This window comes from Streptomyces sp. NPDC051064 (assembly GCF_044455985.1).
Lineage (GTDB): Bacteria > Actinomycetota > Actinomycetes > Streptomycetales > Streptomycetaceae > Streptomyces.
Genome location: NZ_JBITFK010000001.1, coordinates 988,304 through 1,045,974 on the forward strand (window position 1 = coordinate 988,304; position 57,671 = coordinate 1,045,974).

The window sequence follows — 57,671 nt, forward strand, 5'->3', positions numbered from 1 at the left end:
GGCCTGCTCGCCGTCGCCGATGACCGCGCAGTCGATGAAGTCCGCGATCGGCTCGGGGTTGAACGCGGCGTGACCGCCCGCCAGCACGATCGGGTGGTCGACGGTGCGGTCCTTGGACTCCAGCGGGATGCCCGCGAGATCGAGGGCCGTGAGCATGTTGGTGTAGCCGAGTTCGGTGGAGAAGCTGAGGCCGAACACGTCGAAGGCGCCGACGGGGCGGTGGCTGTCCACGGTGAACTGGGGCACCTTGTGCTCGCGCATCAGCTCCTCGAGGTCGGGCCACACGCTGTAGGTGCGCTCGGCGAGGACGCCCTCACGCTCGTTGAGCACCTCGTAGAGGATCATGACGCCCTGGTTGGGGAGTCCGACCTCGTAGGCGTCCGGGTACATGAGCGCCCAGCGGACGTCGCACTCGTCCCACGGTTTGACGGTGGAGTTCAGCTCACCGCCGACGTACTGAATGGGCTTCTGCACATGCGGGAGCAGAGCTTCGAGCTGTGGGAAGACCGACTCGGCAGACATCTGAGGACCTTCGTAGCTGGCAGGGGTGACCACCAAGCGTAACCCGGTGCTCAGCCTTCCAACGCCGCGCGAAGCTTCGGCCGCGACGCCCGCGCCCAGACCTCGGGCAGCTCGCGTTCCCGTGCCGCCGCCGCGGCCTCCTCATGCCCGTAGAGGAGGCCCCAGGTGAACGCGGACTCCCCCGCGGCGTGGGCCTGCACCGCCAGGGTGCGCAGGGCGTCCCGGGCCACGACGCTGTCCTGGTGGTCGCCGAGGACCGACTGCACGGACTTCATCCGTTTGGCGAACTTCTTGGCCGGCTTGCCCAGCGCCGGCCTGGCGGCCTCGGCGGCGTACCGGACGCGCTTGGCGGCCTTGCGCGCCTCGTGCATGGCCACGTCGCGTTCCGCGCCGGGCTGCTGGTCCAGGGCGTGCCCGACGCGGGTGGCGAGGCGTTCGTAGTCCTTGAGCACGGCGCGGGGCAGGACGTCCCGCGCCGTGCGCGCGGCTCCGGGGAGCAGGGGCGGGTCGGCGAGGAGGGCGTCCAGGGAGTCCAGCAGGGCCAGGTAGCGCTCCGCGTCGAGCACGGAGGCGACCCGTCGCCGAGAACCGGTGCGCCTGGCGACGGAGGTGAGTGTCAGCCGGGCGCTCACGGGGCCCAGGAGGAGGGTGTCGGGCAGCGCGGCGACATGGGAGCGCAGCCGTTCACCGAGGACTTCCTGGTCGCGGTCGACCCCGAGCTCGGCGGCGAGCCACTTCAGCTCGGCGCGGAGCGGATCGGTGACGGTCCGGTCGAGCACCTTGCGGTACGTCCTGAAGGCGCTGCGCAGCCTGCGGGTGGCGACCCGCATGCGGTGCACGCTGTCGGGCAGGTCGCGGCGTACGGCGGGGTCGAGCTCGACGAGGGCCGTGACCTGGCGGCGCACGTAGGCGAGCACATGGTCGCCCGCGGTGCGCGGGGAGGGCTCCTTCGCCTTCGCCGGCCGCGGCTTCCCGGGTGCGGTCTCGGCCAGTGCCCTGGCCAGCTTGGACGGCGCGGCCGAGGGACGGACACCGGCCTTGCGCAGCCGCCGCTCGACGGCGTCGAGGAGGGCGGGGTCGACGTCGTCGGCCAGCTCGACCTCCAGCTCGGTCCACGCGGACGTGGTGCCGTGCCCCTCCTCGGTGAGCCGCTCCGCGAGGACCTCGTCGATGCTCAGCTCGGCGAGCAGGGCTCCGTCCTCGTCGAGGAGGTGGTGGACGTCCCGGGCGGAGAGGATCCGGACGACGGGGGTCACCGCCGTGTTCCGCACCCGGGAGCGGAGCAGCTCGCCGAGGGCGGGCGGCAGGGTGTCGGTGAGCGGGGACCGGATCTCGTCACGGACGTCGGCGGAGACGGGGAGCTTGAGGTGCCACCCGGCGTCGTCCCCGCCCGTTCTGCGGCGCAGCGTGAGGGAGTCCGAGGCCAGCCGGAAGTCCTCGGTGTCGTAGTAGACGGCGTCCAGCTCGCTGAGGCCCCGGTGGACGACCGCGGAGACCCCGGCCGCACGGGTCAGGTCGGGCAGCCTGGTCTCGGGAGTCGCTTCGTACTTCCGCTCGATCTCACGCTTCGAGTCCGCCATATGACGAACCTATCCGCGATGCCCCGGGTTATGCAGGGCGGAGCCGGGGCCGTCCGGCAGCTGCCGGACGGCCCCGGCGCTCAGGCCGACATCCGCCGTTGCACCTTGATCGACTGGAGCAGTCCGACGGCCACCCAGACGGCGAACATCGACGAGCCCCCGTAGGACACGAACGGCAGCGGAAGTCCGGCCACCGGCATGATTCCGAGTGTCATTCCGATGTTCTCGAAGGACTGGAAGGCGAACCAGGCGATGATGCCGGCGGCCACGATCGTCCCGTACAGCTCGGTCGTCCCGCGGGCGATACGGCAGGCGCGCCACAGGACGACGCCGAGCAGGACGATGATCAGTCCGGCTCCGAGGAAGCCGAGCTCCTCGCCCGCGACGGTGAAGACGAAGTCGGTCTGCTGTTCGGGGACGAACTGACCCGTCGTCTGGGAGCCGTTGAAGAGCCCGGTGCCGGTGAGTCCGCCGGAGCCGATCGCGATGCGGGCCTGGTTGGTGTTGTAGCCGACGCCGGCCGGGTCGAGTGCCGGGTTGGCGAAGGCCGCGAAGCGGGCGATCTGGTAGTCGTCCAGGACGCCGAGCTGCCAGACGGCCACCGCCCCCGCCGTGCCCGCGCCGAGGAGCCCGAAGACCCAGCGGTTGGACGCGCCGGAGGCGAGAAGCACGCCGAGCACGATGACGGCCATGACCATCACGGAGCCGAGGTCGGGCATCAGCATGACGACGGCCATCGGGACCAGCGCCAGGCCGAGGGCCTTGGCGACGGTCCGGTGGTCGGGATGCAGCTGGTCGCCCGCGTCGACCCGGGCGGCGAGCAGCATCGCCATGCCCAGGATGATCGTGATCTTGGTGAACTCGGAGGGCTGGAGGGAGAAGCCGCCGGGAAGCAGGATCCAGGCGTGCGCGCCGTTGACGGTCGCGCCCAGCGGAGTGAGGACCGCGAGGACGAGCACGACCGACAGTCCGTAGAGGACCGGCACCGCTCCCCGCAGGGTGCGGTGCCCGAGCCAGACGGTGCCGATCATCAGCGCGAGGCCGATGCCGGTGTTGAGCGCGTGCCGGAAGAGGAAGAAATAGGGATCGCCGTGCGTGAGGGACTCACGGTTACGGGTCGCCGACCAGACCAGCAGCGAGCCGACGAAGGACAGCGCCACGGCCGATCCGAGCAGGGGCCAGTCCAGCCGACGCACGACGGAGTCGCGGGCGGTGAGCTTCGCCCAGACGGAGCGATCCTCGGGGGCGTAGCGCGAGACGGAGAAACCTGCCATCAGTCACGCCTCCCCACGGTCCCGGGCAGGGCGCCCGCGAGCGCCTGGGTGCCGTCGTCGACGGGCGCGGGGGTGTACGGCTTGATCTTGGGCGACTCGATCTGGCCGTCCGGCTTGATCTTGGGCAGGGTCTTCTGGGGTGCGGGCAGCAGCGCCTTCTTGAGGTCCTGCTTGCCGCTCGCGTCGAGCCCGTAGAGCGCGTTGTAGATGTTGCGCACGGCGGGGCCGGACGCGCCGGAGCCCGTACCACCCTGGGAGATCGTCATGACGATCGAGTAGTCCTTGGTGTACGTGGCGAACCAGGAGGTCGTCTGCTTGCCGTAGACCTCGGCCGTGCCCGTCTTGGCGTGCATCGGGATCTTGTCCTGGGGCCATCCGCCGAACCGCCAGGCGGCGCTGCCCCGGGTCGCGACTCCCGCGAGGGCTTTGTCTATCTTGTCGCGCGTGTCTCCGGTGAAGGGCAGCTTGCCGTGGGCCTGGGGCGCGATCTCCTGGACGTCCTTGCCGTCGCCGCTGACGATCGCCTTGCCGACGGTCGGGTCGTACAGGGTGCCGCCGTTGGAGATCGCGGAGTAGATCGTCGCCATCTGGATCGGGGTGACGAGCGTGTCGCCCTGGCCGATCGAGTAGTTGACGGAGTCACCGGCGCGCATCTTGTTGCCCTCGATGCACCCTTCGTACGCGATCTTCTCGACGTACGTGCCGTTCTTCTTGCCCTGCTTGCACCAGGCCGCCTTGTTGGCGTCGTAGAAGTCCTGCTTCCACTTGCGGTCGGGAACGCGGCCGGCGACCTCGTTGGGGAGGTCGATGCCGGTCTCCTTGCCGAGCCCGAACTGGTGGGCGGTCTTGTAGAACCAGTCCGCCGGATCCTTCTTCGGCTTGTTGCCGCCGTCCTTCGCCCACTCCTTGTGTGCGAGGCCGTAGTAGACGGTGTCGCAGGAGACCTCGAGGGCGCGCCCGAGGCTGATGCTGCCGTGGCCCTGGGACTCGAAGTTCTTGAAGACCTGGCCGCCGATGGAGTACGAGCTCGGGCAGGGGTAGTTGCCGTCGAAGTCGTATCCGGCGTTCACCGCGGCGGTCGAGGAGATGACCTTGAAGATCGACCCCGGTGCGGCGGTGCCCTGGATGGCGCGGTTCAGCAGCGGGAAGTTGGACTTCTTGCCGGTGAGCTTGGCGTAGTCCTTGGCGGAGATGCCGCCGATCCAGGCGTTGGGGTCGTACGTCGGCAGGGAGGCCATGGACACGATGCGCCCGGTCTTGGCCTCCATGACGACGACGGCGCCGGAGTCGGCCTTGTACAGCTCGTTGGTGTTGCGGTCCATCTCCTTGCGGGCCGTCTCCATCGCCTTGTTGAGCTCGTACTCGGCGACGGCCTGGACCCGGGCGTCGATGGAGGTGACGACGCTGGAACCGGGCTCGGCCTCGTCGTTCTGCGCCTGGCCGATGACACGGCCGAGGTTGTCGACCTCGTAGCGGGTGACGCCGGCCTTGCCGCGCAGCTCCTTGTCGTACGTGCGCTCCAGGCCGGAGCGGCCGACCTGGTCGGAGCGGAGGTAGGGCGAGTCCGAGTCCTGCGCCTTGGTCACCTCTTCGTCGGTGACGGGCGAGAGGTAGCCGAGGACCTGGGCGGTGTTGGCCTTGCCGGGTCCGGCGTAGCGGCGTACGGCGGTGGGTTCGGCCGTGATGCCGGGGAAGTCCTCGGCGCGCTCCCGGATCGTGAGGGCCTGCTGGGTGGTGGCCTCGTCGGTGACCGGGATCGGCTGGTAGGGCGAGCCGTTCCAGCAGGGCTGCGGGGTCTTGGCGTCGCAGAGCCGGACCTTGTCCTGGACGTCCTTGGGCTTCATGTCGAGGACTTCGGCCAGCCGGGTGAGGACGCCGACGCCGTCGTCCTTCATCTTCATCAGCTCGGTGCGGCTCGCGGAGACGACGAGGCGGGTCTCGTTGTCGGCGAGGGGCACACCGCGGGCGTCGAGGATGGCACCGCGGACGGCCGGCTGCACGACCTGCTGGACGTGGTTGTTCTTGGCCTCGTCGGTGTACTCCTGCCCGTTGCGGATCTGGAGGTACCAGAGCCGGCCGCCGAGCGTCAGGAGCAGGGAGAAGACGAGGACCTGGATGACGACGAGGCGGATCTGGACCCGCTGGGTCCGGCCCGTCTCCGGGATGTTGCTCACGAGGTGCCCCCGGTGCTGGTGGGTCGGCAGGGGGTACGGGGGGCGCCCCCGGAAGAAGACAGCCTCACAGTCGCTTGACCCCCTTGATCCTTCCTGCGCGTGCGGCGCGGCTGCGGGCCGCCCTGAGACGCAACCCGCCCCGCTGGCTACCGATCCGCAGCCCGGTGCCGGTGGCCAGCCAGCCGGCGGCGACGTCGCCGCTGCCGGAGCTGTCGGCGACCGGGTCGTTCTCGGTGCGTCTGGCGAGCGCCATGATCAGCGGAACGGTGAACGGCGCCAGGAGCAGGTCGTACACCACAGCGGTGAACAGCAGGCTGCCAAGGCCCACATGACGGGCCGCCGTGTCGCCGACGAGCGCGCCGACACCGGCGTACAGCAGGGTCGATCCGAGCGCCGCGGCGACGACGAAGGCCATCGGGGCGAACGCCGACTTGAGCTGGCCCTTCTCCGGGCGGGCCATTCCGGCGAGGTAGCCGATGACACAGAGCACCAGGGCGTAGCGCCCGGCGGCATGGTCGGCGGGCGGTGCCAGGTCCGCGAGGAGGCCCGCGCCGAAGCCGATGAGGGCGCCACTGACCGGTCCGTACACGAAGGCGAGTCCGAGGACCACGAGGAGCAGCAGGTCGGGGGTGGCGCCGGGCAGCTGGAGACGGGCGAGGACGGAGACCTGGATGACGAGGGCGACCACGACCAGGGCGACGGCGAGCAGGATTCTGTTCAAGCGCATGAGGTCAGCTCTATTCCTGGTCGTTCGCCGCGTCACCGGCGGCCGTGCCGGTGTCGCCGGAGGCGTCCGGGGAGGCACCCGGGGATGCGGAGGCGTCGGGTTTCTCGTTGACGTTCCCGACGACCTTTCCTCTGCCGTCGACGAGGTCGCCGTTCGGCTGGGCGGTGACGGTGACGGTCGGGGTGGGCTTGGGCTTCTCCGGCTTCTTGGGCTGCTTCGGCAGGACCATGTCGCGGGGGTCCTCGCGGGGCGCCTGGACGACGATGCCCACGACGTCGAGCTTCGTGAAGCCGACGAACGGACGGACGAAGACGGTCCGGGTGAGGTCTCCGCCGGACGGGTCGACGCGGACCACCTCGCCGACCGGCACGCCGGGGACGAAGGGCTTGTCCTTGCTGGACCCGAAGGTGACCAGCCGGTCGCCCTTCTTCACGTCGGCCTTGCCGTTGAGGAACTGGACCGACAGCGGCCGGGATCCCTGGCCGGTGGCGAAGCCGAGCTCGTCGGTCTTCTCCATCCGGGTGCCGACGGTGAAGTCGGGATCGTTGGCCAGCAGGACGGTCGCGGTGTTCGGGCCGACGGTGGTGACCCGGCCGACGAGCCCTTCGCCGTTGAGTACGGTCATGTCGCGCTCGAGACCGTCGTTCGCCCCGGCGTCGATGGTGATGGTCCAGGAGAAGCCCTGGGCCGCTCCTATGGCGATGACCTCGGCGGCCTTGATGCCGTACTGGCCGGCCCCGGCGGTCTTCAGCATGCTGTCGAGCTGGCGGACCTTGCTGGTGTTGCGGTCGTCGCTGCCGAGCTTCGTCTTCAGCGCGGCGTTCTCGTGCTCCAGGGCCGCGATCCGGTCGTGCCGGTCACCGGAGTCCCGTACGGCGCCGATGGCGTTGCCCACCGGGTCCACCGCCGCCGAGACGCCGTTCTCGACCGGCCCGAAGACCGTGGCGGCTGCCTGCCGTGCTCCGTCCACCGGCGACGCCTCGCCACCGCGGATATCCACCGTGATCAGGGCGAATGCGATGGCGATCAGCAGCACCAGGAGCAGCCGGCTCTCTCGTGTGTCCCTCACGTGCGGCGGCCGTGCCTTCCTCGTCGGAATGTTCGTGCCTGTATACCAACATTCCGCCGTACGGGACGGCAGTGCCCGTACGGCGGAACATCGTGTTTCTACCGTCGGGGCTGGGCGTCCAGCACCTGCTGGAGTGCCTCGAACTCCTCGACGCACTTGCCGGATCCGAGAGCCACGGAGTCCAGCGGATCCTCGGCGATGTGGATCGGCATGCCCGTCTCGTGGCGGAGCCTCTCGTCGAGCCCGCGCAGGAGCGCACCGCCGCCGGTGAGGACGATCCCGCGGTCCATGACGTCGCCCGAGAGCTCCGGCGGGCACTTGTCGAGCGTCGTCTTCACGGCGTCGACGATCGCGTTGACCGGTTCCTCGATGGCCTTGCGGACCTCGGTCGCGGAGATGACGACGGTCTTGGGCAGGCCCGAGACCAGGTCGCGTCCGCGGATCTCGGTGTGCTCGTCCTTCTCCATCTCGAAGGCCGAGCCGATCGTGATCTTGATCTGTTCGGCGGTGCGCTCACCGAGGAGGAGGGAGTACTCCTTCTTGATGTGCTGGATGATCGCGTTGTCCAGTTCGTCCCCGGCGACCCGGATGGACTGGGCAGTGACGATTCCGCCGAGCGAGATCACCGCGACCTCGGTGGTGCCGCCACCGATGTCGACGACCATGTTGCCGGTGGCCTCGTGGACCGGCAGCCCGGAGCCGATGGCCGCGGCCATGGGCTCCTCGATGATGTGCACCTGGCGCGCGCCGGCCTGCGTCGACGCCTCGATGACGGCGCGTCGCTCGACCCCTGTGATGCCGGAGGGCACACAGACGACGACCCGCGGGCGGGCCAGGTAGCGGCGCTTGTGGATCTTGAGGATGAAGTAGCGGAGCATGCGCTCCGTGATCTCGAAGTCGGCGATCACGCCGTCCTTGAGGGGCCGCACGGCAACGATGTTGCCCGGTGTGCGGCCGATCATCTTCTTCGCCTCGGCGCCGACCGCCAGGATTCCGCCGGTGTTGGTGTTGATGGCCACGACGGACGGCTCGTTCAGAACGATGCCGCGCCCCCTGACGTACACCAGCGTGTTGGCAGTCCCGAGGTCGATAGCCATGTCACGGCCGATGAACGACATTGAGTTCCCCTTGTTCCCCATGAGGATGCGTCGGGCCTTCCCAAGAAGCGAAAAATGGCTTGTTCTAGGTAGGCGAGGGTTGGCGCTGCGGGCGTGGAAGCTTCCATCGTAGTGCCGTATGCACGGACACAGCGCGAGGGTCCTTCGCCATGCGAGCAGAACGGCTGCCCGTTCCACCCATGGTGACGTTACGTCGGAGGGATGCGTTCCCGCGATACGTGACCCTATGCCGAAGGGCGACCGAATTACTTCGGTCGCCCCAGGTCATGAGCGCTGATTGGCGGAGCCGAAGTCAGGAAAGTCCGGGAAAGAAGAGCTTGAGTTCTCGCTCTGCGGACTCCTCGGAGTCCGAGGCGTGGATGAGGTTCTCCCGGGTGATCGTGCCGAAGTCACCACGGATCGAGCCGGGCGCGGCGGCGATCGGGTCGGTGGGGCCGGCCAGGGCACGGACGCCTTCGATCACCCGCTCGCCTTCGGCCACCAGAGCGACGACGGGGCCGGAGGCCATGAACTCGACGAGCGGCTCGTAGAACGGACGGCCCTTGTGCTCGCCGTAGTGCTGCTCCAGGGTCTCCAGGTCGAGCGTGCGCAGCTCCAGCGCGGTGATCGTCCAGCCGGCCTTGCGTTCGATGCGGCCGACGATCTCGCCGATCAGCCCACGCCGCACGGCGTCGGGCTTGAGAAGGACGAGGGTGCGCTGAGTCATGTACGGCTCCTTGCAGACTTCCGGTGCGGGTGAGGGCGAGATTACAGGGGTGCGCGAACGGCCCTACAGCCGGGTTTACTCTGCGTCATCCTTGGGCCGGAGCCTCCGTGCTCTCCTGCCCCTCGGCCTGGGCCGCCCACCGCGCCTTGGCCTCGTCGATCCTGCGACCGTAGTGCACCGAGGCCCACCACAGGGCACCGAAGATCACCCCGAGGATGAACATCATCGGAACGAAGAAGCCGCTCAGCACCAGCACGATCTGGAGCGCCCAGCCCAGCTGCACACCGCCGGGACGGGTGATCACACCGCAGAGCAGGACGGACAGCAGCATGCCGATGCCGCAGACCGTCCAGACCATGGCCATGGACATGTCGTCGGACTTCATCGCCACGAGTCCGGCGAAGCCGATGACGAAGAATTCACCGATCAGTGTCGATGCGCAGAGCGTACGCACAGGTCAGCGCCTTCCCAGGAGCAGCCGGGCCTCGCCGACCGTGATCACGGATCCGGTCACCAGGACTCCGGCGCCCGCGTATTCGGCCTCTTCCTCGGCGAGGGTGATCGCCGCCTCCAGCGCGTCGTCGAGGCGGGGTTCGACCTGGACGCGCTCGTGACCGAAGACCTCGACGGCGACGGCGGCCAGGGCGTCCGCGTCCATGGCGCGCGCGCTGGAGTTCTGGGTGACGACGATCTCGGCGAAGATCGGCTCGAAGGCTTCGAGGAGCCCCCGCACGTCCTTGCCGTCGCTCGCGCCCACGACCCCGATCAGCCGGGAGAAGCTGAACGCCTCGGAGACCCCCTCGGCGGCGGCGAGTGCGCCGGCCGGGTTGTGCGCCGCGTCCAGGACGACGGTGGGGCTGGACCGGACGACCTCCAGGCGGCCCGGTGAGAGCACCGAGAGGAAGGCCTTGCGGACCGCTTCGACGTCGAGGCTGCGAGCCTGCTCCGCGCCGATGCCGAAGAACGCCTCGACAGTGGCGAGCGCGACCGCGGCGTTGTGCGCCTGGTGCGCCCCGTAGAGCGGCAGGAAGATGTTGTCGTACTCGCCGCCCAGGCCCCGCAGGGTCAGCAGCTGGCCGCCGACCGCGATCTCGCGGGAGACGATGCCGAACTCCATGCCCTCGCGGGCGACCGTGGCGTCCACCTCGACGGCCTTCTTCAGCATGACCTGCGCGGCGTCGACCGGCTGCTGGGCCAGGATCACCGTCGCGTCCTGCTTGATGACGCCGGCCTTCTCACCCGCGATCTCCGCCGGGGTGGAGCCGAGGCGGTCGGTGTGGTCGAGCGAGATGGGGGTGACGACGGCGACCGAGGCGTCGATGACGTTCGTCGCGTCCCAGGTGCCGCCCATGCCGACCTCGACGACCGCGACATCGACCGGGGCGTCGGCGAAGGCCGCGTACGCCATGCCCGTCAGCACCTCGAAGAACGAGAGCCGATAGGGCTGCTGGGCGTCGACCATCTCGACGTACGGCTTGATGTCGTTGTACGTCTCGATGAAGCGTTCCGCGGCGATCGGGGCGCCGTCCAGGCTGATGCGCTCGGTGATCGACTGGACGTGCGGGGAGGTGTAGCGGCCGGTGCGGAGCTCGAAGGCGCTCAGCAGGGCCTCGATCATGCGGGCCGTGCTGGTCTTGCCGTTGGTCCCCGTGATGTGGATCGAGGGGTAGGCGCGCTGGGGCTCGCCCAGCACGTCCATCAGGGCCGCGATCCGGGTCACCGAGGGTTCGAGCTTGGTCTCGCCCCAGCGTCCGGCGAGCTCCTGCTCCACCTCGCGCAGCGCCCGGTCGGTCTCGGGGTCGGCGGGGCGGTCGGGGACCGCCTCGCCCTGCGGCGGACCCGACTGGGTGCGCAGCGTCCGGCTCCCGGCCTCGATCACCGCCAGGTCGGGGTCGCGCTGGGTCTCTTCGTCGACGATCTCCGCGAAGGTGTCGTCGGGGTCGGACGCGTCGTGCCGGTCTGAAGGGCGGGGCTCACTCACAGGGCCAGTCTACGGATGGCCACGGACATCGCGCGCAGCGCCCGCTGCCGCGCTCTCCCCGGGGCACGGCGAAGCCCCCGCGCTCCCGGTCGGTCGGGGGCGCGGGGGCTCCGGTCCAAGGTCATCAGCCCTTCGGCAGGTTCGCCAGCTGGGCGGTGATCCTCTCGATGTCGGCCTCGGCCTTGGCGAGCCGGCCACGGATCTTGTCGACCACGTTGTCGGGGGCCTTGGCCAGGAAGGCCTCGTTGCCGAGCTTGCCGGTGGCCTGGGCCTTCTCCTTCTGCGCCGCCTCAAGGTCCTTGGTGAGGCGCTTGCGCTCGGCCGCGACGTCGATCGTGCCGGACAGGTCCAGGGCGACGGTCGCCCCGGCGACCGGGAGGGACGCGGTGGCCTGGAAGCCGTCTCCGGCGGGCTGGAGTCGCAGCAGCTGGCGGACGGCCGCCTCGTGCGGGGCGAGCGCCGTGCCGGTCAGGGTCAGCTCGGCCGGGACCTTCTGGCCGGGCTGGAGGCCCTGGTCGTTGCGGAAGCGGCGGACCTCCGTGACGACCTGCTGGACGAGCTCGATCTCCTTCTCGGCCGCGTCGTCGCGGAAGCCGGAGTCGCCCGGCCACTCGGCGATGACGATCGACTCGCGCCCGGTGAGCGCGGTCCACAGCGCCTCCGTGACGAACGGGACGATCGGGTGCAGCAGTCGCAGCATCACGTCCAGGACCTCGCCGAGGACCCGGCCCGAGACCTCGGCCGGGCGGCCGCCCGCGAAGAAAGTGGTCTTGGAGAGCTCGACGTACCAGTCGAAGACCTCGTCCCAGGCGAAGTGGCGCAGCGCCTCGCTGATCCTGGCGAACTGGTAGTCGTCGTAGAACGCGTCGACGTCGGCGACCGTCTTGTTGAGACGGGACAGGATCCAGCGGTCGGTGACCGACATCTCCTCGACCGGGGGCAGTTCGCCCTCGATCGTGGCGCCGTTCATCAGGGCGAAGCGGGTGGCGTTCCAGATCTTGTTGGAGAACTTCGCCGAGCCCTGGACCCACTCCTCGCCGATCGGCACGTCGGTGCCCGGGTTGGCGCCGCGCGCGAGGGTGAAGCGCAGGGCGTCGGAGCCGTACTTGTCCATCCAGTCCAGCGGGTTGACCACGTTGCCGAAGGACTTCGACATCTTCTTGCCGTGCTCGTCGCGGACCATGCCGTGCAGGACGATGGTGCCGAACGGCGGGACGCCGTCGTTGACGTACAGGCCGAACATCATCATCCGGGCGACCCAGAAGAAGAGGATGTCGTAGCCGGTGACCAGGACGGAGTTCGGGTAGAACTTCGCGAGGCTGTCGGTCCGTTCGGGCCAGCCGAGCGTGGAGAAGGGCCACAGGCCGGAGGAGAACCAGGTGTCCAGGACATCACTGTCCTGGGTCCAGCCCTCGCCGGTGGGCGCCTCGTCGTCGGGTCCGACGCAGACGACCTCGCCGTTCGGGCCGTACCAGACGGGGATGCGGTGGCCCCACCAGAGCTGGCGCGAGATCGTCCAGTCGTGGAGGTTGTCGACCCAGTCGAAGTAGCGCTTCTCCATCTCCTGCGGGTGGATCTTGACCTTGCCGTCGCGGACGGCGTCGCCGGCCGCCTTGGCGAGCGGTTCGACCTTGACCCACCACTGGAGCGAGAGGCGCGGCTCGATGGTGGTCTTGCAGCGCGAGCAGTGGCCGACGGAGTGGACGTACGGGCGCTTCTCGGCGACGATCCGGCCGTCGGCGCGCAGGGCGGCGACGATGGCGGAGCGGGCCTCAAGCCGGTCCAGCCCCTGGAAGGGGCCGGGGACGGTGATGACGGCGCGCTCGTCGAGGACCGTGAGGAACGGCAGGTCGTGGCGCTTGCCGATCTCGAAGTCGTTCGGGTCGTGCGCCGGGGTGACCTTGACCGCGCCGGTGCCGAACTCCGGGTCGACGTGGTGGTCGGCGACGACGGGGATCGTACGGCCGGTCAGCGGCAGCTTGACCTGCTTGCCGACCAGGTGCTGGTAGCGCTCGTCGTCGGGGTGGACGGCGACGGCGGTGTCACCGAGCATCGTCTCGGCGCGGGTCGTGGCGACGACGATGGTCTCGTCGCCCTCGCCGTACTTCATGGAGACGAGCTCGCCGTCGTCCTCCTGGTACTCGACCTCGATGTCCGAGATCGCGGTGAGGCAGCGCGGGCACCAGTTGATGATGCGCTCGGCGCGGTAGATCAGCCCGTCGTCGTACATCTGCTTGAAGACGGTCTGGACGGCCTTGGACAGGCCCTCGTCCATCGTGAAGCGCTCACGGGACCAGGCGACACCCTCGCCGAGACGGCGCATCTGGCCGGAGATCTGGCCGCCGGACTCGTTCTTCCACTGCCAGACGCGCTCGACGAACGCCTCGCGGCCCAGGTCGTGGCGGGACTTGCCCTCCTTGCCGAGCTCGCGCTCGACGACGTTCTGGGTGGCGATGCCGGCGTGGTCCATGCCCGGCTGGTACAGCGCCTCGAAGCCCTGCATCCGCTTCCGGCGGACCAGCGCGTCGATCAGGGTGTGCTCGAAGGCGTGGCCCAGGTGGAGGGAGCCGGTGACGTTGGGCGGCGGGATGACGATGGAGTACGGCGGCTTGTCGCTGTGCTCGTCGGCTTCGAAGTAACCGCGTTCTACCCAGCGCTCGTACAGCTTCCCCTCTACATCGGCCGGCGCGTACTGGGTCGGCAGTTCGGGGGTGCTGGCTGGCTGCTGCGCTGCGTTCTCGGTCACGCCCCACAGTTTAGGGGCGTCACAGTCGTGCACTGAAACCGGTTTGTTCAGTAACGGTGTACGCCCGGAGGCCCTATGTGAGCACCGCTTCCGTCAGGATGTTCGGAACGCATAAGCATTCTGGAGGGGACAGCGCAATGAGCTACAACCAGCCGGGCCCGTACGGCGGGCAGCCGCCGCAGGGCCAGCCCGGACCGTACGGCCAGCAGCCGGGCCCGTACGGGCAGCAGCCCGGCCCGTACGGCGGCCCCCCGCCGCAGGGTCCTCCGCAGGGCCAGCCCGGCTACGGCTACCCGCAGCAGGCCCCCCAGGGCGTCCCGCCACAGCAGCAGCCCCCGCAGGGTTACGGCTACCCGCAGGGCCAGCAGCCGGGCCCGTACGGCCAGCAGCCGCCCGCTCCCCCGTACGGCGGCCAGCAGGCGTACCCCGGCATGCCTCCGCAGCCTGGCGCCCCGAAGAAGAAGACGGGCCTGATCATCGGCGCGGCCGTGGTGGCGCTGGCGGTCGTCGCGGGCGGGGTGTACTTCCTGACGTCGGGCGGCTCCAGTAACAGCGACGTCGCCGATTCCACCAAGGGGTACAAGATCACCCCGGCGGCCTCGGTGGACACCTACAAGCAGGACACCTCCAAGGCGACACCCTCGAAACCTCTGACGGGCAAGGACAAGGCCGAGGCCGAGGCGATGGGGATCAAGAACCCCAACCAGGTGAGCGCCCAGTACGTGAGCGGCGACGAGAAAAACCCGCTCACCATGAAGTCGCTCATCTTCACCGGTTACTGGGGTGAGGTCAGCGACCCCGCGACGGTGATCGACAGCGCCTTCAAGAACGCCGAGCTGGAAATGGCGAAGGACGAGGACAGCGAGAACGTCTCGCTCGTCGGCAGTCCCGAGGCAGTCACGCCCGAGGGGTTCGAGGGGGCGCTGATGAAATGCCAGAGCCTCAAGGCGATCAACGAGGATGCGGACGGGTCCGTGGAGAACGGTCCCAAGGAAATTGTCACGCCGGTATGCGTGTGGACGGACTACAGCACGGTCGGCATCGTCGTGGGTGTCGACGTCGGCGCGATGATGACGAACAAGGCCATGCCCCAGACGGACGTGGCGGCCCTCGCCGCCAAGCTCTACAAGACGTCCCGCACCAAGGTCTGATCCCGCACAGCGCGAAGGGGCGCCCGGCCACCGGCCGGGCGCCCCTTCGCGTGCGCCTCGTTGTCGCTGGCGCCACGCAGACTTCTCGTCGCAACTGCCGTCGTGCGCGACTGGCCGAGTGGGAATCCAGCAGCGACTCACCGGACGAACATCGCACAATTCACGCTCGTTCGACCATGAGAGATATGGCCGAACCGCCTCGTTTAGTCAGGATCAGTTCCTGGCAAGTCGACAGGCTTCATTGACGTGCACATTATTGCTTATCAACGCATCGAGTTGAATGATGCACCACGCATTTGTCGCAAAGGTGTCATTACCGCAGGCAGTCTTCACCTTCGCACCCACAACATATCCCTTACTGGCCAGATATCTCTCACACTGCCACGCGGTAGCACTTGCAGTCTCCGCCGTCGCCAGCGGGATTAGCACCGCCGCTGCAGTCACCCCCACTGCCGTAAGCACACGTTGAGCCTTCGGAAACTTCATGGTGCCTCCATCAAAGATAAGAGCAAGTTCATGACACAAGATCACCATCCTAAAATAACAACAAGCCGTCACGCTTCAGTTGTCCTAATATCGCCACTCGCGGCCGATGGTTGACGCGAAATGCCCACCCCGCGCATCCTTGGCGCAGAACGCCGAAGGGGCGCCCGGCCACCGGCCGGGCGCCCCTTCGGCGTGTGTGGTGCGCTGCCGCTACGCGGACTTCTCGTGCCGGCCGCCGTCGTTCTTGCCGATCGTGCGCGGTTCGCGCGGGACCAGCGTCGGGTTGACGTTGTTGCGGACGACGTCCGGGGTGATGACCACGCGGGCCACGTCCTTGCGGGACGGGACCTCGTACATCACGGACTGGAGGACCTCTTCCATGATGGCGCGCAGACCGCGCGCGCCCGTCTGGCGGAGGATCGCCTGGTCGGCGATGGCTTCGAGGGCCTCGCGTTCGAAGTCCAGCTCGACACCGTCGAGTTCGAACAGGCGCTGGTACTGCTTCACCAGCGCGTTGCGCGGCTCGACCAGGATCTGGAGCAGTGCCTCACGGTCCAGGTTGTGGACCGAGGTCAGCACGGGGAGACGGCCGATGAACTCGGGGATCATCCCGAACTTCACCAGGTCCTCCGGCATGACCTCCTGGAACTGGTCGCTCGCCTGGATCTCAAGCTTGGAGCGGATCGTGGCCCCGAAGCCGATGCCCTTGGCGCCGGCCCGCGACTCGATGATCTTCTCCAGGCCCGAGAAGGCGCCGCCCACGATGAACAGCACGTTCGTCGTGTCGATCTGGATGAACTCCTGGTGCGGGTGCTTCCGTCCGCCCTGCGGCGGTACGGAGGCGGTGGTGCCCTCCAGGATCTTCAGCAGGGCCTGCTGGACGCCCTCGCCGGATACGTCGCGCGTGATCGACGGGTTCTCGCTCTTGCGGGCGACCTTGTCGATCTCGTCGATGTAGATGATGCCGGTCTCGGCCTTCTTGACGTCGTAGTCAGCGGCCTGGATCAGCTTCAGCAGGATGTTCTCGACGTCCTCACCGACATAGCCGGCCTCCGTCAGCGCCGTCGCGTCCGCGATGGCGAACGGGACGTTGAGCATGCGGGCCAGCGTCTGCGCGAGGAGCGTCTTGCCCGAGCCCGTGGGGCCCAGCAGCAGGATGTTGGACTTGGCGAGCTCGATCGCGTCGTCACGATTCGCGCCGCCGCCGTTCTCCCCGGCCTGGACCCGCTTGTAGTGGTTGTACACAGCGACCGAGAGGGCCTTCTTCGCGGGCTCCTGCCCGACGACGTACCCCTCGAGGAACTCGTAGATCTCGCGCGGCTTGGGGAGCTCCTCCCACCGCACCTCGGAGGTCTCTGCGAGCTCCTCCTCGATGATCTCGTTGCAGAGATCGATGCACTCGTCGCAGATGTACACACCGGGTCCCGCGATGAGCTTCTTCACCTGCTTCTGGCTCTTTCCGCAGAACGAGCACTTGAGCAGGTCGCCGCCATCACCGATGCGTGCCACGAGGTGCTTCCCCTTCGCCTGGGAGCAGCCTGGTTCAGCGGCTCCTGGTGCCTCTATCCGACGGTACCTTGCCTGGCCCCCCGTTCGGGCCCCCCTTGGCACGGTTCACACGGCCGGGGCCGTGCGGGTGGAATGTGCCAAGGGGAAAGACCGACGTCAGACGGACGCGCCTGCTGTGGTCTTACGGGTGGAGACAATCTGGTCCACCAGACCGTACGCGAGTGCGTCGTCGGCGGTAAGGATCTTGTCGCGCTCGATGTCCTCGCTGATCTTCTCCAGCGGGGTGGTGGAGTGCTTCGCCAGCATCTCCTCGAGCTGGGTGCGCATCCGCAGGATCTCGTTGGCCGCGATCTCCAGGTCGGAGAGCTGCTCACGGCCGGTCTGCGAGGACGGCTGGTGGATCAGCACACGGGCGTGCGGGAGCGCCATGCGCTTGCCCGGGGTGCCCGCGGCCAGCAGGACGGCGGCGGCGGAGGCCGCCTGGCCCATGCAGACCGTCTGGATGTCCGGCTTCACGAACTGCATCGTGTCGTAGATCGCGGTGAGCGCGGTGAACGAGCCGCCGGGGCTGTTGATGTAGATCGAGATGTCGCGGTCCGGGTCCATCGACTCCAGGCACAGCAGCTGCGCCATGACGTCGTTGGCCGAGGCGTCGTCGATCTGCACACCGAGGAAGATCACGCGCTCCTCGAAGAGCTTCGCGTACGGGTCGTACTCACGCACACCCTGCGAGGTGCGCTCCACGAAGCGCGGGACGACGTAGCGGTTGTCCACCTGCGGGCCGGTGTAGAGGCCGCTCGCGGAGGCGCCGGAGAAGTTGTTCATGTGGGTGTTCACCATCCTGGTGGCGTATCTGTGGGCTGGAGGTCTCGGCGTACGAGAGGGTGCGGGGTGGTGCACGCCCGGATCAGGCTCCGGTGCCGCCGCCGCCCGGGATGCCCGACGCGACCGAGATGATCTCGTCGATGAGGCCGTAGTCCTTGGCCTCCTCGGCGGTGTACCAGCGGTCGCGGTCGCCGTCGCGGATGATCGTCTCCACGGTCTGACCGGAGTGGTGCGCGGTGATCTCGGCCATCCGCGTCTTCGTACGGAGCAGGTACTGCGCCTGGATCTTGATGTCCGAGGCGGTACCGCCGATGCCGGCCGAACCCTGGTGCATGAGGATGTCGGTGTTCGGGAGCGCGAAGCGCTTGCCCGCCGTGCCACCGGTGAGCAGGAACTGGCCCATGGAGGCCGCCATGCCCATACCGATGGTGACCACGTCGTTCGGGATGTACTGCATGGTGTCGTAGACCGCCATGCCGGCCGTCACCGAACCGCCGGGGCTGTTGATGTAGAGGTAGATGTCCTTGTCGGGTTCCGCGGCAAGGAGCAGAAGCTGTGCGGTGATCTTGTTGGCGATGTCATCGTCGACCTGCTGACCGAGGAAGATGATGCGCTCGCCGAGCAGTCGGCTGTAGACCTGGTCACCGAGGCCTCCACCGAGGGACGGCTCTCCGGCGGCGTAGGGCATCAGATTCGTCACGTATCCACCTGCTCGTCTCTGACGGCTCCGGCCGTCTCAGCGTCTTCGTACCGGGTGGGCCGGGACTACCCGACCCTTCCTCTTCATGGACCCTAACGCGCAGGTGGGACAACGCCATCCCGCTTCCCCAACTGTTCGCTGGGAGCGCAAGGTGAGCAGTCCGCACAAGGGTTCCCGGGCGGTTCCCCCCGGGCGCGGGCCGATACGACGACGGGCCCCGGACTGATACGTCCGGGGCCCGTCGTGCGGATCAGATCAACGATCGGAGCGGGGCTCAGGCCTCGTTCTTCTCGTCCTTCTTCTCGTCGGCCGGCTCGGTGGTCTCCTCGGCGGCCTCGACCGTCTCGGTGGCCTCGTCCTCGTCGTCCTCGAGCTCGACGACCTCACCGTTGGTGTCGGTGACCTTGGCGGCCTCGACCACGACGGCGAGAGCCTTGCCGCGGGCGACCTCGCCGACGAGCATCGGCACCTGGCCGCCTTCGACGACGGCCTGGGCGAACTGGTCGGGGCTCATGCCGGAGGACTGCGCGCGCCGCATGAGGTGCTCGGTGAGCTCCTCCTGGTTGACGTTCAGCTTCTCCTTGTTGACGAGCTCGTCAAGGATGAACTGGGTCTTGATGCCCTTGATGGCCTGCTCGGAGGTCTCGTTCTCGAACTCCTCGAGGGTCTTGCCCTGGATCTCGAGGTACTTCTCCAGGTCGAGACCCATCTGGCCGAGCTGGTGGTGCTCCAGGTTGTGCTTGCGGGTCTGGACCTCGTCCGCGAGAAGCTTCTCGGGGATCGGGACCTCGGCCAGCTTCAGCAGCTCCTCCAGGACCCGCTCCTGGGCCTGGGTGGCCTGGTCGTACTGCTTGGTGCTCTCGAGGCGCTTGCGGCTGTCCTCGCGGAGCTCGGCGAGCGTGTCGAACTCGCTCGCCATCTGCGCGAAGTCGTCGTCCAGCTCAGGCAGTTCGCGGGAGGCGACGGCGGTGACCTTGACGGTGACCTCCGCTTCCTTGCCCTCGGCGGAGCCGCCCTTCAGCTCGGAGGTGAAGGTGGCCTCGCCACCGGCCTCCAGGCCGGTCACGGCCTCGTCGATGCCTTCGAGGAGCTCGCCGGAGCCGATGGTGTACGAGACACCGGCGGCCACGCCGTCCTCGAGGACCTCTCCGTCGACCTTGGCCTCGAGGTCGATCGTGACGACGTCGCCCTCGGCCGCGGCGCGCTCGACCGGGTTGGTCGAGGCGAAGCGCTCACGGAGCTGCTCCACGGCCTTGTCGACGTCCTCGTCGCTGACTTCGAGTGCGTCCACGGTGACCTCGATGCCGGAGTAGTCCGGAATCTCGATCTCGGGACGGACATCCACCTCGGCGGTGAAGGCCAGCAGCTCGCCATCCTTGAGTTCGGTGATGTCAACCTCGGGCTGGCCCAGAACGTTGAGCTCACCCTCGTTGACAGCCTCGGTGTAGAACTTCGGAAGGGCGTCGTTGACGGCCTCCTCCAGCACAGCACCACGGCCGAACCGCTGGTCGATGACGCGGTTGGGGATCTTGCCCTTACGGAAGCCCTTCACCGTGACCTGCTGGTTGATCTTCTTGTACGCCGCGTCGAGGCTGTCCTTGAGCTCCTCGAAGGGCACCTCGATGCTGAGCCGAACCCGAGTCGGGTTCAGGGTCTCCACGGCGCTCTTCACGGTTCGGTCTCCTTGGTGGCTGACTTCTTGGGGTTCTGCTGGGCCGCCGAGAGGCGGCTTCGCGGATCGAGCCCGGTACATCAGACACACGGGCACGCAATTTGCATAGTAACGGCAAGGGGGAGGACTCCCACAATGCGATCTTGCTGGTGGTCGGGGTGGCCGGATTCGAACCGACGACCTTCCGCTCCCAAAGCGGACGCGCTACCAAGCTGCGCCACACCCCGTCGGTGCGACACGTAGGGTACATGCAGAAGGACGCCGCGCAGGCCGCTTCGCGCAAGCGTCCCCGGGTCCGTCACGGAGGCACGCCGATACGGGTGTGCGCGCACCTTCCCCGACCCGCTACGATGCTTCCCGTACCGAGTTCCGCCGGGTCTTCCGGACCGGCGTCGCGGTGCTTGCGGGCGTAGCTCAATGGTAGAGCCCTAGTCTTCCAAACTAGCTACGCGGGTTCGATTCCCGTCGCCCGCTCCAACGGCTCAGGGCCGGGCGGAGGATTCTTCCTCCGCCCGGCCCTGAGTGTTTTCCACAGCTCTTCGGGACCCGCTCACTCCCCGGGGGCAGCGCATCCCGCAACGCCTTCACGGCGGCGGCCGGGTCGTAATCCTCGGGGACGCCCTCGACCATGACGATGTCGCCCTCGATGTGCCGTGAGCGCAGCGACGCGATCTCCCGGTAGGCGGGTGAGTCCCACCAGGCGCGCGCCTCCTCGATCCCGGGGAAGCCGATCATCACGACGTGCCCGGGCCAGCTGCCCTCCTTCACGTCGTGCGGCGTGGCGTGCACGAGGTACCGCCCGCCGTACACCTCGAAGGTGCCGGGGAGCCGCTCGATGTACTCGGCGATCTCCGGGTGCGGGGGCGCCTCTTGCAGGTGGGCGATGACGTAGGCGGGCACGATGTCCTTCCTGACGTGTGGGCCGAGGCTCCCGTGCCCGTCCGGATCCGGCGCCATCTCCCGGTCCGGCGAGGCGCGTTCACTCCTGGCCCGTTCCATGCGTACGGCCCGGTCGGCGGTCCGTGCGCCAGGCCGGGTGCTTCCGGAAGCTCAGAAGCTGATCTGGTTGATCGTGTCGGCTATCGAGTTCATGAATCTGTTGATCGACGGCGCCATGCCCGTCGAGGCCAGGAAGAAGCCGAAGAGCACGGCGACGACCGCCGGCCCGCCCTTGATGGATCCACCGCGGATCAGCACCACCAGGACGATCCCCAGCAGAAGCACCACAGACAGTGAAATGGCCACGACTGATCACACCCTTGGTCGGTCCGCCTTGCCGGCCCGGTGGCGTGCGGCCAGCACACCTCCGTCGCGTCCATCGTGCCACCAACTCCCCTGTGACTGCTGCCGGGTGATGGAGAGAGATGACCGGATCGCGCCATCCTCACGCCCGCGTGCAAGCAGGAGCGCTCTGGTGCGATCCGGCGCACGCGGCGCCCTCCAGGGGGCGGAGAGGGGGCGCACCGAGACGCTGTGCGTCCGCTGCGCGCAGGGCAGTTCGAATACTGGCCCGATGTGATCGTTTCCATATCCCCACACTTCATTCACAGCGATTTGCCAGGAGTTCGTGCGACGAAATTCACTCTCGCCAACCAGCCGCCAATATGCACCATTTAAGACGGATGAATCAGCACGTAACGGGCGGTTGTCGGTGGTTTCGCATTCGAAAGACAGGGAACACGCGATATCTCCGCGGAGTTTTACGCATACCGATCGACGGGTCTAAGGTGCATGAGATGTCCCAAGCTCCGAGCGAAATTCAGAGGGCCCCGATCACCCCGGAGAGCCGGGAGTCGGAGCCGAGACACGAGCAGATCCTGACGGCCCCGGGGGCGCCCTCCCCCGCCGTCCGGACGGCTCCTGCCCCCACGGAGGCGCCCGCACCGGCCAAGAGTCGTGACGCGTACTTCGACAATGTGAAGTACCTCGCGATCGTGCTCGTCGCCGTGGCCCACGCGTGGGAGCCCGTGATGGACGGGAGCCGCGCGACGCGAGCGCTGTACATGGTCGTGTACACGTTCCACATGCCGGCGTTCATCCTCGTCTCCGGATACTTCTCGCGGTCGTTCAACATGAGCGCGCCCAAGGTGAAGCGGCTCGTCACCGGCGTCGCGGTGCCTTACGTGCTCTTCGAGACCGCCTATTCGCTCTTCAAGCGCTACGCGGGCGGTGAGGGCGATGCGCCCATCACCCTGCTCGACCCGCTGTTCCTCACCTGGTTCCTGATCGCCCTGTTCATCTGGCGGGTCACCACACCGATCTGGCAGTCGCTGCGCCACCCGCTCCCGGTCGCCCTGCTGATCGCGGCGCTCGCCTCGGTCTCGCCGGGCATCGGCGACGATCTGGACCTGCAGCGCGTCTGCCAGCTCCTGCCGTTCTTCGTGCTCGGCCTGCTGATGAAGCCGGAGCACTTCCAGCTGATCCGGCGGCGCGAGGTACGGATGCTGGCCGTCCCCCTGTTCGCCGCGACCCTGGCCTTCGCCTACTGGATCGCGCCGCACATGCGGCTGGGCTGGTTCTACCGGAGCGACAGCGCCCAGGAGCTGGACTTCCAGTGGTGGGCGGGGCCCGTGATGACCTTGGCGATGTTCGGATGCGCGCTGGTGCTCACGGTCGCGTTCCTCGCCCTGGTCCCGCGTCGCCACATGTGGTTCACCGTGCTGGGCGCCGGGACGATCTGCGGCTACCTGCTGCACGGCTTCCTGATCAGGGCTGCCGACTACTACGGCCTCTTCGACCGCTACGAGTGGCTCTCGGGGCCCGTGGGGCTCGTCCTCATCTCTCTCGTCGCCGCCGTCGCCGTGACCCTGCTGTGCACCCCGCCGGTCCGGCGCGCGCTCCGCTTCGCGACCGAGCCGGACATGAACTGGGCGTTCCGCAAGACTCCCGCCAAGCGCTGATCCTGTCCGGATCGGCCCCCTCCCTCCGGGGGCCGATCCCCTCGGCGCGTCAGTCGGCCGCCGGGTTGGCTTGATCCCGCTGTTCGGCGGGGGTGACGCCGCCGGCCAGCCCCAACAGGCCGCGCACCTGCGCATATTTCTCGCTCAGCCGGGTACGGGTCGCCGGCTCCAGGACCGCGAGCCGGTCCGGGTCCGCGTTGTGCGCCAGATCCGACTCCTTGATCAGCAGCGCTCCGGGCGTGGCGAGAATCCGCCCGGTGTACGTGAAGAGGTCCTCGCCGTCCCGCTTGGTGACGGCGAGGACCATTTCCTTTACCCGCCGGGGCAGCGGGGCCTCGTCCAGCCACTGCCGGGAGAGCACGCCGTCCTCGACCGCGTCGTGCAGCCAGGCGGCGGCGATCTGCTCCTCGCCGCCGCCCCGGATCCGTACGCCCTCGGCCACCGCGGCCAGATGCTCCGCGTACGGGCGCCCCGCCTTGTCGGTCTGCAGGCGATGGGCCTCACGGGCGATCGCTTCCACCTGGGACAGGGTCAGATACGGGTTCGGCATGGGCCGACTGTACGACGGGCACCGCGGCATTCCGAAGGGTCTTCCGATGCACTCGGAATCATTCGGTAAACTAATTACTGACGATTTCTTGACGCACTCTTGACCGAACGAAGGAGACGGGCTCATCGGACACGCAGACACGCTCATCGCCATGGGGGGCGCGTTCCTCGCCGCCGCCGTCCTCGCACGCGTCGGCGGCCGTATCGGACTGCCGACCATCCCCCTGTTCATCCTGGCCGGGATCCTCCTCGGCCCGCACACACCCGGGGTCGTGCTTCTCGACGACCCGCACGACCTGGAGATGCTCTCCGCGCTCGGTCTCGTGCTGCTGCTCTTCTACCTCGGCCTCGAGTTCCACCTGGACGACCTGAAGAAGGGCGGGCGCAAGATGGCGCTCGCCGGCGGCACCTATCTCGCCCTGAACGTCGGCGCGGGGCTCGGCTTCGGCTTCGCGCTGGGCTGGGGCACCTCGGAAGCGCTGGTCCTCGCGGGCGTGCTCGGGATCTCCTCGTCGGCCATCGTCACGAAGGTCCTGGTGGACCTCGGCCGGATCGGCAGTCCGGAGACCCGGCCGATCCTCGGCATCATCGTCGTCGAGGACGTCTTCCTCGCCCTCTACCTGGCCGCCCTGCAGCCGATCCTGTCCGGCGCGGACAGTCTCGGCGCGGCGGTGCTCGACGGCGGCAAGGCATTCGGTTTCCTGCTGCTGCTCGCCCTGGTGGCCCGGTTCGGCACGAAGCTCATCGGCAAGCTGATGAACACCAGGGACGACGAACTCCTCGTCATCTCCTTCCTCGGCGTCGCCGTCTTCGTCGCCGGGATCTCCGAGTGGTTCGGGGTGGCCGACGCGATCGGCGCGTTCATGGTCGGCCTGATGCTGGGCAGCACCACCTCGGGTCCCCGCATCCTGAAGCTGGTGCACCCGCTGCGGGACGCGTTCGGCGCGATCTTCTTCTTCGCCTTCGGGCTGTCCATCAACCCCGGCGACCTGCCGAGCGTGGTGTGGCCGGTGCTGGCCGCCGTCGCGGTGACCGTGGCGATGAACGTCTTCGCGGGGATGGCCACGGCGAAGATCTACGCCTTCGGGCCGAAGGCCACGGCGAACATCTCCACCACCCTGCTGGCGCGAGGTGAATTCGCGCTGATCCTCGCCACGATGGCGGCGGGCGCGGGCCTGGACGAACGGCTCTCCCCGTTCATCGCCGGGTACGTGCTCCTGCTCGCGGTCCTGTCGCCCCTGGCGGCCGGCCGATCACACTGGCTCGCCCGGATCCTTCCCGGAGGACGGGCGCGGGACCAGGAGGCCGAGAAAGAGGCGGTAGCGGTCTGACGTGCGGATGCCCCGGGTGCGAGGTCCGTCTCCCCGCACCCGGGACGACGTACCGAGAACGACGTGCCCGGGATCACGCACCCCGGACGACGTGCCAGGGATCACGCACCCGGGAAGACTTCACGTTCGGGTGACGGACGAACACTTGGCTTGACGCCTGTACGGTTTCGACCGGTTCCGTGTGGTTCATCCCCGGCGGGACAGCAGCAGGAGCGCGCGGTCGTCGTTGACGTCCTTCGCACAGGCCTCGATCAGATGCCAGGCCGCACCCTCGAAGCCCGTGGCGACGTAGCGGTCGGCCTCGCCGGTCAGCCGGTCGATGCCCTCGGCGATGTCCCGGTCGGACGCCTCGACCAGGCCGTCCGTGAAGAGCATCAGAACGTCCCCGGGCGCCAGCGAGCCCTTCACCGCGTCGAACTGCGCACCGTCGTACACACCGAGCAGCGGGCCCTCCGCGGCCTTCTCCTCCCACCGGCCGCTGCCCGCGTGCAACTGCAGCGCCGGGGGATGTCCGGCCGAGAGGAGTTCGTAGTCGCCGGAGTCCAGGTCCAGGACGAGATGGATGGAGGTGGCGAAGCCCTCGTCCCAGTCCTGGCGCAGCAGGTAGCCGTTGGCCGCGGGGAGGAAGCCGTGCGGGGGCAGGGAGCCGAGGAGGCCGCCGAAGGCTCCTGACAGCAGCAGGGCGCGGGAACCCGCGTCCATGCCCTTGCCGGAGACATCGGTCAGCACGACTTCCAGGGTGCGGCCGCCGTTGGTACGGGCGGCGACGACGAAGTCACCGGAGAAGGACTGGCCGCCCGCGGGGCGGAGTGCCATCTCGCGGTGCCAGCCCTCGGGGAGCCGCGGCAGGGCACTCTGGACCCGGATCCGCTCGCGCAGGTCGAAGAGCATGGTGCCGCCGCGTCGCCACGGCACCCCGACCCTGGCCCGGAACTGCGCGAGGACGAGGCCGAAGAAGCCGCAGGCCGCGACGACCAGGACGGTTCCCGGTGTGACCCGGGCGGGCCCTTCCGCATAGGGGCCCAGGGCGACGGACTCCACGATCAGGGCCGCGGCGGCGGTCGCGTAGAGACTCAGCAGGCTGGCCGGCCGCAGCAGCAGACCGCCCGCGACGATCGGCAGGGCCAGGGCGGTCGGTGAGCACCAGACCGGGTTGATCAGCGTGGTGCAGGTGATCACCGGAATGATGATCAGCAGACCGGCCAGGGCTATCCAGTCGGAGCCGTCCCCGCGGAAGTAGTCGACTCCGGACCTGCGCAGCGCGATGCGCGCCCGGTGCGCTGATCTTCGCCACCGGGCGGGGTAGGTGTCTGCTCCTCTGCGACGGGCCATTGCCCGGACCTTATCCACCCGGCGGCCTCCGGTGCAGGGGGACCCGGTGACAATGTGTTCGAAACTGGTTCGCTCACGCCTCGCGGCCCTGGTAGGCAGGGGTCATGACTACGGAACTGCGGGTGCTGTCGGCGGCGGAATCGGATGCCTGGTTCGGCTGTCTCGAGTTGGCTTTCGGCGGGGTCCCCTTCTCTCCCGAGAGCCGCGAGATGTACGCCGCCCTGGCCGAGCCGCAGCGTGCGCTCGCCCACTGGGACGGCGCGGACTGCGTGGGGACGGCCGGTTCATACAGCTTCCGGCTGACCGTGCCCGGCGGGGCCGCGGTGCCCACAGCCGGGGTCACGGGCGTGAGCGTCTCCTCGACGCACCGCAGGCAGGGGCTGCTGACGGCGATGATGCGGCGCCAGCTGGACGACGTCCGCTCGTGGGGCGAGCCGCTCGCGGTGCTGCTGGCGTCGGAGCCCGGCATCTACGGCCGGTTCGGCTACAGCGCGGCCACGACCGAGACGAACCTGCGGATCGACACCTCCCGGGCCTCCCTGGCGCTTCCCCCGGGCACGGGCGGGGTGCGGGTGCGCAGGTCGTCCCCCGCACAGGCTCTCGACGCCTGCGAGGCGGTGTACGCGCAACTGGCCCCGAGCCGTCCCGGCACTCCGCTGCGCCGGCCCGGCTGGGAGCGGGTGCCCGTGAACGACCCGGAGAGCGGCCGGAAGGGCGGCTCCCCGCTGCAGTGCGTGCTCGCGGAGCGGGACGGCGAGGTGACGGGGTACGCGACGTTCCACCTGCGGCCCGCCTGGGACGACGCCGGCCCCCGGGGCACGGTGGCGGTGCGTGACCTGGCGGCGCTGGACCCCGCCTCGTACGCGGCGTTGTGGCGCTTCCTGTTCGGGATCGACCTGACGACGGTGGTCGAGTGCCGCAACCGGCCCGCGGACGACGCCGTGCTCCGGCTGGTCTCCGACGTCCGGCGCTGCGAGGTGCGGCAGCGTGACGGGCTGTACGTGCGGCTGGTCGAGCTGGGTGCGGCACTGGAGGCCCGGCGCTACCAAGCCCCCGTCGACGTGGTGCTGGAGGTGGAGGACACCTTCTGCCCCTGGAACGCGGGGCGTTGGCGCCTGACGGCCGAGGCGAAGGGCGCGGCCACCTGCCGGAGGACGGACGAGGAGCCCGACCTGGCTCTGTCCGTGAACCAGTTGGGGGCCGCCTATCTGGGCGGCGTGTCGCTGACGATGCTCGCGGCGGCCGGGCAGGTGCGGGAACTACGGGTGGGCGCACTGGCGGAGGCCGCCCTGGCGTTCTCCTCGGACGTGCAGCCGTGGTGCCCGCACGGATTCTGAACCCGGCCGGTCAAACGAGAGGCCCTAGTAGTGCTTCGTTAGGTTCTGTTTCTGGTCTGCGGGTGCAGCGAGAAGGAGCCGTGGGCCGGCCGCCGGGACCGCTCGCGTCGGCGGGTGCCGAGCAGGGCGCCAGGTCTCCGGGCCGCTGACGCCGTCAGCGGCCAGGGACCGGGGCTTCTGGAACTGGATCACCCCGGGAGCGGGTCTTCGTGCCGAGGATGCCGTCGGCCTCGACCGCCTAGCCCCGCGCGGTCAGTGGCTGCTGGGCGGGACCGCACGTCCGCACCCTTGGAACCGCCCTGGAGGACCGGCCAGGAGACACCTGGCGCCGGAAGCTGCCCGCCGCCACCGCCACCACCCAGCTTGACCGGGCGGAAGGGGTCGTAGTTGTCGCTGCCGAGCGCGCTTCGCCGTTCCCGCCGGCGAGGTGCGGGACGGTGACCTCCACCATTCCCGCCCCCCACCGCCTATCTCGTCTGCCCGAGCCGGGAAACACGGCGCCTCCCGGCCCCGGGGACCCCCGGCGTCACAGAGCCCGGAGACAGAGCCGGGGTCGCAACACTGTGTAACCACCTCCCGCTGCCACAGGACTCACTGGTGCAGGCAGGGAAGGAGGTCCGTCGACATCGAGTCGACACGGCCTCGTCCCGGTGCTGGTTCCATGCAGACCCCGGCGGAGGTTCGAGGCGGGCGGGGGAGCGGTTGCTGGGGCTGCCGTGGATACCACTTCCGGACAGCCGGCGGGGACGCTTCCGTGTCGCCATTCCGCAGGAAGGGACAGGCAAGGGCGTGGGTGGCGGGACACCGGTTCGGTCGGCCCAGGCATGCGCCGAAGCGGGCGACTGTGGAGACGATCGAGTGAATCACGGAGACACACCGCAGTAATGGGCGAAATTTGGCTAAAAAGACCCAGTCAGTGAACGCACATTCGCTCAAATGGCGGGCGATCCGTACTGGAAGGCTGACAGTGGGAACGCTGAACAAGCTGGAGCAGCGCTTCGAGGCCTGGGTGAACGGCGCCTTCGCCAAAGCCTTCAAGTCTGCGGTGCAGCCTTTGGAGTTCGTCGGCGCGCTCCGGCGTGAGTGTGACGTCAATGCCAGAATCTGGAGCCACGACCGCACTGTTGTGCCCAACAGCTTTGTCGTCGAGCTCAACAACGACGATCACGCATTGCACAGCACGTGCCTGGTAATGCTCGGCGAAGAGCTGGTCGAGAAGGTACGCGAGTATGCCGAGTCGCAGCTGTACTCCTTCGTGGGGCCCCTGAAAGTGCAGTTGCAGTGCGCGGACGACTTGGGAACCGGGCGGTACCGGGTGAGGAGCCGGCTCGAAATTCCGCCGGCCGTCCAGCAAGCCATGGAAACCGCTGAACGCCTCGCGGTGGCGGCGCGTGAGTGGGGCGGGCATGGGCAGGCCATGGCCTGGACGCAACCTCCGCAGGCCTTGAGGGCGGGAAAGCAGGTCGTGACCGTGGAGCAGTTCATTGAGCATGACCTGTCCGTCGACAGCAACGGCTTGCTGGTCCGAAAAGGCCTCCGCCCGGTCGCCAAGCCGTCGCATCTTCGGAGCATGCAGGCCCCAGCGACGAAAGGCGCTGACGCTCCCGAACTGCTCCCGTCCGGGCACGGACCGCCGGCCCGCCTGGACCCTCGGGGGGGCGGCCGCCCCCCCGAGGGTCCAGCGGCAGGGACCGACCGGCCGAAGGTCGCTGCTCCTGAGATCCAGAAATGCCCTCCTGTCGGCCAGCGGCAGATGTCTGCGTCCGATGTCGAGGACTGCCCCGGTGGCGATGCGCCTCATCACTCAGAAGAACACGGTAGATCGATGGCGGAAGCATCCCGTCACCGACGCGCCGAAGCTGTCCCCAAGAGCTCTTCAAGATCATCGAAAGGACTGAACAATATGACGAATGACCGTGACATCAGCGTCGGCAGCCCTGCTCCTGATGGGAGGGAGGGCAGGCCGGACGCCGCCGGAGGCTACAGGGCACCGGATCGGAATGCCGCAGCCGAGCCCCAGAGCTCCGCCTCGAGGGAACCCGTGCCGTTTGTGCGGTCGGCCGACGAACGGCACGGTGAATTCGGACCACAGGCATCCGCCGAGACGTCCGCAGCCAATGACCTGGGAGGAGCTCCTCTGTCACGCCCGTACCCCAGGACGGCGCAGCGGTCACGGTTCGCCGATGGTCCACCGGTCAACCGCCGGGCGGCGGCCGGCTACGGCCCTGCGCCGCTCGATCGCTCTGGGCACGGCAGCGCATTGGGGCAGAGCTCGTCGGTCGAGCTTTCGTCCGACCGTCTCCTTCGCAACAAGGCAAGCATCCGGGACGGTCTCAAGAAACTGCGCATCGGTGGAAGGAGTGCCGAACGGGTACGGCAGCAGAAGCTCGCCGTACTCCACACCCCGGTGATGGACTGCTACAAGATCGCCGTCATCAGCCTGAAGGGCGGAGTCGGCAAGACCACCACCACCACCGCCCTGGGCGCGATGCTGGCCACCGAGCGCCAGGACCGGGTCGTCGCCATCGACGCCAACCCGGACGCCGGCACACTCAGTCGCCGGGTGCGCCGGGAGACCAACGCGACCATCCGTGACTTGGTGGCCGATCTCCCGGACCTGCCCAACTACATGGCGGTACGCCGCTACACGTCCCAGGCGCCGAGCGGCCTGGAGGTCCTCGCCAACGATGTGGACCCTGCCCTCTCCACCGCGTTCAACGACGAGGACTACCGCAAGGTCGTCGCCTGCCTCGGGCAGCACTACCCGATCATCCTCACGGATTCCGGTACCGGCCTCCTCCACAGCGCCATGGGCGCCGTCCTGGATCTCGCGGATCAGCTGATCGTCGTGGCCACGTCCAGCGTGGATGGCGCTGCCAGCGCGAGCACCACCCTGGACTGGCTCAATGCCCAGGGCTACGCGGACTTGGTCCAGCGGAGCATCACCGTGGTGTCCGAAGCGCGCAAGACCGGCAAGATCGTCAAGCTGAACGATGTGGTGGCCCACTTCCGTGCTCGTTGCCGCGGTGTGGTGGTGATCCCCTTCGACGAGCACCTCTCCGCAGGAGCGGAGGTCGACCTGGCCAAGATGAAGGCGCAGACCCGGGAGGCGTACTTCAACCTGGCGACGCTTGTGGCCGCGGACTTCCACCGTATCCAGCCCGACCCCGTAGGCTGGCCCGCCCTCCCGCACGCTGGGTACAACTCGGCCAGCATCTTTTCGGCTCCTGTCTGGGGCTGACCGCCGGCCTTCCGGCCCCTCCAGGACCCGCTGAAGGGCTGGACCGGCACCTGCACCGCCCCCTACCCCGCAACCGAAGCAGACGTAGACGCAGAACCTAACGAAGCCCTACTGGCGGCCCGGTGCCGACGGCTGGCAGGACGGGCACCAGAAGAGGTTGCGGGCCGCCAGGTCCGCCGTACGGACCTCGGTGCCGCAGATGTGGCAGGCCTGCCTGGCCCGGCGGTAGACGTACACCTCGCCGCCGTGGTCGTCGACCCGCGGGGGCCTGTCCATCGCCTCCGGCAGATGCTCGGGGCGGACCGTGTCGATGCGGTTGTTCCGCACGCCCTCGCGCATCAGGAGGCCGAGGTCGGCCCAGATCGCGTCCCACTCACCCCGCGTGAGGTCCTTCCCCGGGCGGTACGGGTCGATGCCGTGCCGGAAGAGGACCTCCGCGCGGTAGACGTTGCCGACGCCCGCGACGACCTTCTGGTCCATCAGCAGGGCGGCGACCGTGACGCGGCTGCGGGAGATCCGCTGCCAGGCCCGCTCGCCGTCCTCGTCGGCCCGCAGCGGGTCCGGGCCGAGCCGGTCGTGTATCGCGCGCTTCTCGGGGTCCGTGATCAGGGCGCACGTGGTGGGGCCGCGCAGGTCGGCGTAATGGGCGTCGTCGAGCAGGCGCAGCCGGACCGTGTCGGTGGGCGGCGGCGCCGGAGCCGTGCCGAAGCCGAGCTTGCCGAAGAGGCCGAGGTGGATGTGGACCCAGACCGACCCCTCGAAGCCGAGGAAGAGGTGCTTGCCGTGCGCGTCGACGCCGGTGAGGGTCCGGCCGTCCAGCAGGGCCGCGCTGTCGGAGAACTTGCCCTGGGGGCTGCTCACGCGCACCGCGCGGCCCGCGAACCGCTCGTGGTGGTCCGCGGCGAGGCGGTGGATCGTATGCCCCTCGGGCACGGCATCTCCTGGTGACGCGCCTGTGCCGCCGGGTACGGACCCGGCGGCACAGGGAAAGCGGGTGCGGGGCCTGGTCAGCCCTGCTGCGGGTGGTGGGCCGGGATCGGGGGGAGCTCGCCGGTGTTCTCGTACGCCGAGAGCATCTCGATGCGGCGGGTGTGGCGCTCCTCACCCGAGTACGGGGTGGCCAGGAAGATCTCGACGAACTTGGTGGACTCCTCCACCGTGTGCATCCGGCCGCCGATGGCCACCACGTTGGCGTCGTTGTGCTCACGGCCGAGCGCGGCGGTCTGCTCGCTCCAGGCGAGCGCGGCGCGGATGCCCTTGACCTTGTTCGCGGCGATCTGCTCGCCGTTGCCGGAGCCGCCGATGACGATCCCGAGGCTGCCCTTGTCCGCGGCCGTCCGCTCGGCGGCACGGAGGCAGAACGGCGGGTAGTCGTCCTGGGCGTCGTAGATGTGAGGACCGCAGTCGAGGGCCTCGTGGCCGTGGGCCGTGAGCCACTCGACGAGGTGGTTCTTCAGTTCGAAGCCGGCATGGTCGGAGCCGAGGTACACGCGCATGGTGCGAAGTGTGGCACGGACGGGGCGGGGTAATCGTCAGCGGGGTCGGGGCCCACCGGGCTTTCCACGGGTCCGGTTCGCACCGGGGCTGTGCGCAAAGCCACACGGGCAACGATCGGGTCAAGGAAACGGACTAGGGGGTTCCGATTTCGGTGCCGGTCGGGCTTGAATGCGTGGCCTTGCCTTCGCACCACCCCGCCGAAGGCAACACCCGACACGCGTGATCAGAAAACGTAAGGATTCGATCCATGACGTCGCAGACGACTCTGGCTGGACCGGGCCAACAGCCCGGCGAGCCGGGTAAGCCGGGTTCCCCGGACGGGCTCCAGGCCGGCCTCAAGAACCGTCATCTCTCGATGATCGCCATCGGCGGCGTGATCGGAGCGGGCCTCTTCGTCGGCTCCGGAGCCGGCATCGCCGCGGCGGGACCGGCCATTCTCCTGTCGTACGCGCTGGTCGGCCTGATGGTCGTCTTCGTCATGCGAATGCTCGGCGAGATGGCCGTCGCCCGGCCGAGCTCGGGTTCCTTCTCCGCCTACGCCGACCAGGCCCTGGGCCGCTGGGCCGGCTTCTCCATCGGCTGGCTGTACTGGTTCTTCTGGGTCGTGGTGCTCGCCGTCGAGGCCACGGCGGGTGCCAAGATCCTGGAGGGCTGGGTCCCCGGCGTACCGCAGTGGGCGTGGGCCCTGATCGTCATGGTGGTGCTGACGGCGACCAACCTGGTCTCGGTCGGCTCGTACGGCGAGTTCGAGTTCTGGTTCGCCGGCATCAAGGTCGTGGCGATCGGCGCGTTCGTCGTCGTCGGCCTGCTCGCCGTCTTCGGCATCCTGCCCGGCTCGGACAACGCGGGGTCGGGCCTCGCCCACCTCACGGACACCGGCGGGTTCTTCCCCGAAGGGCCGGGGGCCATCCTCACGGGTGTGCTGATGGTCGTCTTCTCCTTCATGGGCAGCGAGATCGTGACGCTGGCGGCCGGTGAGTCCGAGGACCCGCGGCGCGCCGTCTCCAAGGCCACCAACAGCGTGATCTGGCGTATCGCGATCTTCTACCTGGGCTCGATCTTCGTGGTCCTCACCCTGCTGCCGTGGAACGACCCCTCGATCGTCGAGGACGGTTCGTACGTCGCCGCGCTGAACGTCATCGGCATCCCGCACGCCGGCCAGGTCATGGACGTCATCGTGCTGACCGCCGTGCTCTCCTGTCTCAACTCCGGCCTCTACACGGCCTCGCGCATGGCCTTCTCGCTGGGACAGCGGGGGGATGCGCCCAAGGCGTTCGCCAGGGTGAACAAGCGGGGCGTGCCGCAGGCGGCGATCCTGTCGTCCGTGGTGTTCGGCTTCGTCGCGGTGTTCTTCAACTACCAGTGGCCCGACACGGTCTTCGCGTTCCTGCTGAACTCCTCCGGTGCGGTCGCCCTGTTCGTGTGGCTGGTGATCTGCTTCACCCAGCTGCGGATGCGCGGCATCATCCTGCGCGAGTCGCCGGAGAAGCTCGTCGTACGGATGTGGCTCTTCCCGTATCTGACCTGGGCGACCATCGCGATGATCTCCTTCGTCCTGGTCTACATGCTGACCGACGACGCCGGGCGCGAGCAGGTGCTGCTCTCGCTGCTGGTCGCGGCGCTGGTGGTGGCCGTCTCGCTGGTGCGCGACGCCCGCAGCCGGAAGGCGGCGGCGCCGGTCGAGTGATCGGCACGCATACCTGACGGCGGATGTCAGGTATACCCGGAAGGCTCTCCCTCGCCCCGCGATCCCCGCGAGCGAACGGAGAGCCTTCGTCATGACCGCGACCCCCGCGATCGAGAGTTTCCAGACCGCCTTCGCCATCCGCCCCGATCTCCTGGTGGAGGCTTCGGACGCCGCCGATGTCCTGGCCGCGGTGCGCGACGCCGCCGCGCGCGGGCTGCCCGTCGCCGTCCACGCGACCGGGCACGGACTGCCGGGCCCGGTCGGGGGCGGGATGCTGATCCGTACCCGCCGGATGGACGGCGTGGAGGTCGATCCGGAGCGCCGCACCGCGCGGATCGGGGCGGGTGCCACCTGGGGCGCGGTCGTCGCCGCGGCCGCCCCGCACGGGCTCGCCCCGCTGAACGGCTCGTCGCCGGGTGTGGGCGCGGTCTCGTACACACTGGGCGGCGGGCTGGGCATTCTGGCCCGGGAGTTCGGCTATGCCGCCGACCATGTCCGCTCGCTCGACGTGGTGACCGCCGACGGTGTGGAGCGCCACGTCACCCCGGACACCGAACCGGAGCTCTTCTGGGGGCTGCGGGGCGGCGGGCACCGGCTGGGCGTCGTGACGGGGCTGGAGATCGGCCTGGTGACCGTGGAGCGGCTGTACGGCGGCTCGCTGGCCTTCGACGGGGACGCGGCCCCGGATGTGCTGCGGCGTTACCTGGAGTGGACGCGGACCGTGCCGGGGACCTGCACCTCCTCGCTGGCGGCGATGTGCTACCCCGACATGCCGCAGCTGCCGGACCCGCTGCGGGGGCGGTACGTGGTCTCGGTGCGGGTCGCGTACACCGGCACGGCGGCGGACGGCGAGGCCCTGGTGGCGCCGCTGCGGGCGATCGGGCCTGCGCTCTCCGACTCGCTGCGGGAGATGCCGTACACCGAGAGCCACACCATCCACAGCGATCCGCCGTTCCCGCACGCCTACCACGGCGAGGGCCTGATGCTCCGTGACCTGGACGCCGGGGCCGCGGCGCGGGTGCTGGAGCTGACGGGGCCGAAGGCCCCGATGATGACGGTGGTCCAGCTCAACCACCTGGGCGGCGCCCTGGCCGAGCGGCCCGCCCAGGACAGCGCGGTGCCCCACCGGGACGCGGGCTTCCTGCTGCGGCTGCTGTCACCGCTGGACGGTACGGACGTGGAGGCGGTACGGGCGCTGTACGCGCGGGTGGCCGGGGAGACGGCGCCGTACACCCTGGGCCGTGCGCTGAACTTCGCCTTCGGCGGCGGGGACCGCGCGGAGACGTACGAGGGCGTGCACGAGCCCCGGGCACGCGAGAGGCTCGCCGGTCTGGTGGCGCGATACGACCCGGCGAGCCTCTTCGGTGGTGCCTACTAGTGCTACGACACCGGGTCAGCCGCGGCGCCCGATGAGCTTCCAGGAGGCGGGCAGCGCGCCCATGGCCAGGGCGGCCTTGAGCGCGTCGCCGATCAGGAACGGCACGAGGCCGGCCGCGACCGCGGCGCTCATCGACATGCCGGTGGAGAGCGCCAGGTACGGCACGCCGACCGCGTAGATGATCAGGGAGCCGGCCGCCATCGTGCCCGCGGTGCGCAGGACGGACCGGTCACCGCCCCGGCGGGCCAGGCCGCCGACGACCGTGGCGGCCAGCAGCATGCCGAGGACGTAGCCGAACGACGCGCCGCCCGGCCCCGAGGTGCCCTCGGAGAACCACGGCATGCCGGCCATGCCGACGACCGCGTACAGGGCGAGGGAGAGGAAGCCGCGGCGGGCGCCGAGCGCGGTGCCGATGAGCAGTGCGGCGAAGGTCTGCCCGGTGACGGGGACCGGGGAGCCGGGGACGGGCACGGCGATCTGGGCCGCGATGCCGGTGAGGGCGGCGCCACCGACGACCAGCGCCGTGTCCACGGCGTAGCGGTGCCGGGCTGCGGGCAGCAGGTCGGCGAGGACCGCTCCGGAACGGACGGGGGCGGCAGCAGTACTCATCGGGACTCCGCGGGTGAGGTCGGCAGGCAGGACTGGAGCCGACGTTAGCCGACGGCACATCCCTGGATCACCATCAGCCGCCCACAAAGCGGCGGTTGAGGGGTTAGTCGGGTTCGTACAAAGAGCGTCACGCAATGACTCCTCGGCGTGATGCTGGTCACGGAGGTGGGGGTGTGGCCGGCACTCCGTTCGGGAAGAGGTGCCGGCCCGTGAGACTGTAGGTTCCCCATAAATGATCCGAGAGTGATCCGCAGCTCATGCACGACGCGCCCCCCACGCCCTCCCCCGTACGGTCCGAGCCCCTGGCCCACGGCCTGAAGCAACGGCATCTGACGATGCTGGGTCTGGGCGGGGTGATCGGCGCCGGCCTCTTCGTCGGGTCGGGCGCCGGGATCGCGGTCGCCGGGCCCGCCGTCGTCGTCTCGTATCTGATCGCGGGCGTGCTGGCGATGCTGGTGATGCGGATGCTCGGCGAGATGTCGGCCGCGATGCCCGCGTCGGGTTCCTTCTCCGTCCACGCGGAGCGTGCGCTGGGCCGCTGGGCCGGCTTCAGTGTGGGCTGGCTCTACTGGTTCATGCTGGTGGTGGTGCTCGCCGTGGAGGCGACGGCGGCCGCACAGATCGCGCATGCCTGGGTGCCCGCGGTGGGCCAATGGCTCTGGGTGCTGCTGTTCATGGTGGTGTTCACCGTGGCCAACCTGACGGCGGTGAAGAACTTCGGCGAGTTCGAGTTCTGGTTCGCCGCCCTGAAGGTGGCCGCGATCGTGGCCTTCCTGGCCCTCGGCCTGCTGGCCGTCTTCGGCGTCCTCCCGGACACGGATCCGGTGGGCCTGGCCAACCTGACCGGCCAGGGACGCTTCCTGCCGAACGGCTGGGACGGCGTGGTCTCCGGTGTGCTGACGGTGGTGTTCGCCTTCGGCGGCCTGGAGGTCGTGACGATCGCGGCGGCCGAGACCGACGATCCGGCGCGCGCCGTGGGGCGTGCGGTGCGCAGCGCGGTGGTGCGCATCCTCTTCTTCTACGTCGGTTCGATGCTGGTGATCGTGACCGTGCTGCCCTGGACCGCGCAGCAGGCCGGGCTCAGCCCGTATGTGAAGGTCCTGGATTCCATCGGTGTGCCGTCGGCCGGGCAGATCATGAACATCGTGGTGTTCGTGGCGCTGCTGTCCGCGCTCAACGCCAATCTGTACGGCTCGTCCCGGATGATCTTCTCGCTGGCCGAGCGTGGCGAGGCGCCTCGCGGGCTGCTGAAGGTGTCCGGCGGGCAGGGCGGCGGGGGCGGGGTGCCCCGTCGGGCGGTGCTTGCCTCGGTGGCCTTCGGCTTCGTCTCCGTGCTGCTCAATCTCGAATGGCCCGACACCGTCTTCCTGTACATGCTCAACTCCGTCGGGGCGGTCCTGCTGTTCGTCTGGGGCCTGATCGCCGCCTCGCAGCTGCGGCTGCGGCGTCGGCTCGAACGGGAGGCGCCGGACGCCCTGGCGTTGCGGATGTGGTGCTTCCCCTGGCTGACGTGGGTGACCCTGGCCGGTCTGCTGGCCGTCCTGCTGCTGATGCTCACCGACGACGCCGCCCGCCCGCAGCTGCTGTGGTCGGCGGGGGCCACCGGCCTGGTGCTGCTCGTGGCGGCGGTGCGGGAGCTGCGGACGAAGGTGTAGGCGGGTGCACACCTTGTGTGAGCCCGGTGACCGTATAGCGGACAACGGTTCCCCGTGGTCGGGGCTCGTGGCCAGACTGTGGGCCGTCCCCTGTCCCGACCAGTGAACAGAGCCTGTCCATGTCCCGGACCTCCGCGCCGCCCCCCACGGACGCCGCCGCCCCCACCGCCGACTCCGCGCTCACCCACGGCCTCAAGCAGCGCCATCTGTCGATGATCGCCCTGGGCGGTGTGATCGGGGCCGGACTGTTCGTCGGCTCGGGCGCGGGCATCGCCGCGGCCGGCCCCTCGATCGTCATCGCGTACGGCATCTCCGGACTGCTGGTCATGTTCGTGATGCGGATGCTCGGAGAGATGTCCGCGGCCAATCCCGCCTCCGGCTCCTTCTCCGTCCACGCGGAACGGGCGATCGGGCCGTGGGCCGGATTCACCGCCGGCTGGTCGTTCTGGGTGCTGCTCTGTGTCGCCGTCGGACTGGAGGGGATCGGCGCCGCGCAGATCGTCACGGGGTGGCTGCCCGGTACGCCGGAGTGGGCCTGGGTCGCCCTGTTCATGGTGATCTTCCTCGGCACGAATCTCGCCGCCGTGAAGAACTTCGGTGAGTTCGAGTTCTGGTTCGCCGCGCTCAAGGTCATCGCGATCACGCTCTTCCTGGTGCTGGGCGTCCTCGCGATCCTGGGCGTGCTGCCCGGCACGGACTCCCCCGGTACCGCGAACCTCACGGGTGACGGCGGCTTCATGCCGCACGGTTCCGAAGGCCTCATCATCGGTCTGCTCGCCTCCGTCTTCGCGTACGGCGGTCTGGAGACCGTCACCATCGCGGCGGCCGAGTCCGAGAACCCGGTGCAGGGCGTGGCCAAGGCGGTGCGTACGGCGATGTGGCGCATCGCGGTCTTCTACATCGGTTCGATGGCGGTCATCGTGACCCTCGTGCCGTGGGACGACCCCACGGTCGCCGAGGTCGGCCCGTTCTACGCGATGCTCGACCACCTCGGCATCAGCGGCGCCGCGGAGATCATGAACGTGGTCATCCTGGTCGCCCTGCTCTCCGCGATGAACGCGAACATCTACGGCTCCTCGCGCATGGCCTGCTCCCTGGTCGCCCGCGGCCAGGGCCCGAAGGTGCTCGGCCGGATCTCCTCGGGCGTCCCGCGCAACGCCGTGCTCGCCTCGTCGGTCTTCGGCTTCCTGTGCGTGCTGCTCAGCTACTGGCGCCCCGAGGACGTCTTCCCGTGGCTCCTCAACATGATCGGCGCGGTGATCCTGGTCGTCTGGATCTTCATCGCGGTCTCCCAGCTGATCCTGCGCAGGCGGACGGAGCGCGAGGCCCCGGACCGGCTCGTCGTCCGGATGTGGCTCTTCCCGGTCCTGACGATCGTGGCGCTGGTGGCCATGGCCGGCATCTTCGTCCTGATGCTGCGCCAACCCGACACACGCGACCAGCTGCTGGCGACCGGCGCGCTCACCGCGGTGCTGATCGTGATCGGCCTCGTGCGGCAGAAGCGGGCGGAGCGCCGCGCGCCGGCCGAGAGCTGAGCGCACGGTTCGGCCCACCGCTGCCCGCGACGCGCCTCAGCCCGCCCCGGCCCGCAGGAGCACCTCGCCCGCCTCCGTGCGGAAGTAGAGCACCGAGCGGCCCGACCTGCGGCGCCCGGCCAGGCCCGCGTCCAGCAGCACCTTCAGGTGGCGGCCCACCGATCCCAGCCCCTGACCGGTCAGCGCCACCAGTTCCGTCGTGCTCCTGGGGCGGTCGAGCAGCACGAGGACACCGGCCCGCGCGGGCCCCAGCAGCCGGCCGAGGCTGTCGGGGACGGCGGGCCGGTCCGCGTCCGACAGCGTTCCGGAGCAGGCGTACACGACCGCGTACCGCCGTGCGGCGGCGTCCCAGGAGACCCAGCCCTGGCGTGGCGTGACGGGGACGAACACCAGCTGTACGCCGGTGAGTTCACGGGGCGGGTAGTCACGCGGGTTGACCTGGAGGCGGCTGCCGCCCAGCCAGCGCATGCCGGGGTTCAGCGTGTCCAGCGCGGCCGCCCAGCCGCCCTGGCTGAGCTGCCCCGCGCGCGCCACGACGTCCGCCTCGATGATCCGGCGGCGACGCGGCCAGTCCGGGAGCACGATCCGCTCCCCTACCCATTCCAGCAGGTCGGCCGCCTTCCGCGGCAGGTCCTCCCGGTGGAGCACCGCCGGGAGCGGGCCGCCCCGGGACACCTCCAGGTCGGCGCGGGCCCCCTCGGGGGAGGTCTCGCGCACCCGGGCCAGATCCTGGGCGAACGTGGTCCCGCCGGTGGGCGTGGGGGTGAGGAAGTCCGCGATCCAATGGCCGCCGAGCCCGGTCCGTACGAGCTCCGCGGTGACCGGGTCCTCGGCCAGCCGCTTCCGGTAGGCGGGCCGGTGGGTGTCGGACCAGGCGCGTTCGGCCGGGTTCGTGGCCGTTCCGCTCTCCAGGAACTGGAGGGTCGCGGTGGTTTCGGCCAGTTCCGACACGACGAAGCGCCCGGCGGCCAGGGTGTCCGCGTTGACCTGCCACCAGCCCATGGTTTCGCCTCCGCGCGAAACAGTAACGGCTGTGCGGAACCCCGGCCGAGACTTCCCGGCATGCTCACCTACCGGGAAGTGTTCCGTGTACCGCAGTTCGGGCCCCTCTTCGCGACGAGCGCGCTGCAGGGTGCCGCCTCGACGACGAGCGGGCTGGCCCTGGGTGTCCTCGTGTTCACCACGACCGGGTCGCCGCTGCTCTCCGCGCTCTCCATGTTCGGTGCCTCACTCGCCCAGTTGATCGGCGCGACCCTGCTGATGTCGGCGGCCGACCGGCTCCCGCCGCGTGGGGCGCTGAGCGGCGCGGCGCTCGCCTTCGGCGTCGGGACCGCCGTCCTGGCCGTACCCGGGCTGCCGCTGCCCGTGGTGTTCGCCGTCGTCCTCGGCGAGGGGGCCGTCGCGGCGGTGACCGGCGGGGTGCGGTACGGACTGCTCAACGAGGTGCTCCCCAAGGACGCCTTCCTGCTGGGGCGTTCGGTGCTGAACATGTGCTCCGGCACCGTGCAGATCTGCGGGTACGCGGCCGGCGGTGTCCTGGTGGCCGTGCTGTCACCCCGCGGCACGCTCCTCGTCGCGGCCACCCTGTACGCCGTCGGCGCCGCGGCGGCCTGGTCCGGTCTGGCGCGCCGCCCGCCCCGGGCGGCCGGCCGGCCCTCGGTGGGCGAGACCTGGCGGACCAACGCCCTGCTGTGGTCCTCGGCGCCCCGACGGCGCGTGTACCTCGCGCTCTGGCTGCCCAACGGGCTGGTCGTCGGCTGCGAATCGCTCTTCGTGCCCTACCGGCCGGACAGGGCGGGGCTGCTCTTCGCCTGTGCGGCGCTGGGGATGCTGGCCGGGGACACGGTGACGGGCCGCTTCGTGCCCGCACGGTGGCGCGGACGGCTGGGCACACCGCTGCTCCTGCTGCTGGCCGCGCCCTATCTGCTGTTCGCCCTGCGCCCGGCGCTGCCCCTGGCCCTGGTCCTCGCGGCGGTCGCCTCCACCGCCTTCTCCGCGAGCCTGGTGTTCCAGGAGCGCCTGATGGCGCTGACCCCGGACGCGATGACGGGCCAGGCCCTCGGCCTGCACTCCTCCGGAATGCTCGCCATGCAGGGCGTGGCGGCCACGCTCGCGGGCGCCCTCGCCCAGCGGTCCTCCCCCGCGACGGCGATCACCGTGATGGCGGCGGCCTCCCTCGTGGTGACGTCGGCCCTGGCACCCGGGCTGCGGCGGGACCGCGTACGGGCCACGCCGCCCCACGTGACCGTCATACGGGACCGAGCTCCAGCAGCGGCAGTTCGCGCCCCGGGATCGAGCCGGAAGGAGTGGCGCCGATCCGCACCGCGCCCATAGCCGTGTAGAAGGGCTCGGATTGGGGTGTCCCCTGCTCGAACCGGGTTGAGAGCTTGGGGAAGGGTCGGCGTCGATGGTGAGCCGTACGAAGCCCAGTCGGCGGGCGTGCACCCTGGTGTGCTCGAACAGGAGCCTGCCCACGCCCCGGCCGATGGTGTCCGGCTCGACGAACATCATGGCGAGTGCGCCCTCGGGCGGTTCCCCGGCCAGGGTGGTGAAGCCCAGCACGCGGCCGTCCTCCTCCGCGACCACCACGCGACCGCCGGCGGTGTCGCCGGGGCGGACCGTCAGTTCGTCGCGGCAGGCCGCCATGAACGCCTCGTCGTAACCCCAGTGGGCCTTGGACCGCAGGGCCAGCCCGGTCAGCGCCGCGGCCTCCCCGGGCCGCCCCGGTCGTAGCTCCATGCCTTCTGCCTTCCTCCTGTGCCGGCTGCCGAGTACCGTACGCGTGGCCGTACATGAGGCAGCAAGGTTCCGTCCGTCCCGGCGTGACCCCGTGTGGCTTCGGTGGTTGCTCCGCGCCTACCGAGGAGCCCGCATGGCTTTCCAGCACCCGCGCCGCCGCTCGATCCTTCTGGCGACAGCCGCCGTCTCCGCCGCCGTCGCGGCCCCCGCCGCCGCCTCCGAACCGCAGGGTGGCCGGAGAGGCCCGCTCGTCATCGGCCACCGGGGCGCCGCGGGGTGGCGGCCCGAACACACCGCTTCCGCCTACACCTTCGCGGTGCGGGCCGGGGCCGACTGGATCGAGCCCGACCTGGTCCCGACGAAGGACCACGTCCTGGTGGTGCGTCACGAGAACGAGATCTCCGGCACCACGGACGTGGCCCGGCACCCCGAGTTCGCCGGCCGCCGCACCACGAAGACGGTGGACGGCCGCGCCGTCACCGGCTGGTTCACCGAGGACTTCACCCTCGCCGAGCTGAGGACGCTGCGCGCGGTGGAGCGGCTCCCCCTGGTCCGTAACCGCAACACCGTCTTCGACGGCCGCGAGCGGATCATGACCTTCCAGGAGGTCGTCGACCTGGCCCGCGCCCTGTCGAAGGAGTACGGCCGACGGATCGCGGTCTTCCCGGAGACGAAGCACCCGACGTACTTCCGCTCGGTCGGCCTGCCCCTGGAGCCGGAACTCATCAGGCTCGTGCGTCGCAACCGGCTGACCGCCCGCGACTGCGTCATCCAGTCCTTCGAGCCGTCCAGCCTCCGCGAGGTGGCCGCCGCGCGCCTCGGCCTCCCCCTGTGGCAGGCGCTGGGGACGAGCGGCGGACCGTACGGCCACCCGGTGACGTACGAAGAGATGAGGAGGCCGACGGGGCTGCGCGAGATCGCCTCGTACGCCGGGTGGATCGGCCCTGACAAGTCCTCGCTGGTCCCTCCGCTCACCCTGCTGGAGGACGCGCACGCCGCCGGGCTGAAGGTCGGGGCCTACACCTTCCGCGCCGAGAACCAGTACCTCCCGGCCGAGTACCGGAAGGGCACCGCGCCGAACGACTTCGGTGACGCGTTCGCCGAGTACGCCTTCCACTTCGGCCGGGGCGTGGACGCCGTCGTGACGGACTTCCCCGATCTGGCGGCGATCGCCCGCGACGCCCTCCGGTCCTAGGACGAACGGCTGATCACCTTCGGGCCCTCCTCCTGCTAGCCTGCAATTGCGAACAACTTGCAATAACTAACAGTTAGCAGTTGGAGGGTTCGAACCCATGGCCACGTACACGCTTCCGGAACTCCCGTACGACTACGCGGCGCTCGAACCGGTCATCGATCCGCAGATCATCGAGCTCCATCACGACAAGCACCACGCCGCGTACGTCAAGGGCGCGAACGACACCCTGGAGCAGCTGGAAGAGGCACGCGCCAAGGAGGCCTGGGGTGCGATCAACGGCCTCCAGAAGAACCTCGCCTTCCATCTGTCCGGCCACATCCTGCACTCGATCTACTGGCACAACATGACCGGCGACGGCGGTGGCGAGCCCCTCGCGGCGGACGGTGTGGGTGACCTGGCCGACGCGATCGCGGACTCCTTCGGTTCGTACGCCGGCTTCAAGTCCCAGCTGACGAAGGCCGCGGCCACCACGCAGGGCTCCGGCTGGGGCGTCCTCGCGTACGAGCCCGTCAGCGGCAAGCTGATCGTCGAGCAGGTCTACGACCACCAGGGCAACGTCGGTCAGGGCTCGGTGCCGATCCTGGTCTTCGACGCCTGGGAGCACGCCTTCTACCTGCAGTACAAGAACCAGAAGGCGGACTTCATCGAGGCCATGTGGCGCGTCGTCAACTGGCAGGACGTGGCGAAGCGCTACGCCGCCGCCAAGGAGCGCGCGGACGTGCTGCTGCTCGCTCCCTGACCCGAGGGAGCCACCCGAGCGTCCTGCCTCGTGATCGTCTTCTCAACCTTCACCCGGCAGGCGGATCAACGGAGAACCCCCGCGAGGACATGACTCGCGGGGGTTCTCCCATGCCCGCCACCTGCGGGTCCGGACGGTCTCAGATCCGGAAGACGGAACCGATGAACTCGGAGAGCAGCCGCTCCTTGAGGGGTCCCGGCAGCGCGTCCAGCAGGACGAGCACGGGCGCCATCCGGCCGGGCAGTCCCGCACCCTCGCCGAGGCCGGCGAAGGCGAGGACGGCCGCGACCTCGTCCGGCCCGAGCGTCTGCGGGTCCAGCCCGGCCGCGAGTCCGGCGAGACCCGGGTCCACCGTCACCGGTTCCAGGGCGCGGGCCTTCGCCAGGGCGGCCCCGAGGTCGTCGAGCAGGGCGTCGACCTGGCCGACCGTCGCCGGGGTGAGGGTGAGGTGGAGGTTGGGCGGGAGGCCGTCGAAGGAGAGCTGCGGCTGGAGGTACCAGCCGAGCTCGCGCATCTCGTCGGCGAGATGGAGGAGCAGACTGAGGTCGGGGGTGCCGCCGTCGTCCCGGCCCACGGTGAAGGCGACGAGCCCGGCGGCGGGTTCGCCGAGCACCCGTACGCCCTCACTCGCCCGCAGCCCCGCGAGCAGCCGGTCCGACGCCTCGGCGACCCGGCCCGCCAGCGCGGTGTAGCCCTCCTCGCCCACGTACTGGAGGACCGCCCAGGCCTGGGCCAGCAGACCGCCGGACTTGGTGCCCTGCACGGTCGGGTTGACGACCGGGTAGCCCGGCCAGTCGGCGTGCGCGAAGTACTGGTGGCGGCGGAGCTCGGCGTCACGGTGGAGGACCACGGAGGCGCCCTTGTCGGCGTACGCGTACTTGTGGAGGTCGACCGAGAGGGAGGTGACGCCGGGCACGGAGAGGTCGAAGGGTTCCACCTCACGCCCGGCCCGCCGCAGATAGGGCAGGAGCCAGCCACCGATGCAGGCGTCGACATGGCAGAGCACCCCGCGTGCGGCGGCCGCCGCGGCGATCCCGGCGACCGGGTCGACGACTCCGTGGGCGTACGAGGGCGCGGAGGCGACCACCAGCGCGGTGCGGTCGGTCAGGGCGGCGGCCATGGCGGTCGCGTCGGCGCGGAAGGTGACGGGGTCGACGGGCACGACCACCGGTTCCAGGCCCAGGTAGGCGGCGGCCTTGTGGAAGGCGGCGTGGGCGGTGGACGGCAGCACCAGCTGGGGTTCGGTGATCCCTCGTACCGTCCGGGCCTGGTCGCGGGCGGTCTTGACGGCGAGCAGGATGCTTTCCGTGCCGCCGCTGGTGAACGTCCCCTGGGCGCCGGGGGCGCCGAGCAGGGCGGCGACCGCGCCGACCACGTCGTTCTCCAGCCGGGCCACGCTCGGGAAGACCGTGGGGTCGAGCCCGTTGACCGTCGCGAACGCGGTGTACGCCTCGGCGGCCAGCTCGTCGAGGCCGTCGAGGCCCGCGTCATAGACGTAGGCGAAGGTGCGGCCCCCACGGGTGGGCGCGTCCGCCCCGCGCAGGGCGCGCAGCTCGGCGAGCACCTCGGCCGCGGGGCGGCCGTCGGGCAGGGCGGGATCAGTCGGCACGGGCGGGCTCTTCCTGGAGGGGACGGGACGCGACGGGTGCCGCGCCGTAGCGGTGCAGCAGCAGGAGGCTCGCGGCGGCGAGCACGGCGGGCAGCACGCTCATCCCGGCGGTGATCCCGGTCAGCGCCGCTTCCGGCTGGTCCGCCTGGTGCGCGGCGTCGGAGGAGCGGAAGCCGGTGACGGCGAGGACGAGGGCGAACACCCCCGCGCCCAGGGCGAAGGCGAGGGTCTCGGCCGCCGTCCACAGCCCGGTGAAGGTCGCCGCCCTGCGTCTGCCGGTGGTGACGGCGTCCGCGGCCAGGGTGTCCGCCAGCATCGTCAGGGGCAGCAACTGCAGCCCGGCGTAGGCGATCCCGACGAGGGCGACCGCCGCGTAGCCGACGGTGGGGCCCGCAACGCCGGTGAAGGCGAGGAGCACCGCGCCCGCCGTGTAGAGCAGCGACGCGCACCACTGGGCGTACGTCACGCCCTTGCGGCGGGCCAGCCGGTTCCACAGCGGCATGAAGAGGACCAGTGGGCCGATCAGGCAGGCGAACAGCGGGGTGATCGCGCCCGCCGAGCCGAGGGTGTACGTCGCGAAGTACTGGACGCCGGCGAGCATCACACCGATCGCGAGCGCCTGCAGCGTCCACATCCCGGCCAGGTGGAGGAACGGCGTGCTGGAGCGGGCGGCGGCGAGCTGGGCGCGGAGGGTGGGTTCGGCCTCGCTGCGGGCGACCGCCGGGGCGCGGCGGGTGGCCGCCCACGCCCCGAACATGCCGACGCCGAGCAGCACGGCGACGACCACGCCCATCAGCCGGTAGCTCTCGGGCGTGTCGCCGTCGGCGTGCGCGATCGCGGGGGCCAGCGCCCCGGAGAGCAGGATGGCGACGCCGAGGAACCCCACGCGCCAGCCGAGGACGCGGCCGCGTTCGTGCGGGTCCTCGGTCATCTCGGCGGGCATGGTCACGTACGGCACCTGGAAGACGGCGTACGCGGTCGCGGCGAGCAGGAACAGGACGGCGACATAACCGGCCGCCGGGGCGCCCCGCAGCGGCGGCGCGGCGAAGATCAGCGCGAAGAGCGGCGGCAGGGTGCAGGCGCCGGTCAGCAGGAACGGCCTGCGCGGCCCCCCGCGCAGGCGGCTGCGGTCGGAGACCGCGCCGACCAGCGGATTGATCAGGACGTCCCAGGCCTTGGGCAGGAAGACGGCGGCGCCGGCGACGGCGGCGGGCACGGCGAGGACGTTGGTGAGGTAGTAGAGCAGGATCAGGCCCGGCACGGTCGCGAAGGTGCCGGTGCACAGGGAGCCGAGACCGTAGCCGATCCGCACGGTGCGCGGCAGGAGCGGGGCCGCGTGGTGATCCGAACCGGCAGCTGGCATGGGCAGATCATGAACGACGGTTCACGCGGTCGGCAATACCCGGGGGCCGGCGCTCTGCTCCCCTCCGCCGCCGGTGCGAGACTGGCAGGGTGACGGACATCGGCCGACGGACGGACCGGCGCTTGGAGCGAGCCATCCTGGAGCTGCTGGAGCGCCGTGGACCGACCGCGACGATCTGCCCCTCCGATGCCGCGCGAGCGGTGTACGAAGGGGACGGCGACGGCTGGCGCGCGCTCATGAAGCCGGCCCGCCGCGCGGCGCGGCGGCTGGTCACGGCCGGCGAGGTGGAGATCACCCAGGGCGGCCGCCCCGTCGGACCGGAGGACGCCCGCGGACCGATCCGTATCCGCCGCGTCGGCTGACCCGCCCGGTGCGGGCCCGGAGCCCGCACCGGGGGACGGGGTGGCGAGCTGTTGTCGGTTGGGTGTACGGGAGTGAGTGATAGTGCCTTCGAGTGAGTCCGGTGGCTGGCCGGGGGATGCTGGGAACGGGCGTTCTGGGGTCGTATGGGTGACCTTGGTGGTGGTGGCTCGTTGTGTGGGGTGGACGGCACGCAAGCCTTGGGGGGTGTTGTGGTGGGTGGGGTGCGGGAGTTGGCGGCGTCGTTCGTGGTGCCGGGGCCTTCCGGGGTGGCGGTGCGCGACCGGCTCAAGCACCTCACACCCCAGGACGAGGCCGTGCTGCGTGCGGTCGGCGCACATCAGGGGGCGCTCGCCTCCCGCGACCTCAGAACCCGGTGCGCGCAGGGCCTGGGGCACAGTGCGAAGTCATGGGCGGCGCGTAAACGCGACCTGACGTCGGTGTCGTCGTCCAGGATTGCCGGGGCGATCACGAAGGCGACGCATGCGCAGTGGGCGCTGGCCCGGCGTTGCCAGGCCGCGCAGATCCGGTCGTTGGAAGCCGGGATCAGGACGCTGCGGCACCGGTTGTCCCTCCCCGTCGGGCAGACGGGGGCCAAGCGTGCGGCCGGTGGCTACCGGTCCAAGGGAGAGTGGTTTCAGAAGTCGCGTCGCCTCACCGCCCTGGAAGCACGGCACACCGCCGCCGCCACGGAACGGGAGGCCGGGCGGGTGCGGGTCGTGCGGGGCGGGAAACGCCTCTTCAACACCCGCCACCACCTCACCGAAGCCGGGCTCACCGTGGGGCAGTGGCGTCAGCGGTGGGAGGCGGAGCGGTGGTTTCTGGCGGCGGATGGTGAGTCGGGGAAACGGTTCGGGAACGAGACGATCCGCGTCACCCCGAACGGCCAGGTCAGCATCAAGCTGCCCGCCCCGCTCGTACACCTGGCCAACACCAAGCATGGCCGCTACACCCTCACCGGCACGGTGGCGTTCGCGCACCGTGGTGTTGAGTGGGCCGATCGCATCGAAGCAAACCGGGCTGTCGCCTACCGCATCCACCTGGATGTGGAGCGGGGCCGTTGGTATCTGACCGCGTCCTGGCAACGCCCGATCGTGCAAACACTGCCGTTGGAGGCGGCCCGGGCCCGGGGCATGATCGGTGTGGACACCAACGCCGATCACTTCGCCGCCTACCAACTGGACAAGCACGGCAACCCGGTCGGTGAACCCCACCGGTTCGGTTATGACCTGTCCGGCACCGCCACGCACCGTGACGCGCAGATCCGTCACGCCCTGACCCGCCTGCTGCACTGGGCCACAGAGTGCGGTGTGGCAGCGATCGGGATCGAGGACCTCGACTTCACCGCCGAGAAGACGAGAGAGAAGCACGGCCGCCGCAAAAATTTCCGGCAGGTGATCTCCGGGATCCCGACCGGGAAGCTCAAGGCCCGCCTGGTCTCCATGGCCGCCGAACAGGGCCTGGCCGTTGTCGCGGTCGATCCGGCCTATACGTCGATGTGGGGTGGTCAGCACTGGCAGAAGCCGCTGGTCACGCCCCGTCGCAGAATGTCCCGTCATGATGCCGCCGGTATCGCGATCGGGCGACGCGCTCTCGGACACCCGATTAGGCGTCGGACGGCACCGCCCCCACACGACCAGCGTGATCGTGTGGGGCATCGGACCGTCCAGGCCTCACCAGGCGTACGAGAGCGTGAGGGAACCCGCCCACCCGCAACGGACCACGCCCCTGGAGGCATGCCACCGAACGGGACGCGAAAGCGGCAACCCAGCGCATCCAACACCGTTCGGGATGCGCCCAGAACACATCAGTGGGTCCAGGACTCACTTATGCACACTGGATAGGAACGGTCAGCCGAATACCGGGCCCTGCGTACGGGTCCGCTTGATCTCGTAGAAGCCGGGGATCGAGGCCACCAGCAGTGTGCCGTCCCAGAGCTTCGCGGCCTCCTCGCCCTTCGGGGCGGGGGTGACGACCGGACCGAAGAAGGCGATCTGCTCACCGTCGGCGCCGGGCACGGCGATGACCGGGGTGCCGACGTCCTGGCCGACCTTGTCGATGCCTTCCTGGTGGGAGGCGCGCAGCTCCTTGTCGTACGCGTCGGAGTCGGCGTACTCGAGGAGCTCGGCCGGCAGGCCGACGTCGGCGAGCGCGCCCGCGATCGCCTCACGGGTGGGGCCCTCGCCGTTGTTGTGGATGCGGGTGCCGAGGGCCGTGTACAGCGGGCCGACGATCTCGTCGCCGTGCTTCTGCTGGGCGGCGACGACGACGCGGACCGGCGCCCAGGCCTGGGTGCGCATCATGTCCTGGTACTCCTCGGGCAGCTCGTCGAGCCGGGACTCGTTGAGCACGGCCAGGCTCATCACATGCCAGCGCACCTCGACGTCGCGGACCTTCTCGACCTCCAGCATCCAGCGGGAGGTCATCCAGGCCCAGGGACAGAGCGGGTCGAACCAGAAGTCGGCCGGGACCTTGCCGGTGGCCGTGCTGTTCTCGGGCATGTCTCTCCTCATGAGGTCGGGTCTGCACCTGTGAGCGGGAACACCACGGGGCCCTCCCGCCATTCCCGCGCACGGGCGCCGACGGCCGCATGGGAGGATCGAAGGTCTTCGATCGAGACACAAAGGAGTGCTCCGTGCCCGGTGAGAACCTGTCCCGCGACGAGGCCCGCGAGCGGGCCGAGCTGCTGACCGTCGACGGTTACGAGGTCGCCCTCGACCTCCGCTCCGCCGTCGGTGAGCCCGACACGGGCGACGAGGCCGGTCCGCGCACCTTCCGCTCGCAGACCACGATCCGCTTCCGCGCCGGCCGTGCCGGGGCCTCGACCTTCGCCGATCTCATCGCCCCGTCCGTGGACGCGGTGAGCCTGAACGGCAAGGACCTCGACCCCGCGGCCGTCTTCGACGGCGTGCGTATCGCTCTGGAGGACCTCGCCGAGGGCGAGAACGTCCTGGTGGTCGACGCGCGGTGCGCGTACAGCCGGACCGGCGAGGGCATGCACCGCTTCGTCGACCCGGAGGACGGCGAGGTCTACCTCTACACGCAGTACGAGCCGGCCGACGCGCGGCGTGTCTTCGCCAACTTCGAGCAGCCCGACCTCAAGGCGCCCTACCGCTTCCAGGTGACGGCGCCCGAGGGCTGGCGGGTCTGGAGCAACGGCGCGCAGGAGTCGCAGGAGGGCGAGGTCCACCGGTTCGCGGAGACGCTGCCGATCTCGACGTACATCACGGTGGTCGTCGCCGGGCCCTACCACTACGTGAGCGACCACTACACCCGTACGTTCGACGACGGTACGAAGCTGGACATCCCGCTCGGCGCGATGTGCCGCAAGGGTCTCGCGCGCCACTTCGACGCCGACGACGTCTTCCTGATCACCAAGCAGGGCCTGGACTTCTTCCACGACAACTTCGACTACCCGTACCCCTTCGGGAAGTACGACCAGGCGTTCGTGCCGGAGTACAACCTCGGCGCGATGGAGAACCCGGGCCTCGTCACCTTCCGCGAGGAGTACATCTACCGCGGAAAGGTCACCTCGGCCTCCTACGAGCGCCGCGCCAACGTCATCCTGCACGAGATGGCGCACATGTGGTTCGGCGACCTGGTCACCATGCAGTGGTGGGACGACCTGTGGCTGAAGGAGTCCTTCGCCGACTTCATGGGGACGTTCTCGATGGTCGAGGCGACCCGCTTCGCCAACGGCTGGATCACCTTCGCCAACAACCGCAAGGCGTGGGCCTACCGGGCCGACCAGCTGCCGTCCACGCACCCGATCACGGCCGACATCCGTGACCTGGAGGACGCCAAGCTGAACTTCGACGGCATCACGTACGCCAAGGGCGCCTCGGTGCTCAAGCAGCTCGTGGCCTATGTCGGACGGGACGCGTTCCTGGAGGGGGCGCGCCGCTACTTCAAGCAGCACGCGTACGGGAACACGCAGCTGGGCGACCTGCTCTCGGTGCTGGCCGAGACGTCCGGGCGCGACATGAGTGCCTGGTCGCGCGCGTGGCTGCAGACGGCGGGGGTCAACGTCCTGACGCCGGCCGTGACGTACGACGGGGAAGGCCGGATCGCGGAGCTCTCCGTGACCCAGGAGGCCGCCGCCTCCCACCCGGAGCTGCGGCCGCACCGGGTCGCGGTGGGCCTGTACCACCTCTCCCCGGAGGGCACGCTGGTGCGGTACGCCCGCGCGGAGACCGATGTCGCCGGCGAGCGGACCGTGGTCGCGGAGCTGGCCGGGCGCGAGAAGCCCGACCTGGTCCTGGTCAACGACGACGACCTCACCTACTGCAAGGTCCGCCTCGACGAGGGGTCCCTGGCAACCCTGCGCGAGCACCTCGGTGACATCACCGATCCGCTGGCCCGGGCGCTGTGCTGGTCGGCCCTGTGGAACCTGACGCGGGACGCGCTGCTTCCGGCCCGGGACTTCGTCGCGCTGGTGCTGGCGCACGCCGGCCGGGAGAGCGACATCGGTGTCCTCCAGATGCTGCACGCCTGGGCACAGTCGGCGCTGGTGCACTACGCCGCGCCGGCCTGGCGGGAGGAGGGCGGCCGGGCGCTGGCCGAGGGCGCACTGGCGGAGCTGCGGCGTGCGGAGCCGGGCAGCGAGCACCAGCTGACGTGGGCGCGGTTCTTCGCCGCCGTCGCCGCGTCGGACGCCGACTTCCAGCTGCTGGGCGGACTCCTCGACGGCTCGGCCGTGGTCGACGGCCTGGACGTCGACCAGGAGCTGCGGTGGGCGTTCCTGTCCCCGCTGGCCTCGCACGGCAAGGCCGACGAGGCGGCCGTGGACGCCGAACTCGCCCGGGACGACACGGCGTCCGGCAAGCGGCACCACGTGCGGTGCCTGGCCTCCCGCCCCTCGGCGGCGGTCAAGGCGCAGGCGTGGGCGACGGTGGTGGAGTCGGACAAGCTGTCCAACGCTCTCGTCGGCGCGACGATCGCGGGCTTCGGGCAGCCGTCGCAGCGGGAGCTGCTGGCGCCGTACACGGCCTCGTACTTCGAGGCGATCGAGCGGGTCTGGGCCGAGCGGTCCATCCAGATCGGCATGGACGTGGTCAAGGGCCTGTTCCCCGGGCTGCAGGACGACCCGGCGACCCTCACCGCGACGGACGCGTGGCTGGCCTCGCACCCGGACGCGGCACCGGCGCTCCGGCGGCTGGTCCTGGAGGCGCGGGACGATCTGGCACGGGCGCTGCAGGGTCAGGAGCGCGACGCGGCGGCGTGAGACTCCGGCGCGCGCCCCGCACACGTGTGTGGGGCGTGCGCCGCACAATCCCCGTCGCGACCACCCTTTTCGGCATTCGAACTGCCGTACTTTAGGACGGCGTTGTCCTGGAATGTCGACGGGCGTGTAACACGGGTTATCGCGGCGCGAGGCTGCGGGAACCTCCCCGGCATGAACCGGAACACCCCTCTCTCCTCCCGCCCCGTCCACGAAGTGACCCACCGCGTGCGGTCCGCCGCGCAGCTGCGCTCGCAGGGAGTGACCGCCGCGCAGACCGCGGCCCACTGCCTGCCCGGCGGTCCGTGGCAGCAGCTGCTCCCCGGCGTGTACCTCCTGCACCCGGGACCGCCCACGAACGACGACCGGGTGCGCGGCGCCCTCCTGTACGCCGGGCGGCCCCCGGCCGGCGCCCGCCGGACCGTGCCGGCCCAGTCGGGGCCCGGCTACGGCGAGGCCATGGTGACGGGGCTGGCGGCGCTGGCCCTGTACGGCTTCACGTCGGCTCCCCCGGTGATCGCGCTGCACCGGATCGACGTGCTGGTGCCGCGCACCAGGCGGCTGCGTTCCACCCGCTTCGTCCAGGTCACCAGGGCCGCCGTCCTGCCCCGGCCGCAGCGCCGGCTCGGGGTGCCGCTGGCTCCGGTGGAGCGGGCGCTCGCCGACGCGGTGGCCTCGCTCGCGGACGCCTCGACGGTGCGCCGGATCCTTACGGAGGCGGTGCGTGGCGGGCACTGCGAACCGGCGTCCGTCGTACGGGAGCTGAACGACGCCAAGCTGCTGGGCCGCGCGCACGTGGTGGACGCCGTGGACGCGCTGCTCGTCGAGGGCCGGGCGATGGCGGAGGGCCGGCTCTACGAGATGGTGCGCGCCCACGGTCTGCCCCAGCCGCTCTGGAACGTGGAGCTGTCCCTGCCGGGCGGCAGGTTCCTGGGAGGGGTGGACGCGTACTGGCCGGAGCAGGCGGTCGCGCTCGAACTGGGCGCCCGGTCGCCCCGCGAGGAGCGCGTCATCTTCGCGGCGGAGCGGGAGCACCTAGAGCGGCTCGGGGTGACGGTGGTGCGGGTGACCCCGAAGCAGCTGCGTGACTCGGCGGAGCAGCTGTCGGTGGTGCTGCGTACGGCGATGATGGCGGCCGAGGACCGTGAACCGGCCGCCTACGTGGTGGTCCTGCCCCGGTGAGCACGGGCCGGTGGCGCAATGGCTCCGGTGGCGGATCTACGCCATGTCACTTTCTCGTCCCCGCCAACTCTCCACAAACCCCTGTCATTTACGAAAGGCTGAGCGGTCATCGGGTACCGAATTCCGGACTCTCTCTTTCTTTCACAAAAACAGGGATGCTGATGACCAAGGAATCCCCCAGCTCCATACCCGGGGCGAGACGCGCGGCGCGCATCGCGGCCGCAGCCGGTCTGGCGGCCGCGCTGGCCGCCTCCGGCGCCGCCCCGGTCTTCGCCGCCGACGACCCGGTGGCTTCCCCCGTGAAGCCCGCCGCCGCGGGTACGAACGGCGACAAGCTGGGCGAGGCCGACGCCGATGTGCTGGCGAAGGCCGAGGCCAAGGGCGAGAAGAACATCACGATGATGGTCGCCACCACCCCCGGTGCGACCGAGAAGGTCGCCGAGCAGCTGGACTCCGTCAAGGGGTCCGTGCTGGGGCAGACGTACGACAAGCTCGGCTATGTCCGGGCGACGGTGCCGACCGCGACCGCCGAGGCCACCATCAAGGCGGCGCAGAAGCTGTCGTCGGTCCAGGGCATCGATCTCAAGCAGGAGATCAAGCTGGACGACCCGACGCCCACGGGCGACCGGGCCGCCGGGGCGAAGCAGCAGAAGGCCACGGGCAGTTACGCGGCGCCGAACAAGAAGACCCCGGCGAAGAACCCGTACAACCCGTCCTTCGAGACGGGCGCGGTCGACTTCGTGAAGCAGCACCCGAAGGCCGACGGCCGCGGGATCACCATCGGTGTCCTGGACTCCGGTGTCGACCTCGGCCACCCCGCACTGCAGAAGACCACCACCGGCGAGCGCAAGATCGTCGACTGGGTGACGGCCACCGACCCGGTCAACGACGGCGACGGCACCTGGCTGCGGATGGACCAGGCCGTGTCCGGCCCGACGTTCACGAGCGGCAGCAAGACGTACTCCGCACCGGCGGGCTCGTACGGCTTCAAGGTGTTCAAGGAGTCCGCCACCCGTGGCGGCGACATGGCGGGCGACCTCAACCGTGACGGTGACATCACCGACGAGTGGGGCGTGCTCTACGACCCGGTCGCCGGCACCACGCGGGTCGACCTGAACGGCAACGCGGACTTCGGCGACGACACCGTCCTGAAGCCGTACAAGGACAAGCACCAGGTCGGCTACTTCGGGACGGACAACCCGGCGACCGAGGTCGTCGAGCGCATCCCGTTCGTCGTCGAGACCCGCAAGAACGTCGTCTACGACACGGCCGGCTCGAAGGCCGACTACGTCAGCATCGGCGTCATCGAGAGCGAGCACGGCACGCACGTCGCGGGCATCACCGCGGCCAACGGCCTGTTCGGCGGCGAGATGAACGGTGCGGCGCCCGGCGCCAAGATCGTCTCCTCGCGCGCCTGCACCTGGTCCGGCGGCTGCACCAACATCGCGCTGACCGAGGGCATGATCGACCTCGTCGTCAACCGCGGCGTCGACGTCGTCAACATGTCGATCGGCGGCCTGCCGCCCCTCAACGACGGCAACAACGCCCGCGCCGAGCTCTACAAGCGGCTCATCGACATCTACGGCGTCCAGCTGGTCATCTCGGCCGGCAACGACGGCCCGGGCGTCAACACCATCGGTGACCCCGGCCTCGCCGACCACGTCATCTCGGTCGGCGCGTCCATCTCCAAGGAGACCTGGGCCGCCAACTACGGCTCGAACGTCACCAAGAAGTACGACATGCTGCCCTTCTCCTCGCGCGGTCCGCGTGAGGACGGCGGCTTCGCGCCGATCCTGACGGCCCCGGGCGCGTCCATCAACACCACCCAGACCTGGCTGCCCGGCGGCCCGGTCAAGGAGGCGGGCTACTCCCTCCCGGCCGGCTACTCCATGCTGCAGGGCACCTCGATGTCCTCGCCGCAGGCCGCGGGTGCGACGGCGCTGCTGCTGTCCGCCGCGAAGCAGAAGCACATCGAGCTGCCCCCGGCCGATCTGCGGACCGCGCTGACCAGCACCGCCACCCACATCGACGGAGTGCCCGCGCACGCCCAGGGTTCCGGTCTGATCAACATCGTCGGCGCCTGGAAGCAGATCGAGAAGCAGGGCACCCCGGCGCACGAGTACGCCGTGAAGGCCCCGGTCGACACCGCGATCGACTTCGCGCTGAAGACCCCGGGCTTCGGCACCGGCCTGTACGACCGTGAGGGCGGCCTGAAGGCCGGCCAGAAGAAGTCGTACGACGTCACCGTCACCCGCACCACGGGTCCGGACAAGGCCGTCACGCACAAGCTGTCCTGGAAGAACAACGACGGCACCTTCTCGCTGACCGGGTCGAGCACCGTCTCGCTGCCGCTCGGCAAGCCGGTGACCGTCAAGGTCCAGGCGAAGCCCCGCACGGCGGGCGTCCACAGCGCGATCCTGGTGGTGGACGACGCGAAGACCGTCGGCGTGGACCAGCAGATCCTCTCCACGGTGGTCGTCGCCAAGGACCTGGTGAAGCCGGGTTACGCGTTCTCGACGAGCGGCTCGGTGCAGCGCAACGGCACCACGTCGTACTTCCTGAACGTCCCCGAGGGCGCCGAGACCCTCGAGGTCGCGCTGAGCGCCCTGCGCTCGGGCAGCCAGACGCGGTTCATCTCCATCCACCCGTACGGGGTCGCGGTGGAGGACAGCTCCACGATCTACTGCTACCCGAACTACGAGAACCCGGCCAACACCTGCCGCCCGGACACGCGCTCCTACAAGGACCCGCAGCCGGGCGTCTGGGAGATCGAGGTCGAGTCCCGCCGTACGTCGCCGCTGCTGGACAACCCGTACAAGCTGGACGTCTCGCTGCTCGGCGCCTCCTTCGACCCGGCGGTGCAGACCATCCCCGAGGCGAAGATCGGCACCCCGGCCGCGGTGGACTGGACGGTCACCAACAACGCGGGTGACCTGGAGGGCTCCCTGAAGGGCGGCACGCTGGGTTCGGCCGACGTGGAGCGTCCGTCGATCGCCACGGGTGTCAAGTACACCAAGACGGTCACCGTCGGCGAGGGCGTCGAGAAGCTGGACGTCGCCATCGGCAACACGTCGGACGCCAACGCCGACATCGACCTGTACGTCTACAAGGGCGACACCGAGGTCGGTGCCTCGACGACGGCGGGCTCGGAGGAGTCGGTCAGCCTGGTGAACCCGGCTGCCGGCACCTACACCGTCGTCATCGACGGCTACGCGGTCCCGGCCGGGACCACCGAGTACGACTACCGCGACGTGTACTACGCACCGTCGCTCGGCGAGATCAAGGTCGACGAGTCCAAGGCCGTGAACCTGGCCAACGGCGCGTCCGCCCAGGTCGGGGCCCAGGTCGTGGTCGCCGGAGCGGCTCCCGAGGGCCGGCAGTTCTTCGGCGAGGTGCAGCTGGTGAACGCCCGCGGCACCGCGGCGGGAACCGGCAGCGTCGTGATCGAGAAGGTCGCGCCGTAGCCATCGGACCGGTGTGATCCGCACGACACCGAAGACTGTGGGGCGGGCGCTCTCAAGGGCTCCCGCCCCACAGCTCTGTGCGCACCCGGTCCGCCTGCCGGACAATGGATTGGACAAGGAAGCCGTGGACATACGCATCATGGACCGGCAACCGTGCCGTTCGTGTCTGTGAGGAGTTCCCGTGAAGGTCGGAATTGTCGGCGCCACCGGTCAGGTCGGCACAGTCATGCTCAGGATTCTGGCCGAGCGGAAGTTCCCCGTCGCCGAACTGCGGCTCTTCGCGTCCGCGCGCTCCGCGGGCTCCACCCTCGCGTACGAGGGCACGGACATCACCGTGGAGGACGCCTCCACGGCGGACTACACCGGGCTCGACATCGTGCTGTTCTCCGCCGGCGGCGCGACCTCGAAGGCGCTGGCCGAGAAGGTCGCCTCCCAGGGCGCCGTCGTGATCGACAATTCCTCCGCCTGGCGCAAGGACCCCGAGGTCCCGCTCGTGGTCTCCGAGGTC

General features: G+C 69.8%; 45 protein-coding genes, 2 tRNA genes and 1 pseudogene (2 of these 48 running past the window's edge). 19 read left to right on the top strand and 29 right to left on the bottom strand.

Annotated elements, in window-relative coordinates; genetic code table 11:
• The 11 genes from ACIBCU_RS04675 to ACIBCU_RS04725 all read right to left on the bottom strand — a co-directional run.
• Positions 1-522 carry the 5' portion of a TIGR03960 family B12-binding radical SAM protein gene (locus tag ACIBCU_RS04675; protein ID WP_399229199.1) on the bottom strand. Its footprint begins 1,404 nt before the window's first position, so 522 of the gene's 1,926 nt are visible here — the first part of the coding sequence; it begins with the start codon at positions 520-522; the stop codon falls past the left edge of the window.
• Between the two features lie 50 nt (positions 523-572).
• Entirely contained in the window at positions 573-2,102 is a 1,530-nt protein-coding gene (locus tag ACIBCU_RS04680; protein WP_399229202.1) for a CHAD domain-containing protein, read from the bottom strand.
• 80 nt (positions 2,103-2,182) lie between these two features.
• A complete protein-coding gene (gene rodA / locus ACIBCU_RS04685) occupies positions 2,183-3,376 on the bottom strand; it encodes a rod shape-determining protein RodA (RefSeq protein ID WP_362941619.1) in 1,194 nt (397 codons plus the stop codon).
• Positions 3,376-5,550: a penicillin-binding protein 2 gene (gene mrdA, locus ACIBCU_RS04690; protein ID WP_362941622.1), complete on the bottom strand. Its 2,175-nt coding sequence runs from the start codon at positions 5,548-5,550 to the stop codon at positions 3,376-3,378. The genes rodA and mrdA overlap by 1 nt, the downstream gene beginning before the upstream one ends.
• Before the next feature lie 64 nt (positions 5,551-5,614).
• Entirely contained in the window at positions 5,615-6,277 is a 663-nt protein-coding gene (mreD, locus tag ACIBCU_RS04695) for a rod shape-determining protein MreD (protein WP_362941625.1), read from the bottom strand.
• Positions 6,278-6,287: 10 nt separating this feature from the next.
• Positions 6,288-7,346 carry a rod shape-determining protein MreC gene (gene mreC / locus ACIBCU_RS04700; protein WP_399229205.1) on the bottom strand — a complete coding sequence of 353 codons (1,059 nt, stop codon included), beginning with the start codon at positions 7,344-7,346 and terminating at the stop codon, positions 6,288-6,290.
• Between the two features lie 98 nt (positions 7,347-7,444).
• Positions 7,445-8,464, bottom strand: coding sequence for a rod shape-determining protein (locus ACIBCU_RS04705; RefSeq protein ID WP_073746922.1), 1,020 nt, complete (start codon positions 8,462-8,464; stop codon positions 7,445-7,447).
• A gap of 292 nt (positions 8,465-8,756) precedes the next feature.
• Positions 8,757-9,170: a nucleoside-diphosphate kinase gene (ndk, locus tag ACIBCU_RS04710; protein WP_362941632.1), complete on the bottom strand. Its 414-nt coding sequence runs from the start codon at positions 9,168-9,170 to the stop codon at positions 8,757-8,759.
• Between the two features lie 85 nt (positions 9,171-9,255).
• Positions 9,256-9,624: a DUF4233 domain-containing protein gene (locus tag ACIBCU_RS04715; RefSeq protein WP_362941635.1), complete on the bottom strand. Its 369-nt coding sequence runs from the start codon at positions 9,622-9,624 to the stop codon at positions 9,256-9,258.
• Positions 9,625-9,627: 3 nt separating this feature from the next.
• Positions 9,628-11,151, bottom strand: a complete 1,524-nt coding sequence (locus ACIBCU_RS04720) for a folylpolyglutamate synthase/dihydrofolate synthase family protein (protein ID WP_362941638.1) — start codon at positions 11,149-11,151, stop codon at positions 9,628-9,630.
• A 124-nt stretch (positions 11,152-11,275) separates the two neighbouring features.
• Complete coding sequence (locus ACIBCU_RS04725) at positions 11,276-13,897, bottom strand: valine--tRNA ligase (protein WP_362941641.1); 2,622 nt, start codon at positions 13,895-13,897, stop codon at positions 11,276-11,278.
• A gap of 137 nt (positions 13,898-14,034) precedes the next feature.
• Between ACIBCU_RS04725 and ACIBCU_RS04730 the strand changes: the two genes are divergently transcribed.
• Positions 14,035-15,048: a hypothetical protein gene (locus ACIBCU_RS04730; protein WP_399229209.1), complete on the top strand. Its 1,014-nt coding sequence runs from the start codon at positions 14,035-14,037 to the stop codon at positions 15,046-15,048.
• Between the two features lie 213 nt (positions 15,049-15,261).
• Here ACIBCU_RS04730 and ACIBCU_RS04735 read toward each other — a convergent pair whose 3' ends face one another.
• From ACIBCU_RS04735 to ACIBCU_RS04760, 6 genes are all read right to left on the bottom strand, one after another.
• Positions 15,262-15,534 (bottom strand): hypothetical protein, encoded by a 273-nt coding sequence (locus ACIBCU_RS04735; protein WP_399229211.1) that lies wholly within the window; start codon positions 15,532-15,534, stop codon positions 15,262-15,264.
• A gap of 210 nt (positions 15,535-15,744) precedes the next feature.
• Complete coding sequence (gene clpX, locus ACIBCU_RS04740) at positions 15,745-17,043, bottom strand: ATP-dependent Clp protease ATP-binding subunit ClpX (protein ID WP_103516222.1); 1,299 nt, start codon at positions 17,041-17,043, stop codon at positions 15,745-15,747.
• A gap of 156 nt (positions 17,044-17,199) precedes the next feature.
• The gene (locus tag ACIBCU_RS04745; RefSeq protein ID WP_031091966.1) at positions 17,200-17,883 is read right to left on the bottom strand and encodes an ATP-dependent Clp protease proteolytic subunit; all 684 of its coding nucleotides are present in this window, start codon (positions 17,881-17,883) and stop codon (positions 17,200-17,202) included.
• A 67-nt stretch (positions 17,884-17,950) separates the two neighbouring features.
• A complete protein-coding gene (locus ACIBCU_RS04750; protein WP_031091967.1) occupies positions 17,951-18,556 on the bottom strand; it encodes an ATP-dependent Clp protease proteolytic subunit in 606 nt (201 codons plus the stop codon).
• 286 nt (positions 18,557-18,842) lie between these two features.
• Positions 18,843-20,240, bottom strand: a complete 1,398-nt coding sequence (gene tig, locus ACIBCU_RS04755; protein ID WP_362941648.1) for a trigger factor — start codon at positions 20,238-20,240, stop codon at positions 18,843-18,845.
• Positions 20,241-20,390: 150 nt separating this feature from the next.
• Positions 20,391-20,467, bottom strand: a tRNA-Pro gene (locus ACIBCU_RS04760).
• A 176-nt stretch (positions 20,468-20,643) separates the two neighbouring features.
• Between ACIBCU_RS04760 and ACIBCU_RS04765 the strand changes: the two genes are divergently transcribed.
• Positions 20,644-20,717: transfer RNA gene (locus ACIBCU_RS04765), tRNA-Gly, on the top strand.
• On the opposite strand, the gene ACIBCU_RS04770 is transcribed toward ACIBCU_RS04765, so the two are convergent.
• Together ACIBCU_RS04770 and ACIBCU_RS04775 are read right to left on the bottom strand one after the other, a co-directional pair.
• Complete coding sequence (locus tag ACIBCU_RS04770; RefSeq protein WP_399229215.1) at positions 20,682-21,140, bottom strand: DUF1330 domain-containing protein; 459 nt, start codon at positions 21,138-21,140, stop codon at positions 20,682-20,684. The genes ACIBCU_RS04765 and ACIBCU_RS04770 overlap by 36 nt on opposite strands.
• 150 nt (positions 21,141-21,290) lie before the next feature.
• Entirely contained in the window at positions 21,291-21,485 is a 195-nt protein-coding gene (locus ACIBCU_RS04775; protein ID WP_073746901.1) for a hypothetical protein, read from the bottom strand.
• A 491-nt stretch (positions 21,486-21,976) separates the two neighbouring features.
• Between ACIBCU_RS04775 and ACIBCU_RS04780 the strand changes: the two genes are divergently transcribed.
• On the top strand, positions 21,977-23,140 hold the full coding sequence (locus tag ACIBCU_RS04780) for an acyltransferase family protein (RefSeq protein ID WP_362941653.1): 1,164 nt from the start codon (positions 21,977-21,979) through the stop codon (positions 23,138-23,140).
• Between the two features lie 49 nt (positions 23,141-23,189).
• Here ACIBCU_RS04780 and ACIBCU_RS04785 read toward each other — a convergent pair whose 3' ends face one another.
• Positions 23,190-23,690 (bottom strand): HD domain-containing protein, encoded by a 501-nt coding sequence (locus tag ACIBCU_RS04785; protein WP_399229217.1) that lies wholly within the window; start codon positions 23,688-23,690, stop codon positions 23,190-23,192.
• A 151-nt stretch (positions 23,691-23,841) separates the two neighbouring features.
• Here ACIBCU_RS04785 and ACIBCU_RS04790 point away from each other — a divergent pair, with 151 nt between their 5' ends.
• A complete protein-coding gene (locus tag ACIBCU_RS04790) occupies positions 23,842-25,020 on the top strand; it encodes a cation:proton antiporter (RefSeq protein ID WP_362941658.1) in 1,179 nt (392 codons plus the stop codon).
• A 186-nt stretch (positions 25,021-25,206) separates the two neighbouring features.
• Here ACIBCU_RS04790 and ACIBCU_RS04795 read toward each other — a convergent pair whose 3' ends face one another.
• Positions 25,207-26,352, bottom strand: coding sequence for a PP2C family protein-serine/threonine phosphatase (locus ACIBCU_RS04795; RefSeq protein ID WP_362941660.1), 1,146 nt, complete (start codon positions 26,350-26,352; stop codon positions 25,207-25,209).
• Between the two features lie 104 nt (positions 26,353-26,456).
• Between ACIBCU_RS04795 and ACIBCU_RS04800 the strand changes: the two genes are divergently transcribed.
• Together ACIBCU_RS04800 and ACIBCU_RS04805 are read left to right on the top strand one after the other, a co-directional pair.
• A complete protein-coding gene (locus tag ACIBCU_RS04800; protein ID WP_399229220.1) occupies positions 26,457-27,689 on the top strand; it encodes a GNAT family N-acetyltransferase in 1,233 nt (410 codons plus the stop codon).
• Positions 27,690-28,605: 916 nt separating this feature from the next.
• Positions 28,606-30,930, top strand: coding sequence for an FhaA domain-containing protein (locus ACIBCU_RS04805; protein ID WP_399229222.1), 2,325 nt, complete (start codon positions 28,606-28,608; stop codon positions 30,928-30,930).
• A gap of 108 nt (positions 30,931-31,038) precedes the next feature.
• Here the strand turns inward: ACIBCU_RS04805 and ACIBCU_RS04810 are convergent, their stop codons facing one another.
• Positions 31,039-31,863, bottom strand: a complete 825-nt coding sequence (locus ACIBCU_RS04810) for an Fpg/Nei family DNA glycosylase (protein ID WP_399229224.1) — start codon at positions 31,861-31,863, stop codon at positions 31,039-31,041.
• Between the two features lie 74 nt (positions 31,864-31,937).
• Positions 31,938-32,426, bottom strand: coding sequence for a ribose-5-phosphate isomerase (locus ACIBCU_RS04815; protein ID WP_399229226.1), 489 nt, complete (start codon positions 32,424-32,426; stop codon positions 31,938-31,940).
• A gap of 248 nt (positions 32,427-32,674) precedes the next feature.
• On the opposite strand from ACIBCU_RS04815, the gene ACIBCU_RS04820 reads away from it, so the two are divergent.
• Positions 32,675-34,114, top strand: a complete 1,440-nt coding sequence (locus ACIBCU_RS04820) for an amino acid permease (protein ID WP_399229228.1) — start codon at positions 32,675-32,677, stop codon at positions 34,112-34,114.
• A 91-nt stretch (positions 34,115-34,205) separates the two neighbouring features.
• Positions 34,206-35,492, top strand: a complete 1,287-nt coding sequence (locus ACIBCU_RS04825; protein WP_399229231.1) for an FAD-binding oxidoreductase — start codon at positions 34,206-34,208, stop codon at positions 35,490-35,492.
• A 15-nt stretch (positions 35,493-35,507) separates the two neighbouring features.
• Here ACIBCU_RS04825 and ACIBCU_RS04830 read toward each other — a convergent pair whose 3' ends face one another.
• On the bottom strand, positions 35,508-36,101 hold the full coding sequence (locus tag ACIBCU_RS04830; protein ID WP_362937183.1) for a biotin transporter BioY: 594 nt from the start codon (positions 36,099-36,101) through the stop codon (positions 35,508-35,510).
• Positions 36,102-36,358: 257 nt separating this feature from the next.
• On the opposite strand from ACIBCU_RS04830, the gene ACIBCU_RS04835 reads away from it, so the two are divergent.
• Positions 36,359-37,756: an amino acid permease gene (locus ACIBCU_RS04835; RefSeq protein WP_399229233.1), complete on the top strand. Its 1,398-nt coding sequence runs from the start codon at positions 36,359-36,361 to the stop codon at positions 37,754-37,756.
• 119 nt (positions 37,757-37,875) lie between these two features.
• Positions 37,876-39,291, top strand: a complete 1,416-nt coding sequence (locus tag ACIBCU_RS04840) for an amino acid permease (protein ID WP_362937178.1) — start codon at positions 37,876-37,878, stop codon at positions 39,289-39,291.
• 36 nt (positions 39,292-39,327) lie between these two features.
• Here the strand turns inward: ACIBCU_RS04840 and ACIBCU_RS04845 are convergent, their stop codons facing one another.
• Complete coding sequence (locus tag ACIBCU_RS04845; protein WP_399229236.1) at positions 39,328-40,293, bottom strand: ArsR/SmtB family transcription factor; 966 nt, start codon at positions 40,291-40,293, stop codon at positions 39,328-39,330.
• Between the two features lie 60 nt (positions 40,294-40,353).
• On the opposite strand from ACIBCU_RS04845, the gene ACIBCU_RS04850 reads away from it, so the two are divergent.
• Complete coding sequence (locus tag ACIBCU_RS04850) at positions 40,354-41,625, top strand: MFS transporter (RefSeq protein WP_399229238.1); 1,272 nt, start codon at positions 40,354-40,356, stop codon at positions 41,623-41,625.
• On the opposite strand, the pseudogene ACIBCU_RS04855 reads toward ACIBCU_RS04850, so the two are convergent.
• Positions 41,540-42,030: pseudogene (locus ACIBCU_RS04855) on the bottom strand (GNAT family N-acetyltransferase). The gene ACIBCU_RS04850 and the pseudogene ACIBCU_RS04855 overlap by 86 nt on opposite strands.
• Before the next feature lie 133 nt (positions 42,031-42,163).
• On the opposite strand from ACIBCU_RS04855, the gene ACIBCU_RS04860 reads away from it, so the two are divergent.
• Both ACIBCU_RS04860 and ACIBCU_RS04865 read left to right on the top strand, forming a co-directional pair.
• The gene (locus tag ACIBCU_RS04860; protein ID WP_399229240.1) at positions 42,164-43,225 is read left to right on the top strand and encodes a glycerophosphodiester phosphodiesterase family protein; all 1,062 of its coding nucleotides are present in this window, start codon (positions 42,164-42,166) and stop codon (positions 43,223-43,225) included.
• Between the two features lie 97 nt (positions 43,226-43,322).
• Positions 43,323-43,964 (top strand): superoxide dismutase, encoded by a 642-nt coding sequence (locus ACIBCU_RS04865; RefSeq protein ID WP_399229242.1) that lies wholly within the window; start codon positions 43,323-43,325, stop codon positions 43,962-43,964.
• Between the two features lie 139 nt (positions 43,965-44,103).
• Here the strand turns inward: ACIBCU_RS04865 and ACIBCU_RS04870 are convergent, their stop codons facing one another.
• Positions 44,104-45,573, bottom strand: a complete 1,470-nt coding sequence (locus ACIBCU_RS04870; protein WP_399229245.1) for a pyridoxal phosphate-dependent decarboxylase family protein — start codon at positions 45,571-45,573, stop codon at positions 44,104-44,106.
• Positions 45,563-46,936, bottom strand: coding sequence for an MFS transporter (locus tag ACIBCU_RS04875; RefSeq protein WP_399229247.1), 1,374 nt, complete (start codon positions 46,934-46,936; stop codon positions 45,563-45,565). The genes ACIBCU_RS04870 and ACIBCU_RS04875 overlap by 11 nt, the downstream gene beginning before the upstream one ends.
• Before the next feature lie 89 nt (positions 46,937-47,025).
• Here ACIBCU_RS04875 and ACIBCU_RS04880 point away from each other — a divergent pair, with 89 nt between their 5' ends.
• Positions 47,026-47,298, top strand: a complete 273-nt coding sequence (locus ACIBCU_RS04880) for a DUF3253 domain-containing protein (protein WP_362937159.1) — start codon at positions 47,026-47,028, stop codon at positions 47,296-47,298.
• 213 nt (positions 47,299-47,511) lie between these two features.
• Entirely contained in the window at positions 47,512-49,140 is a 1,629-nt protein-coding gene (locus ACIBCU_RS04885; RefSeq protein ID WP_362937156.1) for an IS200/IS605 family accessory protein TnpB-related protein, read from the top strand.
• A gap of 6 nt (positions 49,141-49,146) precedes the next feature.
• Here the strand turns inward: ACIBCU_RS04885 and ACIBCU_RS04890 are convergent, their stop codons facing one another.
• Entirely contained in the window at positions 49,147-49,797 is a 651-nt protein-coding gene (locus ACIBCU_RS04890) for a DsbA family protein (RefSeq protein ID WP_362937153.1), read from the bottom strand.
• 134 nt (positions 49,798-49,931) lie between these two features.
• On the opposite strand from ACIBCU_RS04890, the gene pepN reads away from it, so the two are divergent.
• The 4 genes from pepN to ACIBCU_RS04910 all read left to right on the top strand — a co-directional run.
• Complete coding sequence (gene pepN, locus ACIBCU_RS04895; protein ID WP_399229251.1) at positions 49,932-52,520, top strand: aminopeptidase N; 2,589 nt, start codon at positions 49,932-49,934, stop codon at positions 52,518-52,520.
• Positions 52,521-52,691: 171 nt separating this feature from the next.
• Entirely contained in the window at positions 52,692-53,699 is a 1,008-nt protein-coding gene (locus ACIBCU_RS04900) for a hypothetical protein (RefSeq protein ID WP_362937147.1), read from the top strand.
• A gap of 155 nt (positions 53,700-53,854) precedes the next feature.
• A complete protein-coding gene (locus ACIBCU_RS04905) occupies positions 53,855-57,163 on the top strand; it encodes a S8 family serine peptidase (protein ID WP_399229253.1) in 3,309 nt (1,102 codons plus the stop codon).
• A 181-nt stretch (positions 57,164-57,344) separates the two neighbouring features.
• On the top strand, positions 57,345-57,671 hold the start of the coding sequence (locus ACIBCU_RS04910; RefSeq protein ID WP_399229255.1) for an aspartate-semialdehyde dehydrogenase. 702 nt of this gene lie beyond the right edge of the window; only the first 327 of its 1,029 coding nucleotides appear in the window; it begins with the start codon at positions 57,345-57,347; its stop codon lies off the right edge, out of view.

What these genes read in the sequence shown, in the direction of transcription:
- ACIBCU_RS04820 (WP_399229228.1), top strand. Translation starts at nt 32,675, where the DNA reads ATGACGTCGCAGACGACTCTGGCTGGACCGGGCCAACAGCCCGGCGAG.
- ACIBCU_RS04830 (WP_362937183.1), bottom strand. Translation starts at nt 36,101, where the DNA reads ATGAGTACTGCTGCCGCCCCCGTCCGTTCCGGAGCGGTCCTCGCCGAC.
- ACIBCU_RS04735 (WP_399229211.1), bottom strand. Translation starts at nt 15,534, where the DNA reads ATGAAGTTTCCGAAGGCTCAACGTGTGCTTACGGCAGTGGGGGTGACT.
- ACIBCU_RS04680 (WP_399229202.1), bottom strand. Translation starts at nt 2,102, where the DNA reads ATGGCGGACTCGAAGCGTGAGATCGAGCGGAAGTACGAAGCGACTCCC.
- ACIBCU_RS04860 (WP_399229240.1), top strand. Translation starts at nt 42,164, where the DNA reads ATGGCTTTCCAGCACCCGCGCCGCCGCTCGATCCTTCTGGCGACAGCC.
- rodA (WP_362941619.1), bottom strand. Translation starts at nt 3,376, where the DNA reads ATGGCAGGTTTCTCCGTCTCGCGCTACGCCCCCGAGGATCGCTCCGTC.
- ndk (WP_362941632.1), bottom strand. Translation starts at nt 9,170, where the DNA reads ATGACTCAGCGCACCCTCGTCCTTCTCAAGCCCGACGCCGTGCGGCGT.
- ACIBCU_RS04825 (WP_399229231.1), top strand. Translation starts at nt 34,206, where the DNA reads ATGACCGCGACCCCCGCGATCGAGAGTTTCCAGACCGCCTTCGCCATC.
- ACIBCU_RS04815 (WP_399229226.1), bottom strand. Translation starts at nt 32,426, where the DNA reads ATGCGCGTGTACCTCGGCTCCGACCATGCCGGCTTCGAACTGAAGAAC.
- ACIBCU_RS04780 (WP_362941653.1), top strand. Translation starts at nt 21,977, where the DNA reads ATGTCCCAAGCTCCGAGCGAAATTCAGAGGGCCCCGATCACCCCGGAG.
- ACIBCU_RS04905 (WP_399229253.1), top strand. Translation starts at nt 53,855, where the DNA reads ATGCTGATGACCAAGGAATCCCCCAGCTCCATACCCGGGGCGAGACGC.
- ACIBCU_RS04745 (WP_031091966.1), bottom strand. Translation starts at nt 17,883, where the DNA reads ATGGTGAACACCCACATGAACAACTTCTCCGGCGCCTCCGCGAGCGGC.
- ACIBCU_RS04800 (WP_399229220.1), top strand. Translation starts at nt 26,457, where the DNA reads ATGACTACGGAACTGCGGGTGCTGTCGGCGGCGGAATCGGATGCCTGG.
- ACIBCU_RS04795 (WP_362941660.1), bottom strand. Translation starts at nt 26,352, where the DNA reads ATGGCCCGTCGCAGAGGAGCAGACACCTACCCCGCCCGGTGGCGAAGA.
- ACIBCU_RS04790 (WP_362941658.1), top strand. Translation starts at nt 23,842, where the DNA reads ATGGGGGGCGCGTTCCTCGCCGCCGCCGTCCTCGCACGCGTCGGCGGC.
- ACIBCU_RS04730 (WP_399229209.1), top strand. Translation starts at nt 14,035, where the DNA reads ATGAGCTACAACCAGCCGGGCCCGTACGGCGGGCAGCCGCCGCAGGGC.
- ACIBCU_RS04835 (WP_399229233.1), top strand. Translation starts at nt 36,359, where the DNA reads ATGCACGACGCGCCCCCCACGCCCTCCCCCGTACGGTCCGAGCCCCTG.
- mreD (WP_362941625.1), bottom strand. Translation starts at nt 6,277, where the DNA reads ATGCGCTTGAACAGAATCCTGCTCGCCGTCGCCCTGGTCGTGGTCGCC.
- ACIBCU_RS04865 (WP_399229242.1), top strand. Translation starts at nt 43,323, where the DNA reads ATGGCCACGTACACGCTTCCGGAACTCCCGTACGACTACGCGGCGCTC.
- ACIBCU_RS04875 (WP_399229247.1), bottom strand. Translation starts at nt 46,936, where the DNA reads ATGCCAGCTGCCGGTTCGGATCACCACGCGGCCCCGCTCCTGCCGCGC.
- ACIBCU_RS04850 (WP_399229238.1), top strand. Translation starts at nt 40,354, where the DNA reads ATGCTCACCTACCGGGAAGTGTTCCGTGTACCGCAGTTCGGGCCCCTC.
- ACIBCU_RS04890 (WP_362937153.1), bottom strand. Translation starts at nt 49,797, where the DNA reads ATGCCCGAGAACAGCACGGCCACCGGCAAGGTCCCGGCCGACTTCTGG.
- ACIBCU_RS04705 (WP_073746922.1), bottom strand. Translation starts at nt 8,464, where the DNA reads ATGTCGTTCATCGGCCGTGACATGGCTATCGACCTCGGGACTGCCAAC.
- ACIBCU_RS04785 (WP_399229217.1), bottom strand. Translation starts at nt 23,690, where the DNA reads ATGCCGAACCCGTATCTGACCCTGTCCCAGGTGGAAGCGATCGCCCGT.
- ACIBCU_RS04840 (WP_362937178.1), top strand. Translation starts at nt 37,876, where the DNA reads ATGTCCCGGACCTCCGCGCCGCCCCCCACGGACGCCGCCGCCCCCACC.
- ACIBCU_RS04750 (WP_031091967.1), bottom strand. Translation starts at nt 18,556, where the DNA reads ATGCCCTACGCCGCCGGAGAGCCGTCCCTCGGTGGAGGCCTCGGTGAC.
- ACIBCU_RS04900 (WP_362937147.1), top strand. Translation starts at nt 52,692, where the DNA reads ATGAACCGGAACACCCCTCTCTCCTCCCGCCCCGTCCACGAAGTGACC.
- ACIBCU_RS04845 (WP_399229236.1), bottom strand. Translation starts at nt 40,293, where the DNA reads ATGGGCTGGTGGCAGGTCAACGCGGACACCCTGGCCGCCGGGCGCTTC.